Genomic DNA, 55,143 nt, shown 5'->3' with positions numbered 1-55,143 from the left:
CCCGTACCCTCGTCCGACCGATCAGTGAACTGTCCGCGGTCTCCCACCGGCTGGCCAACGCCGAGCTCGACGCCCGGGTCACCCCGGCCGGGCCGGCCGAGCTACGGGAGGTCGCCGGCGCGTTGAACCACCTGGCCGGGCGGATCCAGGTGCTGCTGCGCGAGGAACGCGAGCAGGTGGCGGACCTTTCGCACCGGCTGCGTACCCCGCTGACCGCGCTGCGGTTGGAGGCCGAGTCGCTGCGCGACCCGGCCGACGCGACCCGGCTGACCACCGCGGTGGACGGCCTGGAACGCGCGGTCAGCGGGCTGATCCGGCAGGCCCGCTGGCGCAGCTCGGCGGCGGACGGCCGGGCCGGCTGTGACGCGGCGGCGGTCGTCGGCGAGCGGGTGGCGTTCTGGTCGGTGCTCGCCGAGGACACCGGCCGCACCGTCACCGTCGAGCTGGCGCCCGGCCCGTTGCCAGTCGGGGTGCCCGAGGACGAACTGGCCGCGGCGGTGGACGCCCTGCTGGGCAACGTCTTCGCCCACACGCCGGACGGAACACCATTCGCGGTGCGGCTCGTCTCGGACGCCGGGCAGGTCGCGCTGACCGTCGCCGACTCCGGCCCGGGACTGCCGTCCAGAACGGTCCGCCGGGGCACCAGCCACGCGGGTTCGACCGGGCTGGGACTGGACATCGCCGACCGGGCCGCCCGGGCCAGCGGTGGCCGGCTGGAGCTGCAGACCGCCCCCGGCGGTGGAGCGCTCGTGCTGCTGCGGCTCGGGCCGCCCCGGCCTTAACCCGGGCTTATCTCCCGGGTAGCGCGCCGCTATCCACTCCGGACCGATCCTCGACGGCACAACCGAGGAAAGGTGGAGACGATGCGACGAACTTCTTTGGTCCTGGCGGCGGCCGGCGGGGCCGCGGTGCTGGCGGTGACCGGTGTGGCGCTGGGCGTGACCGCGGCCGACCGGCCGGCTCCCGGCCCCGCGCTCGCCGCAGCGACCGTCGACGACAACCCCAAGCCGGACGACGAGGCGACGTCCAGCGGGGCGACGCCGAGCGGCACCGCCGACGGTGCGGTGAGCGGCAAGCGGGCGGGGGAGATCGCGCTCGCCCGGCTCGGCGGCGGCCGGATCGTGGAGATCGAGGCCGAGCTGGAGCACGGCCGTCGGGTGTGGAGCGTCAAGGTGGCCAGGGGCGGCACCACGTACGAGGTGAAGGTCGACCGGGGTGACGGCACCGTGGTCGAGATCGAGCAGCGGCGGGCCGACGACGGTCGCCGCGGCGACGACCGCACCGCCGCCCGCAGCGGCAGCGACGACCGCAACCACGACGTCGGCGACGACCACGGCGGAGACCGGTCCCGCACCGGCACGGACAACCGCGGTGACGACCACGGCGGCACCCGTACCGGCAGCGACGACCGGAACCACGACGTCGGCGACGACCACGGCGGGGACCGGCCCCGAAACCGCGACGACGACTGAGCAGCCCTCCGCACAGCTCCGGGGCCCCGGGCGGACATCGTCTGCCCGGCCCCGAAGTGCCGGCGCGCGAGCACACAGTCGGCTCAGGAGACGGTCAGGGCTGTTGGTGTCCTGCCCGGGCGACGCCCGCCCGCCCGTGCCAGCACCGCTGGTCAGCGGCCGTCAACGACGTCCCGATTCCACCGAAAGTGTGGGCGAACGCGAATCGCCCGATACATTGAAGTATGGTGCCCGCCCACGGGGGTCGGGCGGCCGCTGCGGTCTACCGTCCTGTACTCAATGGCCGCCGGGGTGAGCTGGAGGCGCTGGCCCATCTCGACGAGGTCACCGCTCCGCTGCTCGCTCCGGTCATCGACATCCACGCGGTGGAGCCGTACACCGTGGACCTTGTCGGCCGACTTCCGGCCGGGCTGCTTCCCTCGGTCGATGTCTCGGCGCTGCCGGACGGGCCGCGCAGCGAGCTGGTCCGCTGGGGCGTACCGCTGGTGCCGGTGATCGGGCTCGCGGAGAGCCACCGGCGGCTGGTGGCGCACGGCGCCGCCGCACGGGCGCACGTCCAGCGGGCGGTGCTGCGGCTGCGGACCGGGCAGGACCGGGCGGGCCCGGACGCGACGACCGGCGCGGTGGAGCGGGTGTGGCGGCTGGCCCGGCTGGTGCCGGAGCAGTGCGACCTGCTGATCGACGCCGGGGACGTCTGCTGCCCGGCGGACGTCCGGCTGGCCGAGCCCCGGATCCGGCGGCTGGCGGAGTGGGCCCGGCGGCACGCGTGGCGCTCGGTGACCCTGGTGGCCGGCGCGATGCCGCCGACGCTGGCCCGGCTGCCCACCGACGAACCGGTCCGCCTGGACCGCTTCGACTGGCTGCTCTGGCAGCGGCTGGCCGACCTCGGCGTCGGCTACGGCGACTACGGAGTCTGCTGCGCGGTGCCAGACGCGGAGGGGCCGGGCGACCGGCTGCCGACGCTGCGCTACACCACGGACGAGGCGTGGTGGCTCTATCGGTGGTCGCGGCGGGGCGGCCGGGGTGACGAGCGCTTCGCCGACCTGTGCCGCACGCTCGTGGCGGCGCCGCACTGGCCGGTTGCCGGGGCCGGCTTCTCCTGGGGCGATCACGAGATCCTGCGCCGGGCCCGGCGGGGTGCGGGGGCCGGCTCGACGGCGAACTGGATCGCCTGGAGCACCTCGCACCACCTGGCCCACGTGCTGGCGGCGCTGCTCCCCGCCGGGCGCGAGCAGCACGACGAGCCGTGGCACGCGGACGGGCCTGAGCGGGGCCGCTCCGGCCGGCCGCACCGCGGCGGTGAGACTCACCGCCGGGCCGGGTGACCGGCGGCCGTCACTCCTTTGTGGTGAAGCCGAACTGGACGATCCCCTCCTCGTCGACGACCGCGTCGACGGAGGTGTCGTTGAGCAGCTGGGCGGCGTCGGCGTCGAGGAAGATCCGGGCACCCTGGGTGTCGACGACCTGGTCGCCCTGCGCCGGCTGCGGCACCAGCTCGATAGAGAGCGAGCCGGCGTCGGTGTCGGCGGCGATGCGCAGCCCGCCGCCATCGGCGACGTCCTGCTGTTCAGCGAGGTCGCGGATCACCAGGACGGCGTTGTCGGTCATGGTCAACATGGCGGACTCCTCGTGGCAGGTTCGGGATCGAGGACGGGTCGACGCGGCCGTACGCGGCCGGGCCCGGAACCGGAACGGCGAATCACTCTTCGCCGGGCAAATCTGGGCAGCTCGCACCGCCCTCATGGCCTACGGTGCCCCCTACGCGGGCATCCGTCAAATAGAGCCAGATCAGTGGACACCGAGGCTGCGGGTGGGGCACCCGAATGGGTGACCAGGGGGTTGGCCAGGGGTTTTGCGGTCCGCGAGGTGGGTATTCGGCGGAGTTTCAACCGCGCTTCCGTTGGCGGCGACCATTACGGCGATAACTTTCGCTCCAGAGCCTTTTCCGGAAGAAAACTCCATGGCAGCATCGGTACATGCATCGTCGTCTCTTTCCGCGGGCGCTCGCCGTGCTGGCAGTGGTCGCCACCGCGGCCACGGCCGGCGCCTCGACCGCCACCGCCGAGTCGCCCACCCCCGCGCAGACCCGGCTCAACGCGGCCATCGACGCGGTCCTCGCCGACTCCCGGCTGGCCGGGGCGCAGGCGGGCGTGGTCGTGGTGGACACCGCCACCGGGCGGACCCTCTATGACCGCAACGGTGACCGCCGGCTGATCCCCGCCTCGAACACCAAGCTGCTCACCTCGACCGCGGCGATGAAACTGCTCGGCCCCGGCCACCGCTTCACCACCGACGTCGCCAACGACGGCGTACGCCGCGCCGGGGTGCTCACCGGCAACCTGTACCTGCGCGGCGGAGGCGACCCGACCATGCTCGCCGAGAACTACGACGAGCTGGCCGCGCGGGTCGCCGCCGCGGGCGTACGGGTCGTGACCGGGACCCTGGTTGCCGACGACACCCGCTACGACCGCACCCGGCTGGGCCCGGACTGGACCTGGGACGACGAGTCCTACTACTACGCGGCGCAGGTCTCGGCGCTGACCGTGGCCCCGGACACCGACTACGACGCCGGTACCGTGATCGTGCACGCCGCCCCGGCCGGCGCGGCGGGCGCGCCGCCGGTGGTCACCATGACCCCGCCCAACGGCTGGCTGCGGATCGACAACCGGGCCGAGACGGTCGCCACCGGCGAGACGAGCATCTCCTTCGAGCGCGAGCACGGCGGCAACACCATCGTGGTGACCGGCCAGATCGCGGTCGGCGAGGACCCGGCGAGCGACTGGATGACGGTCTGGGAGCCGACCGGGTACGCCGCTGACATCTTCCGGTCGGCGCTGCTGCGGCACGGAGTGCGCGTCCTCGGCCGGACGGTGCTGGGCGAGGCCACCCCGCGCGACGCCACCACGATCGCCCGCCACGACTCGATGCCGCTGGCCGAGCTGATGGTGCCGTTCCTCAAACTCTCCAACAACGGCCACGCGGAGGTGCTCACCAAGGAGCTGGGCCGGGTCCTGTCCGGCTCCGGCACCTGGTCCGCCGGGCTCGCCGCGATCGGGACGTACGCCGGCAACTCCGGAGTGGACACCGGCACGCTGCGCCAACGCGACGGCTCCGGCCTCTCCCGACGCAACATGATCCCGCCGTCCCAGTTCGTGGCGCTACTCGCCGCGGTCCGGACCGAACCCTGGTTCGACTCCTGGTACGCGGCCCTGCCGGTGGCCGGCAACGCCGACCGCTTCGTCGGCGGCACGCTGCGCAGCCGGATGCGCGGCACGGCCGCCGCGAACAACGTGCACGCCAAGACCGGCAGCCTCACCGGGGCGTCCAGCCTCTCCGGCTACGTCACCGACGCGGACGGGCGCCTGCTGGCCTTCTCCATCGTGCTGAACAACTACCTGACCTCGTCGGTCAAGGGGCTGGAAGACCAGATCGCGATCGCGCTGGCCGCGTACACCGAGGAGGGGACGACCACGGCGCGGCTGACGGTGCCGACGGCGCCGGAGGCACCCCGGGCGCCCGAGGGCAGGGAGTGCTCCTGGGTGAAGCCGATCGTCTGCTGACTCCGGTGAAGCCCCGGCCCGCGGGACGGGCCGGGGCTTCACCGGTCAGGCGCCGGGCCGGTGCGGGCGCGGCTCGGCGTTCGGGTCGCCGCGCTCGATCAGAGCGTCGATCTCGGCAGGCGGCAGCCCGTGCAGCACCAGCACCCGCCGTCCCCAGCGGTGCAGCCGGCACGGGTGCGGACTGGCCTCACTGCGGCAGATCGTCCCGCCCGACCAGCGCTGCGGTGCATGCACCACCACCGCCCGGGCCGCAAACTGGGCGTCCTCGCCGGTCACGTACGGCGGCAGCGGGATCTCCCGCAGCACCTCGCCAGACGGGTCACCCGCGCCGGACAGGCCGACGGGACGGACGACGGACGCACTGCTGCACATGAGAGCAGCCTCCACAGGGGACGGTCGAAGCGGGACATCCGGAAAGGTACGACGGCCCGTGGCGCCCCTGACGGACACCGGTCGGGCCGGTGTCCGCCTCGGCGGCCGCGAGCAGCGCGACTGTCCCCCCGTCACCGCCCGCAGTGCCGGCACGCCCGGCGGGTCCGCAGGTGATAACCGACTGCGGCGACGCCCAGCCCCCAGCCCCACAGCCAGTAGCCGGACTCGGCGAACCAGAAGAAGCCCAGCGGGTAACGCCCGTCGCCCAGGTCGACGCTGCCGGTCGCGGTCTCGACGGTGAGCTGGGCGAGACCGACACCGAAATAGCTGACCAGCCCCACCGCGAAGACGACCGCCGGTGCCAGCGGCACCAGGCGGGGCACCCTACGGCCGGCGAGCAGCGGCACCCATCCCGGCCACACCGTCCCCCACCGGTACACCAGGGCCAGCGGCAGTAGCACCCCGGCGAGCAGGAACCCCACCTCGAACGCCACCACCGAGGCGCCCTGCGCCAGCGGCAGGTCCCCGAAACCCACCGCCACCTGGGCGGCGAGCCGCACCAGGCAGCCGGCGACCGCCGCCCACGCCGCGACCCGGGCCCAGCGCGGCGCCAGCCCACCGGACCCGCGAGCCCGGCCGCACCGGCCGCAGTCCCCCCGGAATCGGCGAAGGTGCGCGAGCGCCGCCGCGTGCAGCAGCACGGCGCCGGTGAGCGCACCCGCCCGGCTGAGGAATCCGGCCAGGGTGAACGCCGGGCTGAGGTCGAGGATGAGGAAACCGACCAGGTCCAGCAGCACCAGTGCGCAGGAGAGCAGGATGGCGGCGCAGACCGCCCAGGCCGCCGCGGCCAGCGCCGGCCGCCAGGCGTGGGCCCGGGCCAGCCCGACGCCGGCCGCCGCCGCGACGGCCTGGAGCGCCACGGACCACCAGCCGGTGACCACCACCAGGTCGGTCCCGAGCGGCCCGAACGACGGAGGCCCCGCCACCGCCCAGGCCGCGCGCAGCGTGCCGTAGCCGATCGCCCAGGCCACGGCGGCGTACGCCAGCCAGGCGGCACGGCGCCGGGTGGCGGCGACGGTCGGCGGCGGCACGGTGAGCGTCATGCGTCCACCCTGCCGCCGCCGCGCCCACGGTCCCTCCCGAGCGGGAGGGGACCGACTCCCCCGGGCGGGGGATCCGGCTCAGCCGGCGTCCTGGCGCAGCCGGGCGGCGGTGCGCGCGGCGCTGTAGTCCGGCCCGACGCCCTGGATGATGATCGCCGAGCCCTCGATGTGCCGCAGGCGCAGCGGCAGGATCTCCTGGTACGCCGGGGAGGCGTACCAGGCGCGGGCCTGCTCGACGTCCGGGAACTCGATGACCACCACCGTGCCCGGCCACTCCCCCTCGATCACCTCCGGCGAAGCGCCGTGCACCCGGAACCGCCCCTGGTAGGGGTCGAGGGTCGCCTGGATCTTCTCCAGGTATTCCAGGACGTCCTCGTTGATCTGCGGCGTACGCAGGTGGGCGAGCGCGAACGCGGGCATTTGTCCCTCCCCGGTGACGTGCGCCGACTCCGCGGCGCAGGGCCTGGCATCGATTCTGCGGCCGGCCCGCCGCCAGGTCGACCAGCCGCGAGGCACGGAAAAGGGTCACACCCGTTCCAGCACCACCACCGGGATCTCCCGCTCGGTCTGCGCCTGGTACTGGTCGTACGCCGGCCAGATGGCCGTCATGGTGCGCCACATCCGCGGCTTCTCCTCGGGCGTCGCGGGACGCGCCCGGACGGCGAACGCCTCCGGACCGACCTGCACCCGCGCCTGCGGGTCGACGAGCAGGTTCAGATACCAGGCGGGGTGCTGCGGAGCGCCGCCCTGGGAGCCCACCACCAGATAGTCGTCACCGTCTCGGCCGTAGATCAGCGCGGTCCGCCGAAGCTTGCCGGAGCGCCGGCCGCGGGCGGTCAACAGCAGCGTGAAGACACCCGGCCGCCACTCGTGGCCCTCCGCGCCAGCGGTCGCCACGTACCGCTGGATGTGGTCGGCGACCCATCCCTCGGGGCTGTCCTGCACCGGCTCGCTCGCGGTCATCCGTCTCTCCCGGATCGTCGGCGGACGCGTCGCGCCCACGCTACCTCCGGCCGTTCCCGGTGACCGACCCGATCGTGGAAGCCACCGTCGCCTCCGGTGGCGAGTCCGCAGGCTGGGCGGCTCGCCCGCGGGTCCGGCCCCTACCGGCCGTACGCCAACACCAGCGCCAGCGCGGCCAGGGCCACCGCCCCGAACAACAGCCGGCGCCGACGCCGCCGGGCCCGGGCCACGCCGACCCGGGTGACCGGCCCGTCGGGGATGATCCCGACGGCCGTGCGTACCTTGGCGGCCGCCGGACCGAGCAACTCGGCGAGGCGACCCCCGACGCTCCGCGGCGAGTGCCGGGCCGGCGCCACGGCGCCGGGCCGCGGCCCGGTGACCGGCGGTGCGGCCGGCTCGGCCGGGGACCTGAACGGCTCGGGATCACCCTCCCCGGGCCGTTCGACCACGATCGCCGGTTGAGCGTGGTCGCGGGCGAGCGACGAATCGGGGCGGTCGCGGACCGGCGCCGGATCGGACGGGGTCTCGCCGTCGGCGGGCAGCCGCCGCGGCACGGTCAACGCCTGCTCCGGTGCCCGCGCCGGTTCGGCCGATACGGCGGGCAGCCACCCACCCACCCGAATACCGGTCTGCGTGAGTTCTTCCTCAGCCACCGATCCCTCCCTCGGCCACCGGCGCCGGCGGTCGCCCCCGTGGCCCGCCGCAGGGAGGATGACACACGCCTCGATCGTCGAGTAGCCGTCGAGCGGAGGCATGTTCCCGACAGCTGGCCGGTCAGCGCCGCTCGCGCCGCCGCAGGCCACGGTCGGGATGCCAGCTCTCGATCAGCAGATGGTCCGGCGGGTCGCCGACCCGGGTCAGCACCACCTCGGTCAACTCGATCCGGAACCGGTGCGAACCGTCCTCGCCCGGCGGCTCCTCGTGCGCCCGCCCGGCGATCTTCGCGTCCCCGCCCCACGACGCCGGATCGCCCTCCGGGGCGTCCTCGCTCGGGCAGTGCAGCGCCACACGGGGATCGCGCCGCAGGTCGAGCGCCTTGACCGCGCCGGCCATGCTGCCCAGCCGGAGCTGGCCGTCGTCGGAGAAGTCGAACTCGGTGCCGCTGATCCGCGGCGAGCCGTCCCGCCGCAGGGTCGCCATCGTGCCGTGCTTGCGGACGGTGAATCGGGCGCGGACGCGCGCCGCGAAGTCGGGTTCGGCTGCCACCAGGTCGGACCACCATGCCATGCGGGCCAGCCTGACAGGCAAATCTGACACCGTACGGCGCATTTTCCGGACTGCTCAGCGGATCTCGAAGCCCAGCGCCTGAGCCAGCACGATCGCCTGCTCGGCGTCGACGATCGCCCCGGCCCGCTCCACCGCGGTGGGGTCGAGCGCGGTCAGGTCGCTGCCACGCAGGTCGGCCCGGACCAGCCGGGCGGCGTGCAGCTGGGCGCCGGAGAGGTCGACCCCGGTCACGGTCGCGCCGGTCAGGTCGGCGCCGGTCAGGTCCACCTCGCGCATGCGTACGTCGGTGAGGTGCACCCCGCGCAGGTCGGCGCCGGGCAGGGCGACGAAGGACCAGTCCCCGCCGTTGACCCGCAGCGGGCGCAGGTCGCACTGCTCGAAGCTGCTGCCGACCAGCTTGCAGCCGGTGAACTCGGCCTCGAAGAGGTTGCAGCGCTTGAAGGTGCAGCGGGTGAAGGCCGAGTCGGTGTGCCGGGAGGCGTTGAGGGCGACGTTGCCGAAGACGCACTCGGTGAAGACGGCGCCCTGGCTGACCGCCTCAGTGAGGTCGACGTGGAAGAAGGAACAGCGGACGAAGTGCCGGTCGGCCAACTCCTCGGCGTACCAGTCCTCGTGGCGGTAGGTGACGTCCTCTGTCGGCTCCGGCATGACGCCAGATTAGTGGTGGTCGCCGACACTTCCCGGTCGGCGTACCGGCCGGTAGGTTCGGCGGCGTGAGCGTCGCAGTGAGCACTGACCCGGCCCGTATCGGATTCGACCCCGCCCGGCTGGCGCGGATCGACGAGCACTTCGGCAGGTACGTCGACGACGGCCGGCTCGCCGGCTGGCAGATCGTGGTGACCCGCCGCGGCGAGATCGCCCACTCCGCGACCTACGGGCTGCGCGACCGGGAGGCCGGCACGCCGGTCGAGGCGGACACCCTCTGGCGCATCTACTCGATGACCAAGCCGATCACCTCGGTGGCCGCGATGATGCTCTGGGAGGAGGGCCGGTTCGAGCTGAACGACCCGATCAGCCGCTGGCTGCCGGAGTTCGCCGACGTCCGGATCTACGACAAGGGGTCGGTGCTCAAGCCGTACACGGTGCCGGCGATCGAACCGATCCGGGTCTGGCACCTGCTCACCCACACCGCCGGCCTCACGTACGGCTTCGCCCAGAGCACGGTGGTCGACGGCCTGTACCGGGCGGCGGGCTTCGACCTGGGCGTGCCGCCGGGTGCGGACCTGGCGGCGGCCTCGGCCGGGCTGGCCCGGCTGCCGCTGCTCTTCCAGCCCGGCACGAGCTGGAACTACGGCGTCTCCACCGACGTGCTGGGCCGGCTCGTCGAGGTGGTCTCCGGGCACAGCCTGGACGCGTTCTTCGCCGAGCGGATCCTGCGTCCGCTGGGCATGACCGACACCCGGTGGTGGGTCGACGAGGGGGACGCCAAGCGGCTGGCCGCGCTGTACGCCCCGCACCCGGCCACCGGACAGGCGACGCGGCACGACGGCATCGGCCAGGCCGCACTGACCGAGCCGAGCTGGTTCTCCGGCGGCGGCGGGCTGCTCTCCACGGCCGCCGACTACCACCGGTTCACCCAGTTCCTGCTACGCGGGGGCGAACTCGACGGGGTACGCCTGCTGGGGCCGCGGACGGTGCGGTTCATGACCCGCAACCACCTGCCCGACGGCCGGGACCTGGCCTCGTTCGAGCCGGAGGGCTTCGCCGAGACGGTGCTCGACGGCATCGGCTTCGGCCTCGGCTTCGCCGTGGTGCTGGACCCGGTGCCCGTCCGGGTGCCGAGCAGCGTGGGCGAGTACTACTGGGGTGGGCTGGCCAGCACCGCGTTCTGGGTGGATCCGGTGGAGGAGATCACCGCGTTGCTGTTCACCCAGCTCATGCCGTCGAGCACGTACCCGCTGCGCACGCAGCTGCGCCAGCTGGTCTACTCCGCGCTGGTCGACTGACCCGGCTCGCCGCCGGGCCCGGATCGCCGTTTACGGCACCGGCCGGGCGGCAGCTCCCTAGCCTGAGGGGCGAGGCACCTGGGGCGGGAAGGTGGTCAGCCATGAGCGAGCGCAGCGAGCGAATCATCGGGCGCAGTGCCGTGGAGCCTCATGCGGTCGCCGAGCGGAGCGAGGTGGCCGCATGAGCAACGTCGTCGTGTTCGGCGCCGGTGGGACCGCGGGGTCGCGGATCACCGACGAGGCGATGAACCGGGGTCACCGGGTCACCGCGGCGGTGCGCCGCCCGGAGGCGACCAGCTACCTGGCACCCGGCGTACGCACGGTCACCGGCGATGCCACCTCGGCGCGCAGCGTACGCGAGCTGGCCGAGGACGCGGACGTGTTCGTGGTGGCGATCGGCGGCGGCGAGCGGGAGCTGTGGCGGGAGGCGGCCCGGACACTGGTCGACACGCTCCGCGAGCTGCCGAATCCGCCCCGGGTGATCCACGTCGGTGGCGGGGCGACGCTGCTGACGTCGAAGGGCACCCCGTACCTGAACGAGCCGGACTTCCCCGCGGAATACCGGGACGCGGCGCTGGGCCAGGCCGAGGCGCTGGCCATCTACCGCTCCGCGGACGACGGGGTGACCTGGACGTACATCTCCCCGCCGCCGCTGGAGTTCCACCCAGGCGAACGGACCGGGCAATACCGCACGGGCACCGACCACCCGGTGACGGACGCGCAGGGCCGGTCGGTGCTCACCTACGAGGACCTGGCGGTGGTCATCGTCGACGAGATCGAGCACCCGCGGTTCACCAACACGCGGTTCACCGCGGCCTACTGAGCCGGTCAGTCGGCCAGCCGGGCGGGGAAGCCGCCGGTGGCGATCGGGCCCCAGTGCTCGATGGTGATCCGGATCAGCGACTTGCCCTGCCGGACCATGGCCTCCCGGTACTCGTCCCAGTCCGGGTGTTCGCCGGAGATGCTGCGGAAGTACTCCACCAGCGGCTCCAGGGCCTCGGGCAGGTCGAGCACCTCGGCGGTGCCGTCCACCTGCACCCAGGGCCCGTTCCAGTCGTCGGAGAGCACGCAGGCGGAGACCCGGGGGTCGCGGCGGATGTTGGCCACCTTCGCCCGTTCCGGGTAGGTGGAGATCACCAGCCGGCCCGCGGCGTCGACGCCGCAGGACACCGGGGAGGACTGCGGCCGGCCGTCGGCGCGGGTGGTCATCAGCAGGACCTTGTGCCGGGGGCGGAGGAACTCGATCAGGGCGTCCCGGTCGACCCGGGTGTTGGTCGCGATGGTGCGTGCCATGCGTCGGTTCTACCAGCCCGCAGGGTCAGGGATTCGGCGCGGGCTCAGCGGGGGCGATTGGCAACCCGGCGTGGGGTGGCCTGGGCCGGCACCCGGGGCCGGGCGGTCGGCCGCCAGGCCCGGCCGTTGGCGTAGATCACCCGGAAGCCGAGGTACGCGGCGAGGGGTGCCCAGTGTGCCGAGCCCATCCGCAGCTCGGCGGCGTTGTGTCGCTGCCCGTTGGCCAGCACGTCGAGCAGCACGGTCTCGAAAGCGGCCGACTCGACCCAGTCCACCTCGCGGGTGAAGCCGCAGACCAGGGCCGCCCCGGTGACGTCGAGGAATTCCCGCAGCGCGGCGTCGGAGGCGCGCAGCACCGAGCAGCTGCCGAAATAGAGGCGCCGCCCGTCACAGCGGCCGGCCATCCGTTCGGCCACGTCTGCCAGTTCGACCGAGTCCCAGTCGGTGAGGCAGAGCCGGCTCGGTTCGCCGTGCATGGCGAAGAAGCCGACGCGGTAGTCGGCGTACTGCTTGAGCAGCCAGCGGTCGATGAAGTAGAAGAGCTCGTCGCGGGTGGCGGCGTCCTTGTGGATGAATCGGATCCGGCCCAGCCGTTCGAGCAGTTCGAGCGTTGGCAGGACGGAGCCGCGCTCGTTGAGGTCCCGGTGCCACTGCCCCTCGACGCAGAAGACGCCACCCCGCGCCAACGCCCACCTCCCCCGCCAGCGAAGGCCGCCCGGGAAGCCGTGCCCGCCCCCCGGCGCAGACGTTACCGGCCGCGGGCCGCCCGGCAACATCACCCTCGGCACGATTTGACAACCGTTTCCGTCCCCTCTGGGCCCGGCACGCGCGTCGACCGCTGGAATGGATGTTTCCCAGGATTGGTGCAATTTGCATAAACAGGCCTTTACGTGCGGTTATGAGTCGAATTCGGGTAAATGCCTGCTGTTGGGTTGAAAGGGTGCCAAGGTGGATGAGCCAGGGACGTCCCGCTCGATGCCCTGATCGCGCCCCAATCGCACTCCAATCAGGAGGAATCTGTGCGCGTCCATACCTTGAAACGGATCGCTGTCGCCTTCGCGCTGGCTCTGCCCGGTGCCGCGATCGCCACGGTAGTCGCCGCGCCGCCGGCCCACGCCGACGGCTGCTACACCTGGAACCGCACCCTCGCCCAAGGGCGCTCCGGCGAGGACGTCCGCCAGCTGCAGATCCGGGTGGCCGGCTGGGCCGCGTACCGGAACATCGTCCGCGTCGACGGCCGGTACGGTTCCGAGACGGCCGCCGCGGTCCGGCGGTTCCAGTCGGCGTACGGGCTGCGCGCCGATGGCACCGCCGGCCCGCAGACCTTCGCCAAGCTCTACGAGTTGCAGGACAACGACTGCACGCCGAAGCACTTCAGCTACACCGAGCTGGACAACGGCTGCGGCATCGGCGGCTGGACCGGCGGCCCGCTCTCCGCGAGCGCGACCCGGACCAACGCGCTACGGCTCATGTGGAAGCTGGAGGCGCTGCGCCACAGCCTCGGCGATCAGCCCCTCCACGTGAACAGCGGCTTCCGCAGCTTCACCTGCAACCGGCGCGTCGGCGGCGCGTCGGACAGCCAGCACCTCTACGGGAACGCGGCCGACCTGACCTCGCGTACCTCGTCGCTGTGCCGGATCGCCCGGGAGGCCCGCAGCCACGGCTTCAGCGGCATCTTCGGCCCCGGCTACCCGGGCCACAGCAACCAGGTCCACGTGGACGCACGCCGGGAGAACAACGCCGACAAGAGCGCGAACACGACCACCTGGTCCGCCGCACGCTGCGGGGTCTGACCAGGGCGAAGTCGATGTCGACGGCGGCCCGACGCAGGGGTGGAGGGCCCTGCGGCCGGGCCGCCGTCGGCGTCGCCCCGGGCGCCATTCCGGCTCGGAGTGCGTGACGCCACGCCGCGGCCGGAGCTGTCGTCAATCCCGCCATGCGCCGAGCAGTTCCTCCGGCGAGATGATCGATACACCGTTCATAGCTGCCTCGGACCGGGACACCGCCACCAGCGGGACATGCTCGTCCGCACCGGGCAGCCGGGAGCGGTGCATGAGCAACCGGCCCAGGTCATGGGCGTCGAAGGGCCGGTTCTCCAGCCACTTGACGGACCCGACGAAGGTGATCTGGCGGGCGACCGGTGCTCGGTCCGCGCCGACCAGGTCGATCTCCGGATCATTGGTACGGGTCCAGTAGCCGCCGACCACGGCTGTGTCCCCCGGCAGGTCATCGGCGGGAAGCCTGCGCAACGACTCCCGCACCACCGGCTCCACCGCCCGTCCCCGCCGGGCGTCCACGAGGTCGTGATCCGGCGCAGGGTCAGATCACCCCGTCCCCGTTCGATCTCGGTCTGGTGAGGGCCGAGGAACGACAACCAGAAGCGGAGGTAGGAGTCGGCCACCGAGTAACGCGTCTCCCGGGACGGCCGGGTGGAGAGGGGTGGCCACCTCCACGATGCGCTTGGCGACCAGTAGTCGCAGGGCGCGATTGAGGGAGGCCTGCGGCAGGTCCCCGGCGGCTCGCGCGATGAGGGAGAAGGTCCGTTCTCCGGCGCCGATGGCCCGCAATACCAGGTCGGCTTGGGACTGCGGGGGGAACTCTCCCGCGCTACTTTCGCCAGTGATACAACCAAGAACGATAGCAATCCGCCCGGCGTCCGGGCCGGTGCCGCTCAGACCAGGCCGGCGTCGTGGACGAGCAGCGCCACCTGCACCCGGTTGTTCAGCTCGAGCTTGGTCAGCAGGCGCGACACGTACGCCTTCACGGTCGCCACGCTCATGAACAGCTCCGCCGCGATCTCGGCGTTGGTCCGGCCCTGTCCGAGCGCGACCGCGACCTCCCGCTCCCTCTCACTGAGCCCGTCCAGCAGCCGCAGCGCCCGGTCCCGCCGGGGGTCCGCGCCCACCTCGGCCGGCGCGGCGGCGGTCACGTGCCGGATGAGCTGGCGGGTCACCGTCGGCGACAAGGTTGCCTCCCCCGCCGCGACCCGGCGGATCGCCTGGACGATCTCGGCGGGTGGCGTGTCCTTGAGCAGGAAACCGGCGGCACCGGCGCGCAGGGCCCGCAGCACCTGGTCGTCGGCGTCGAAGGTGGTCAGCACCAGCACCTCGGGCGGCCGGGGCAGCGCCCGCAGTGCCTCCGTGGCGGCCAGCCCGTCCACCCGGGGCATCCGGATGTCCATCAGCACCACGTCGGGCACGTACGCCTCGACGGCGGCCGGCACCTCGGCGCCGTCGGCCGCCTCCCCGACGACCCGGACGTCCGACACCCCGCCGAGGATCATCGACAGGCCGGCCCGGACCAGCGCGTCGTCGTCGACGATCAGCACCCGCACCGGTTCCGCGGCGGCGTTCACGCCGGCCACGGCAGCCAGGCGGCGAGCCGGAAGTCGCCCGAGTCGTCGCGCCCGTACTCCAGGCGGCCGCCGGCCAGGCTGACCCGCTCGGCGATGCCGACCAGGCCGGTCCCGGCACCCGGCAGCTCGGGGCTACTGGACCCGCCGACCGGCCAGCGGTTACGGATCTCGACAGTGAGCCCCGCGTCGGGCCCGCCGATCAGCTCCACCGTGACCGCGGCCCCGGCGGCGTGCTTGCGGGCGTTGGTCAGGCCTTCCTGCACGATCCGGTAGACACTCCGCCCGAGGGCCGCCGGCATTCGTTCCGCCGCGGTCACCCGATCGCGCAGATCGACCCGCATCCCGGCCGCCCGCGACTCCTCGACCAGAGCCGCGAGGTCCGCCAGCGTGGGCTGCGGACGTTCCGGAATCTGCTCCGCGCCGGTCTCCGCGCGGAGCACGCCGATCACCTCGCGCAGGTCCTGCAGGGCGGCGTGGGCGCTGCCCCGGATCACCCCGGCCGCCTTCGCCACCTCTTCCGGCGGTGCGTCCGGACGGAATTCCAGAGCGCCCGCGTGCAGGCTGAGCAGGGAGATCCGGTGGGCGAGCACATCGTGCATCTCGCGCGCGATCCGGGTGCGCTCCAGCTGTCGGGCCTGCGCCACCCGCAGCTGCTGCTCGGTCTCGGCCCGCTCGGCCCGCTCCCGCAACGACACGACCAGCTGCCGGCGGGCCCGCACGAACATCCCCCAGGCGAGCACGAGGAAGCTGAGCACCACGCCCCAGACGGTGGCCGCCCAGTACGGCATGGAGGGCTCGGGGCGCAGGTAGTTGAAGGCGAGGTTGGTGACCAGGCCGGCGGCGGTGACCCCCAGCGCGACGGCCGTCCGGCGGTGCACCACCACGGTGAAGTAGATGATCAACAGGGGACCCGCGGCCGCCAACGAGAACAGGGTCAACGGCAGGGTCGCGACGGCCAGGCCCAGCGGCCACCGGCGCCGCACCCAGAGCAGGACGCAGCAGGCCAGCCCGAGCAGCGCGTCGGCCGGGATCATCCACGGTTGCGCCAGTGGCTCGGCCATCTCCGGGTCCGGCGAGGCCGCATCGGCCGTGGCGAGCAGGACCCAGCCGAGGCCGAGCAGGAAGCACAGACTGTCGATGATCCAGTCCCGCGTGGTGCGTCGCGGTCGCGCTCCCGCCGCCGGGTTCAGCGTCAGCGCCCCCGGCAACAGCCAGGGGTGCTCGGGCACGGCACTGCTGGTCACGCCCTCATGCTAGGCAGGCATCGGCGAGCCGGACCAGCGACCAAAGTCGACATCTGAGCGTAGACCTCGGTCGAGGCGATGCCGACCGCCGGCCGCTGCGGGTGGCCGGGTGGCGCGGGCAGGCTTACCGGCATGATCGAGGTTGACCACCTGACCAAGCGCTACGGCCCGCTCCCGGCCGTCGACGATGTCTCGTTCCGCTGCGAGCCGGGCACGGTGACCGGCTTCCTCGGCCCGAACGGCGCGGGCAAGTCCACCACCATGCGGATGATCTGCGGCCTGACCCCGCCGACCTCGGGCAGCGCCACCGTCGCCGGGCTGCCCTATCGGCAGTTGGGCAACCCCGGCCGGGAGGTCGGCGTCCTGCTCGACGCGTCCGCGCAGCACGTCGGGCGGACCGGTCGGGAGGTGCTGACCGTCGCCGCGAGCACGATGGGCGTGGACCGACGGGAGGTCGCCGCGAAGCTCGACCTGGTCGGATTGACCGGGCCCGCGACGAAGCGCCGGGTCCGGGCGTACTCCCTGGGGATGCGGCAGCGGCTCGGCCTGGCGCTGGCCCTGCTGGGTGACCCCCGGGTGCTGATCCTCGACGAGCCGGCCAACGGTCTCGACCCGGAGGGCATCTTCTGGATGCGCGGCCTGCTGCGCGACTTCGCCGACCGGGGCGGCACCGTGCTGCTCTCCTCGCATCTGCTCCGCGAGGTGGAGGCGGTCGCCGACCGGCTGGTCGTGATCGGCAACGGCCGGGTGGTGGCCCAGGGCGGCAAGGACGAGCTGCTTGCCGGCGCCGGCACCCTGGTTCGGGCCCGCGACCAGGGTGCGTTGCGCGTCGCGTTGGACCGGGCCGGGCTCGACGCCGACCAGGTCACCGACGGCCTGCTGGTGCGGGCCGAGGCCGAGGCGGTCGGGCAGGCCGCTGCCGACGCGGGCGTCGCCCTCAGCGAGTTGCGACCGGCCAGCGGCTCCGGCCTCGAACAGCTCTTCCTCTCCCTCACCTCCGACGCGCCGACCCGGGAGGACGCCCGATGACCACCACCACGCCCGCACCCGCCCCGCCCACCGTCACCCGCCGGGCCGAGCGGCACCAGCCGTCGCTGGCCCGGCTGACTGGGGTGGAGCTGCGCAAGCTCGCCGACACGCGGGCCGGATACTGGCTGCTGATCACCATCGGTCTGGTCGCCGCCGGCATCGTCACCGTGCAGCTCTTCGTCCTCGGCGAGGAGCAGCAGAACTTCGCCGACTTCCTCGTCCCGTCGCTGCTACCGGTGGGGCTGCTGCTGCCGGTGCTGGGCATTCTGTCGATCACCGCCGAGTGGTCGCAGCGGACCGCGCTGACCACGTTCACCCTGGTGCCCAGGCGGGAGCGGGTCGTTTTCGCGAAGCTCGCCGCGATGGTGCTGGCCGCGCTGGGGTCGGTGCTGGTCAGCCTGGCCGTGGCCGCCGTCGCCACGCTGCTCGCGCGGGCCACCGGCGGCGCGGGCGACTGGTCGTTCGACGGGTCCATGCTCCTGCACGCGGCCGTGCTGCAGGTCGTCAGCGTGCTGATGGGCGCGGGGTTCGGGTTGCTGCTGCTCAACACGCCGCTGGCGATCGTCACCTACCTGCTGCTGCCCACCCTCTGGTCGATCCTCGGCGGGATGATCTCGGCGCTGCGCGGACCCGCCCGCTGGCTGGACACCGGGGTGACGATGGAGCCGCTGTTCGGGCCCGACGTCACCGCGGGGCAGTGGGCACGCCTGGCCGTGTCGCTGCTGGTGTGGATGGTCCTACCGCTGGCCGCCGGGCTGGTCCGGACGCTACGGCGGGAGGTGTCCTGACCATGACCACGCGGGGGTACGGCGAGGCGGTGGTCAGCGGCGGCGCCGGGGAGCTGGTGCTGATGTGGGCCGGGTTCCCGCTGCTCGGGGCCGGGCTGGGCGCGGCGCTCACGGCCGCGTCCGGCTGGCTTGCCGGCCTGCCCTGGTTCCCGTTCCAGGGCTGGTTCAGGCTGCTGGCCCGGCTGCCCGACGAGCGGGCGTACGCCGGGGGCGCGGCGGCGCTGGCGTTGGTCGGGCTGGTCGTCGCCTACCTCGGCACCCGGGAGCGGTTGACCGTGACGGTGGGCCGGACCGGGGTGCGGCTGCACCGCGACGGCCACGGCCGGGACGTCGCCCGGGCCGGGGTCGCGGGGGTCTTCCTGGACGGGAAGGCGCTGGTGCTGCTCGACGCCGAGGGTGGGGAACTGGCCCGGGAGAAGTCCGACCTGGACCAGGGCCGGCTGCGTGCCGCGTTCACCGGGCAGGGCTGGCCGTGGCTGGAGCAGGACCCGCACCGGGCGGCGTACCGGCGCTGGGTGGAGGGGCTGCCGGGGCTGCCGGCCGGGGCGGACGCGCTGCTGCGGGCCCGGCAGCGGGCGGTCGAGGCCGACCGTGGCGGCGAGGTGCGGGAGCTGCGCGAAGAGCTGGGCCGGCTTGGGGTGGTGGTCCGCGACGACGGGAAGCGGCAGTACTGGCGGCTGGTGCCGGGCCAGCCCGACCGGGACGGCGACCGCCGCTAGCGGGTGGCCGGTGACGGCCGACGGCGACGGGCCCGCGCCGACGTGCGGCGCGGGCCCGAAGGGGTACGGAACTTACTTCGCGTTGCCGGTGTTGGTCACCCGGAACGTGTAGTCCGCGTCCAGGTAGGTGAGGTCACCGGTCGGCAGGTTGGAGATCAGGACGGCGAAGTCGTCCTGCTTGCCGTTGGCGCACTTCGTCTTCAGGCCGCTGGCGGTGAACTGGTCGCCGGTGGTCCGGTAGACCCAGTTGCCCGCGCCGTCGGTGGTCTCCCCCGGCGAGGTGACGCCCGGGGTGAGGTCGCAGTGGCTGACCACCTGGACCGTCCAGTTGTTGTCCTGCACGCCGCTGGTGGCGAACCAGTTGCCCGCCGCCGAGGTGAGGTTCGCATCGGCGCCGTTGACCCGAACGTCGTCGACGAACCAGCCGGTGTCCATGTACGCGGCGTCGGTGGAGTACCGGAACCGGACGTCCGTCGCGCCGGCCGGCAGGTCGGCGGTCAGGTGCAGGTAGGCCGGGTCGTCCACGAAGTACCGGCCGCCGGAGGTGCCGGTCAGGCCGTTGCCCTCCTCGTTGTTGCCGTGCGGGTCGTCGTTGGTGGTGACGACCTGACCGGCGTCGTTGCGCACCGGCACCGTCACCCAGTTGCCGTTGACCAGGGCCTCGACGAAGCCGTAGTCCCAGCCCTCCTCGATGAAGTACCAGCTCCAGAAGTCCAGCGAGGTCACGCCGCCGGAGGTGTCGACGTCGAGGATGTTGTCGTCCTGGCTCTCGTACCCGGCGTACCAGTGGGTCGTGCCGGTGTGCGGCGCGATCACCGTCTCGTCGTCGCCGTCGAAGGCCAGCGCCACGGTCGGGCCGGGGTTGCGGAACCGCTCGACGGACATGCCGAACGGCACGGCGGTGGTGTCGGGGCGGTTCTTCAGCCGCGCCCACTTGGCCTCCGGAGTGGCGCCCTGGTAGTGGCCCCGGCCGCTCCAGAAGACGTCGTCGGCGATGTCGATGGTCCAGGACGTGTCCGCCGGGTCGCCGAAGTCGAACGCCTTGATGTCGTAGATCGGCGACTTCTCGTCGTCCAGGTAGACCGCCACCGACCAGTCGCGGAACAGGTCGGCCGCGCTGCGCAGGTGGGCGCCGGTCGCCGCGTTGAAGCTGTCGATGGCGTTCTGCACGCCGGTCATGCCGTCGGCCTGCTCCTCGAAGATCTTCTTGATGAGCAGGTCACCGGCCTTGCCGTCGTACTGCTTGTCCGGGGTGTAGGTGCCGTCGCCGTTGCCGCCGGCCTGCTCCCAGAGGTACTGGAAGTAGGTGAAGGAGGCGCCGTAGTTGGCCAGGGTGCTGCCCCACCGGGTCAGCGAGGTCTCCTCGTAGAAGACCTGCTGGTTGCTCAGGTGCGAGCCGCCGGCGTCCAGCCCGTTGAGGAAGATGGCGAAGTCGGCCAGGCCCTCGTCGACCCAGGACAGCTCGCCCGGGTCGCTGTAGTTGTGCAGCAGGTGCTGCAGCTCGTGCGCGACGGTGCCCTCGTACAGCTCGGGGCGGTCGTTGGCCGGGTTGTTGTCGCGCCACGGCGAGTCGTTCGGACCGACCCGGTTGGCCCAGTCCAGGGCATCGACCACGATGACGTTCATGCCGTTGGTCTGGATGAAGTCCGGCGCGAAGTAGCCGGCGGTGTACGAGGTGACCGCGCAGTCGTAGTACGCGTCGTCCTGGATGTTGTAGAGCACCATGACCAGCGAGTCGCTGGCCGGCTCGTCCGGGTCGGCCGCGTCCATCGGGCCGAAGTGCTCCTCGTCCACCGCGACGATCTGGTTGGCGAGCTTGTCGCCGACATAGTTGATCTGCGCCTGGGTGAGGGTGAACTGCGCCGCCGTGGCGGTGGCGCAGGGGGTGAACGCGTCCCCCGGGTTGTGATCGAACTTCGGGTCGAGGCTGGCCACGCCGGCCGGCGCGGTGCCGTCGAGCGGGGTGCCCTTCGGGACGTAGATGTAGACCGGGGTGCCGTCGGGCGTGGTGTTGGCGTACACCCGGGTGAAGTCCTGGTTGTAGGTGCCGCCCGCCGCACTGTCGTTGATCGGCAACGTGATGGTCGGCTCGCCGGGAAGGTTCTCGTGATCGTTGGCCTGGGCCGGGGCCGAGACCGTGAAGGCGAGCGCGGTGGCGCCCGCCACCGCCGCCGCGATCCGGCTCGGTCGTTTCAATAGCACGCGGATTCCTCCTGCTGGTGAGGCGGTGATCAGCGCCGGCCACCGCCGTCGGGTAACAGGGTCGCCCCGGTGGATGCTGCACCGAGCAGCTTTTGACCAGGGGATGTTGGCTTCAGGCAACCACTTGGGACAGTGCGCTGCGAAGCGGCAGCAGGTCACAAGTACGACACGATCGGGTGACGCATCCCGTCATACGGACGGTTGGCACGAACCATCCGTACGCCATCGAGGTCGATCGACGGCCAGTTCGGCCAGGAGCCGGCGATGCCGAGCGCCCCCGAAGCGAGCGGGTCGACGGGGCTCGGTGCGTCCGCCGGGTCGCCGGCACCGCCCGGAGTTGGCCGGGCGGTGGCGAAAACAGACCCCGCGATCGCGTGATGTGTGGCTGGCCGACCCGGCCGGACGATCAGCGGCATGACCACGATCCAGAAGCTGCGGCCCACCGGACGGGCCGCAATCCCCGCCCGGCCCCGCGTCGCGCCCCTGCTGGGGCCGGGCTTCGTCGCCGCCATCGCCTACATCGATCCCGGCAACGTGGCCACGAACCTGACCGCCGGGGCCACCTCCGGGTACCTGCTGGTCTGGGTGGTGGTGGCAGCGAGCCTGGTGGCGGTGCTGGTGCAGTTCCAGGCGGCCAAGCTCGGCGCGGCGACCGGAAAGAGCCTGCCGCAGCTCAGCCGGGAGCGGTTCCCCCGCTGGGCGAGCCGAGCCCTGTGGGTGCAGGCCGAGGTGGTCGTCCTCGCCACCGACGTGGCCGAGTTCGTCGGGGCGGCCATCGGCATGCGGCTGCTGTTCGGCATGCCGGTCGGCCTCGCTGCGGTGGTGACCGGCGTCCTCTCCCTGCTGATGCTGGAGCTGCGGCGGCGTGGCCGGGCCCGCCGCCTCGAGCTGATCAGCGCCGCCGCGCTACTGACGGTCGGGGCCGGCTTCCTCTACAACCTGTACGCGGTGGGCCACCAGTCGGCCACCGCCGCCCTGCACGGCTTGGCCCCCCGCCTGGACGGCACGGAGTCGGTGCTGCTGGCGATGGGCATCGTCGGCGCGACCGTGATGCCGCACGCCGTCTACCTGCACTCTGCGATCGTCCGTACCGGCGGCCGACCCGCCGAGGCGGCGCGACGCTCGCCGGCCCTCATCCGGCGCGCCCTACGGATCGACTGCGGCGCGGCGCTCGGGCTGGCCACCGTCGTGAACGTCTCGATGATCGCACTCGGCGCCGGCCTGCACGAGGCGAGCGGCGGCGGGTGGACCGGTGACATCGTCGCCGCCCACAGCGTGTTGCTGACCAGGGTGGGCGGGGGTGCCGCGCTGCTGTTCAGCATCGCCCTGCTCGCCTCGGGTCTGTCGTCCAGCGGGGTCGGCACCCTCGCCGGTGACGTGGTGATGGACGGCTTCCTGGCCCGCCGCATCCCGGTACGGCTGCGCCGCCTGCTCACCATCACGCCCGCCGTGCTCGCCCTGCTGCTCGGGGCGCCGCTGACCGGACTGCTGATCGCCAGCCAGGTGGTGCTCTCGCTCGGCGTACCGGTCGCGCTCTTCCTCCTCGTCTGGTTCTGCCGGGACCGGGCCGTGATGGGGTCGCTGGTCAACGCTCCGCTGACCACCCGCGTGGCCGCCACCGCCGGGGCGGCGGTGGCCGCGGTCGGCTGCGCGCTGCCGCTGCTGCTCCTCGCCTGACCACTGCCGGAGGACCGATGACCACCCGGAACCCACTCATCACCCGACCCGCCGTCAGGCCCGGTCCGGCGGGCAGCGCCGCTGGCCGCCCTGCGGCTCAAGCTCGGGGTGCTGCTCCTGCTCTCAGCCGCCGGGCTGGGTGCCGGGGTCTCGCCGTGGGCGGCCGCCGCCGTCGCGCTCACCTGCCTCGGCATCCCCGTCGCCGTGGCGCTCCGACACGGGCCGGCCGCCGCCCGTGCCCTGCTCTGGCTGCCGGCGCCCCGACACGTCCCACACCACTGAACCGATCGAAGGAGCTGACCACCATGGCCCAGGACACCGCACCACAGCCGGTACGCGCGGATGGCGGCAGGCCGGACACCAGTCCGCGCAACGTGATGCTCGACCGGCAGAACCCCGACCTGCTCGTCCCGCCGCCGACCGACCACGGCACCGTGCCCAACCTGCGCTTCTCCTTCTCCAACGCGCACACCCGCATCGAGCAGGGCGGCTGGGCCCGCGAGGTCACCCAGCGGGAGCTACCGATCGCCACCGAGCTGGCCGGCGTCGACATGGCTCTCGAACCCGGGGCGTACCGGGAGCTGCACTGGCACAAGCAGGCCGAGTGGGCGTACGTGATCAACGGCAGCTGCCGGATCGGCGCGGTCGACCACGAGGGCCGCAACTTCCTGGAGGACGTGCAGCAGGGTGACCTGTGGTTCTTTCCGAAGGGCGTGCCGCACCACATCCAGGCGCTCGCCGACGGGGTGGAGTTCCTCCTGGTCTTCGACGACGGGCTGTTCTCGGAGAACGACACCTTCCTGATGAGCGACTTCTTCGCGCACGTGCCGAAGAGCGTCGTGGCCAAGAACTTCGGCTGGTCGGTCGACCAGTTGGATGCCCTGCCGGAGCGGGAAAAGTACATCTTCCAGGGCGAGCTTCCCCCACCCCTGACCGAGGACCGGGTGGTGAGCCCGGCCGGTGACGTGCCGCGCAGCTTCAAGCACCGGCTGCGCGCCCAGGCGCCGCACCGCTTTCCCGGCGGCTCGGTCCGGATCGCGGACACCACCAACTTCGCGGCGTCGACCGACATCTCCGCGGCCCTCGTGGAGATCGATCCGGGTGGCCTCCGCGAGCTGCACTGGCATCCCACGGACGACGAATGGCAGTACTACATCTCCGGACAGGGCCGGATGGGCGTGTTCGCCAGCACCGGGGTGGCCCGGACGTTCGACTTCCGGGCCGGCGACGTGGGGTATGTGCCGTTCGCCTACGGGCACTACATCGAGAACCTCGGCGACGAGCCACTGGTGTTCCTGGAAATGTTCCGCAACCCCCGTTTCCAGGACATCTCCCTCGCCCAGTGGATGGCCAACACGCCCGCCGAGGTCATCTCGGACACCATCAACCTGCCCCGCGAGATGATCGAGGCGCTGCCGAAGGAGAAGCGCCCGGTGGTCCGCTGAGCCGCGCGGGGGCGGCCGGGACCCGGTCCGCCCCCGCGGCGGGCCGCTCCCGGCCGTCCCACAGCCGGGCCAGTTGCAGCCGGCTGCGGATGCCGAGCTTGGCGTAGATCGCGCGCAGGTGGGTGTCGACGGTGTGGAACGACAGGTACAACCGGCCGGCCACCTGCTGTTTGGTGGCCCCGGCCGCCAGCAGTTCGGCGATCCCAGCCTCCCGGGCGGTCAGCGCGGCCAGGCCGTGCCCGGGTGCCTCGGGGGCGGAGCGGCGACGGGTCAGGTCGAGTCGGTGCAGCCACCGCTCGGCGCGCGCCTGGTCGCCCACCGCGCCTGTGCGGCCGTACCGCGCCGCCGCCTCCTCGCCGGCGGCGCGGGCCTCCGCCAGCCGGACCCGGGGCGAGCGGGCGAGGTCGAGGAGGGCGTCCGCGAGCGCCGGCCCGGCGCCGGTGGTCCGCAACGCCCGCACCGCGGCCCGCAGCATCTCCGGGTCGCGGCGGACCAGGGCGTCCGCGTGACCGGCAAGGCCGCGCCAGAGCGGCACCGGGGTCCGGTCGGCCACCCGCGTGAGGTGGCCGGCGGCCGTCCGCGCCCGCTGCAGGTCGCCGAGCAGCAGCAGCGCCCGGACCAGGCGAGGACCGTGCTGGGCTGCCAGCAGCACCGGACGGGCCGACCGGGCCAGGTCTTCGGCGGCGGTGCGGATCAGCGCGGGGTGGCGCAGCGGGTCGGGGTCGGCGGCGGCCGCGCAGCGCAGCGGCGCGTACGGCACGTTGTCGGGCCAGGGCCGTTCGGGGTGCGCGCGGTCGATCAGTGTCCGGGCGGCCTCCGGGCGCCCGAGGCGGTACGCGACCTCGGCGCGGACCGCGAGCAGCGCGGCGCGCGCCTCGTCGGTGAGCGGGCCGGCCGGTCGGTCCAGCGTGAGCCGGGCCTGCGCGTCGGCCTCCAGGAGTTCCCCGACGCCGAGCAACCGCAGGCAGGACAGCGCCGCCAGGGCCGGCCGGGCCGCCGCGGGGAGGTCGGCGTACGCCGTGTCCAGGGCGACCGCCGCGTCCTCGTACGCGCCGAGCGCGAGCTGGACGGTGATCCGTTCGGTCCGGACGGCCGCGGCTTCCCCGCGTACCGCCGGTCGGCTCGGATCGACGGTGGCGAGGAGGTCTCGGGCGGTGTGGACGGCACCGAGGGAGATCGCTCGGGCGGCCCGGGCTAGGACGAGCCGTACGCCCGCCGGGGGCGACGGATGGGCGGCCTGCGCTCGGCCCGCCCCGCAGAGCAGACCGTCGGCGTCCGGATGGCCGACCAGGCACGCGATCGACGCCTCGGTGGCGAGCAGCCAGCCGCGGTGTTCCGGACCGGACGGGTGCTCGCTGCGGGCCCGACGAAGCTGGTCGAGGGCGATGGAGGGGCGGTGGGCCGCATGTCCGGCCCCGAGCCGGCCGAGCAGCAGGGCCCGCTCCGTACCGCCGGCCCGGTCGGCCGCGAGTTCGGCGGAGAGCAGGTCGAGCGCCTCGGTGGACCGTCCCGCGAGGACGAGCAGGTCGGATGCCGTGAGCAGCCATCTGGTCCGGGTCCGGGCGTCGGCCCGGGTCAGTGCGGCGAGCAGCAGGTCCGCCCCGGTCGACGGGTCGACCGGGGCGGCGGTGGCGAGCTGGTCGACCAGTTCAGGGTCCGCCTCACCGGTCGCCCACACGGCCGACAGCAGGTGGTCGGCGGCGCGGGACGGGTCGCTGTCGGCGAGCAGCCGCGCGGCCCGCCGGTGCAGGTCGCCGAGGAGGGACCGGGGCAGTCCGCCGAGCAGCCGGTCGCGTACCGCCGCTGCGACGGTCAGCCCGTCCCCGTCGTCGGTGAGCACGCCACGGGCGGTGAGGGCCACCACCGCGTCGGCGACCTCGGGGGCGGGCAGCCCGGTCAACCGCTGGACGTATCCCAGCCGGCACGGGCCCAACGCGACCGCGACAGCCCTGGTCACCGACCGTTCGGCGGCGGTCGACGGTGGATCGTCGTGGTGCGGGCCGGCCGCTTCCGGTGGTTCAGCCACGGCACCGAATCAACCACGGCTGCCGCACCGGGGCGGGCGTTCTAGGTGAAAGCCGCTCGGAACGGTGACGCCGGAGAGCCGGGGAGGTAGCACGGGATGCCGGCCCGCCCGTTACCGTTCCGGGTCGGGGAGGTACAGGTGTACGTCGTATCGGTAATCAACTACAAGGGCGGGGTGGGTAAGACCACCATGACCGCCAACCTCGGGGCCGAGCTGGCCAACCGGGGGATGAAGGTACTGCTGATCGACCTCGATCCGCAGGCCAGCCTGACGTTCAGTTTCTACGAGCCGGACGACTGGCGGGACCGGCTGCGCGACGAGCGGACGGTCAAGCGCTGGTACGACGGACTACGCGGGGACACCCCGGCGGCGACCCTCGGGGAGCTCGTGGTTTCGCCCGGCCCGGCGAACGCCCAGCTGAAGGGCGCGGGACGGCTCGACCTGATCGCGTCCCACCTCCAGCTGGTCGACATCGACCTGGCCCTGGCCCGGGGCGTCGCCGACGGCGACGAGTACGACGCCGAGCTGTTCCGGGTCCGCGGTTCACTCGACCAGGGGCTGCACGACCCGGCGCTGGACCCGTACGACCTGGTGCTCATCGACTGCCCGCCGAACTTCAACGTGGTCACCCAGTCGGCCATCATCGCCAGCGACCACCTGCTCATCCCGGCGAAGGCCGACTACCTGTCCACCCTCGGCATCGACTACCTGCACGGCAACGTCCGCGAACTGGTCGAGCGGTACAACGCGGACTCCCGCCGATTCGCCAAGATCCGGCGACACCACAAGGTCGCCCCGGACATCGCGGGCGTGGTGTTCACGATGATCCAGCTGATGGCGCAGCAGCCGATCGCCGCGCACCAGGGCTACATGGACCAGGTACGCGCGCTGGGCGTGCCGGTGTTCCCCACCGCGCTGCGGGAGAACGTGACCCTGTTCGCCACGAACACGCCACGCGGGGTGCCGGTGGTGCTGCGAGACCGGGTCACCGCGCCGGCGGTCCGCGAGGAGCTGCGTCAGATCACCACCGAGTTCCTGGCCCACCTCCAGCCCGCCTCGGCGGCAACGCCCTCCTCCCCCGCCGCCAACGGCGCGGCAACCCCCGCCGCCCCCGTCACCAGCGGCGCGACGGGGGCAGACGCATGAGCGACCCGACCCTCGCCGTGCTGGCCCGGGTGGCCGCGTTCCTCGGCGGTCTGTCCGCGGCGGAGGTGGCCGACCTGGCTGCAGGACGCGCCCGGCTCGCGCTGCTCCCGGCCGCCGCCGACCCCGCGCCGCCCGCCCCCGGCGTCGCCCCGACGCCGGGGAACAGGGGCAGTGCACCCGCAGCCGCCGGACGGGCGGCGCCACCGGGCGGGAAAATCCAGGACGTGGAGCGGGCCCAGGCCGCGCTCGCCGCGATGTCCCGGCGCGAGGACGGTACGGCGTACCTGGGGTCGTGGACGACCCGGGAACTGCGGGCGCTGGCCGCCCGGGTGGGGCTGCGCGGGGTGGCCGGGCTGCGGAAGATGGAGCTGGTCGAGCGGATCGTCGAGCGCACCATCGGCTTCCGGCTCAACTCCACCGCCATCCGCCAGCGGTGAGCCGCGACGTCGCGGCGCCCCTGGCACAAGCCAGCCGGGCAGCGCCGAGGGCCCTAGGCTGGGCGCCAGTGACGCCGACGCGAGGAGGCCCAGGATGGCCGACGGCAGCAACCGCTACGCCGCCCTGCTGCGGGGCGTCAACGTCGGCAGCACCCGGCTCGCCATGGCGGATTTGCGTCGCCTGGTCGCCGACCTCGGCCACGAGGACGTGAAGACGTACCTGCAGAGCGGCAACGTGGTCTTCACCAGCCCACCGACGAAGGACGAGATCCTGGCCGAGGGCATCGAGCGCAAGCTCGCTGACGAGCTCGGGTTGCGGGTGCCGGTGCTGGTCCGCGACGGCGGCGAGTTGGCGGCGGTCGCCGACGCCAGCCCGTACGCGGGGAAGCAGGACGACCCGACCCGGGTGCTGGTGGCCTTCCTGTCGGCCAAGCCCACCGCGGCGAAGGTCAAGGACCTGACCGTGCCGGCCGGCGAGCACCTTGAGTACGCGGTGATCGGTCGGGAGTTGCACCTGCACTTCCCGGACGGCGGCTACGGGCGGACGAAGTTCACCAACGCGTACCTGGAGAAGAAGTTGGGGGTGGTGGCGACGACCCGCAACTGGAAGTCGGTGCTGGCCCTGCGCGACCTGACCGAGGGCTGAGCGGCGGAGCCGCCGGGCCCCGCCGCGGCCGGCGTCAGAAGTGGTACGCGGTGTGGTACTCAGGCAGCACCACGCGGCTGCGCGGCGACACCTTGCGCACCGCGGCGATCAGGTCGTCGAGGCGCTTGCGGTCGCTCTCCGCGACCGTCGGCGGGTTGGTCAGCCTGGTCTCGAAGTTGTCCCAGTGCACCGGCACCACGACCTTCGGGTAGTCCAGTGCGGCCATCAGCCGGGGCACGTAGTCGGCGGTGGAGGTGGTGGCGGCGGAGGCGACCATCGCCACGTCGGGGGCCAGCCCGGCGAGGTTGCGCTCGTTGAGGTCGCTCGCCCCCATGAAGAACACCGCCGGGCCGTCGGCGATCCGGATCTGGTACGCCAGGGTGTCCCCCTCGGGCAGGTCGGCGATGGTCTGCGGCTTCGGCGGCGGGGTGAGGCGTACGCCGGGGAAGGCCATCGACCACGATGCGTTGCGGCTGTGCAGGGAGCTGATCACCTCGACCGTGTAGTCGCCGAAGTCGAGCACCTCGCCGCCCTTGACCGGGGCGAGCTTGCCGGACGGCAGCCCGTACGCCAGCCCCAGGTGGTACGCGGTCAGCGTGCCGAAGACCCGGGCGCCGGTCCGGCCGGCGATGTGGGGCACGTCGTTGAAGTGGTCCCAGTGGGTGTGCGTGACGAAGATGTTCTCCGCCCGGTCCACCAGCGAGTCGATAATCTCGGTGTTCACCTCCAACGGGGTGTCCTGATCGAACTTTCCCGTGAACAGGCCGGTGTCGAAGCGGCTCAGGTACGGGTCGACCAGCACCGTGCGGTCACCGATGTCGATCCGCCAGCCGGACGTACCCCACCAGCGGAAGCTGACCGGGCGGGAGCGGCGGGCGCCGGTGGTGGTGAGCGGCGCGGCGGTCGCCGGAGCGGCCTGGGCCGGCCCGGCGAGCGCGCCGGCGCCGAGGCCGACGGCGGAGACGGCGGCGGTGCCGACCGCGGCGTCGCGCAGGAAGCGGCGACGGTCGTACGAGCGGTTCTCGGGCATGGTGGGTCCTCCCCCGTGCGGTCGGTGATCGGTAGCACCAGCCCACCATCGGCCGGTTCGCCCTGTCCAAGATCGAACAGCGGCACGGTCGATATGCATTCGCATATCACCGCAGCTCAACGGGTCGCCTTCGGCCGGGGTGCGGCCGAAATTCAGCGCAGCGCCTCGACGGCGACCCGGGCCGCCTCGCCCATCGCCAGGTCCACGTCGATGTTCCGGGTGCTCAGCCGCTCGGTGCGGGCGAAGACCGCCACGGCGTACCGGCCGCCGTCGGGATATTCGGCGACCCCGGCCTCCAGGTGCAGGCCGGGCAGGGTGCCGGTCTTCCCGGCCACCCGGACGCCGGGCGGGAAGCCGGCGGCGAGCCGGGTCCAGAAGAGCTGCCGGCCCATCAACTCCCGGACCAGCGCGCAGGCGGCCGGTGGGCCGGCCTCGTCGCGCCAGATCAGGCCGAGCAGCCGGGTCATCTCCCGGGCGGTGCTGGACGTGGTGTGCGTGGGGTCGAAGACGCGCATCGCCCGGATCCGCTCGGGTGGCAGGGTCGGGAAGATCCGGGCGAACTCCGCCTCGGTGCGGGCGCCGACGTCGGCGAGCATGGTCTCGACCAGTTGCCGGGGTCCGCCGACGATGCGGGTACGCGGCAGGTCCAGCTCGGCGGCGAGCATCGGCAGCACGTCCGGGCCGATCCGGCGCAGCAGCAGGTCGGCGGCGGTGTTGTCGCTGACCGACATGGCGAAGTAGGCGAGGTCGCGCAGCGACACCTCGACGTCGTCGGCGCAGCCGGCGACACCCCAGCCGCCGAGCCGGTCCGCGGCCCGCACGAGGACCCGCTCGACCGGGTCGAGCTGCCCGGCGACGGCCTGCCGGGCGAACTCCAGCACCAGCAGGATCTTGAAGACGGAGGCGATGACCACCTGATCATCCGCCCGGACCGCCACCTGCCGGCTGCCGTCGTCCACGTCCGTCACGTGCAGGCTGCCGCTGATGCCCGCCCGCTCGAAGATCGCCCCGACCTGCTCCCCCGCTGTCACCGACACACGTTAACCAGGGGCCGTCGGGGGCGGGCGTAGGGTGCGGGACGTGGATCTGCTGCGACACCTGCGGCACTTCGTGGTGGTGGCCCGGGAGTTGCACTTCGGGCGGGCGGCCGAGGTGCTGGGGATGGCGCAGCCGCCGTTGAGCCAGTCGATCCAGCGCCTCGAACGGGAGCTGGGAGTTGCCCTGTTCGACCGGTCCGGGCGGCAGGTGCGGCTGACCACCGCGGGTCAGCTCCTGCTCGGCGAGGCCGACGACCTGCTCGCCGGGGAGCAGCGGCTGCGCAACCTCATGGACCAGGTACGCCGGGGCGCGCTGGGTGTGCTGCGGGCGGGCGTACCGCCGGAGACCCCGGCGGTGATGCTGCGCGCGTTGCTCGACGGGCTCGCCGCCCGGGCGCCCGGGCTCGACGTCGACCTGCACGAGCTGACCAGCGCCGAGCAGCGGCGGATGCTGGGCGAGGGGCGGCTCGACGTCGGCCTGCTGCACCACCCGGTGGAGGAGGTCGGGTTGCGGTTCGGTCCGGCGGTCGATGTGCCGGTGGGGGTGCTGCTGCCGCGGGCGTCGCCGCTGGCCCGGGCCCGGCAGGTGGACCTGGCCGGGCTGGCCGGGCTGGACCTGATCACCGCACCCCGGGCCACCGCACCCGGCTGGCACGACCATGTCCTGGCGGTGTGCCGGCGGCACGGTTTCGTGCCCGCCCGGGTCCGGCACGCCCGCAACCCGGAGTTCCTGTTCGGGCTCCTGCTGGCGGGCGGGGCGGTGGCCGTCGAGCCGGAGGCAGTGGCGCGCCGCGAACCGCGGATCGCCTGGCGGCCGCTCACCGGCGCGCCGTTGGTGAAGCGCACCTCGGCGGCCTGGCCGGACCGGGCACCGCATCCCGCCGCGCCGATGTTCGCCCAGCTCGCGGCCGAGGTGCTGGCGGTGGTCGAGCCGCCGCCCGGGCCGGCGGCGGTCGCGTCGGCCGCCCGCCCGTGGCCGGTGCTGTTCGAGGCGGGCCAGTCACCGGCCGGCTGACGCCGGCCGGTGACCCGCCGGTCAGCGCGGGGCGGGGACGACTGCCGGGGCCTGCTCCAGCACGGCCGTCGGAAGCTGCGGCCCGGCGGGCAGCGCCACCGGCTCCTTGGCCCGGGTGACCAGGTCGACTACGGTCCGGCTGAGCCGCTGGGCGGACTCCGACATGGACTGGTTCGCGGTGACGATGGCGGTGACCACCTCGGCCCGCTTCTGCTGGCCGTAGCGGACGGCGTCCTCGATGCCCCGGGCCTGCGCGTCGATCGACTCGGCCACCTCCAGGATGGTTTCCGGGCGGACGGTGGGGGTCTGGATCACCCGGGCGATCTGCGGCACGGCCGTCTTCGACGCCGCCGCGTACGCCGACAGCACGTCGTTGGCGCCGTCGGCGACCGCCTGCTGCATGTCGGCGGCCTGGTTGGCCTGCAACAGCAGCGCCCACTGGGCGATGGTGAGCTTCATCGTCGGGATGGTGAGGTTCATCAGCAGGGCGAGACGCTGGCCGAGCCCGTAGTTGAGGGTGCGGATGTTGCGCACCTGCGGCGAGGTGGACCAGGCGACGAAGAGGCGCTGCTGGAACTCGTTGATCCGCACCTCCAGCGCCTGGGCGAACTCGGTGACCAGGGAGAGTCGTTCCTGCTGGTCCCGCTCGTCGGGTGCGCCGGGGGTGACGGTGATCGACCTGGCGTCCGCCAGCGCCGCGTCGCGGATCAGCTCCATCACCGCGATGACGCCGACGAGTTGCCCGATGGCCGCCTCGTTGGCCTTGTAGAGCTCGTCGCAGAGCACCACGTTGCGGCGTAGCTGCAACTGCTTGTCGCTGAGCTGCCCGGCGACCCGGTCGAGCTGCTGCTCGACGGTCCGGGCCTCCTCGAACAGCATCTCCAGCAGGTCCCGCCCCTTGCGGAACAGGCCCCGAATGGCGTCGGAGAACTTGGTGAAGGTCTCCCGCACCTTGGGGTCGCTCGGGTCGTACTTGCGGCGGAAGCTGCGCATCCGGTCGTTGATCTCGTGCATGATGCTGGTCAGTTCCGGGATGTCGACCCGGCCGACCTCCCGGAAGATCCGGCTGACCTGCGCGTTGACCTGGTCCAACGCCTGGTTGCCGAAGTTCGCCAGGGCTTCGGTGTTGGCCAGCATGGTCGGGTAGAGCTGGCGGGCGGCCTGCTCGGCCTGGGTCCGCTGCGCCGGAGTGAGCAGGGTGGTGCAGGAGAAGGTCTTCGGTTCCGCGGTGGCCAGCGCGGTGGTGATGGCCGCGTCGGCGGCGCCGGCGGGCGGGTCGGCCGGGCCGCCGACGATGCTGCCGAAGTCGATCTGGAGTCCCTCGTTCATGGCGTGGGGTCCCTTCATTTGCAGGTGGTGGCGTCCTTCATGCAGCTGAGCAGCGCGAGCGTCACGTCGGCGGCGGGGGCGGGAGCGGCCCGGAGCTGGTCGGCGAGCCCGATGTCGGGGAAGTCGGTGACGTCGTTCGCGCCGACCTGCACCGCCGAGCGGAAGCCGTACCGCTGCCAGGCGATGTCCTGGATCTTCGGGTCCTTGAGCGCGTCGATGAGCCGGCCGGCGGCCGGGTCGAGGGCGAGCACCGGGTGGTCGCTGTAGATGGTCGGGTCGGGGTAGAGCACCCGGACGTTCTTCAGCAGGTTGGCGCTGTTGTCGCCGCTCTGCACCACCTGCTGGATGATCTGGTTCTCGTAGCCGGCGTACAGCGGGGCCTTGAACTCGCCGCCCTGGGTGAGCCATTCCCGGAAGCCCGAGTCGGAACTGCGGGACTGCAGGCCCTGCGCGTCGTGCAGCGCGCGCATGGTGGGCAGAGCCCGGCGCGCCTGGGCGAGGCTCGGGGCGGAGAACCCGTCGGCGGTGGCGATGATGTTGAGCTGGAGCTGGGCCAGGGTGAATCCGCTGTTGGACTTGGCGGGGTCGGTGCTGGCCACGGTGATCGGGCCGCGCAGGTCGGCCGCGCCGATCGCCTCCCAGGTGCCGCGCTTCACGACGTGGTCGAGGAGCAGGGCCTTCATGTCGACCACGAAGTACCGGTCGCCGCGGCGCTGCACGATGCCCTTGCGCAGGAGCGCGTCGGTGCCGCGCGGTCCGGCGTAGATGACCTCGGGCGATTGGAGGAGGTTCTCCGCCCGGTAGTCCGGGAAGGCTCCGGCGTGCTGGGCCTCGAAGACGCTCTGGGCGCTGGCGCTGGAGGGCCAGAGGCAGTCCAGCTTGCGGGCCTTGATCTCGTCGGTGCTCAGCTGCACCTGGTCGTAGGAGCCCAGCGGCTGGAAGGCGACTGCCAGCCGGTAGTCCTCGCGCAGGATCCGCTTGACCTCGCTGTCGGCCATCAGTTCGGACTTCTCGGAGCCGCCCACGCAGGTGACGGTGGTGGGTGGGCCGGCGGTCGCCGGGGTGTCCGCGGAGCGGCGCCAGAGCAGCGCCGCGACGACGCAGACGGCGATCACCGTGACCAGCCCGATCAGGAACCGGGCGCTGGGCAGTCTCAACGTGACTCCTTATCGGCCCAGGTCGGGCAGGCTGGGTGGGGCGACGGTGTCCAGGTTGGCGGTGTACTGCGCGATGTCGCCCTGGTTGACCAGCCGGACGCTGTCCAGGGCGAAGTCGGCGAAGCGCCGGAACGCGGCTTCGCCGTTGCGGCGCAGCGTCTCCGGGTCGTGGTAGAGCACCGGCTGGCGCTGGATGTCGAGGTACTGGCGTACCGCGCCGTCGAGGCTGCGTAGATGGCCGCCGACCTGGGCGGCGGTGGAGTAGAGGCTGTCCGGTGAGCGGTCGCGGACCCGCTCGAACAGCTCGGGGACGTACCGGCAGGCGTCGTCCAGGGCCTGGCGGGCCGCCGGGCTGCGTACGTCCCGGGCGAGTCGCTCGACGTCGCGCAGCACGCGCAGCGCCTCGCCCACCCGGTCGTCGGCCTCGTCGGCGTAGCTGTCGGTGGCCACCCGGGCGGTGGAGCGGTCGTCGAGCATCAGGTAGAGCCCGAGCGCGACGGCGGCGGCGAGCAGCGGCGCCCAGAGCAGGCTGCCGGTGAGGGCGAAGACCAGCGCGAAGGCGCCGACCGCGGCGGCCAGGGCGACGGGCGCGGCCAGCCGGTGCCTCACTTGTACCCCGCCGCCTGCCGCAGGGCCGCCACCAGGTCGTCCTGCCGGACGAAGGTGCCGTTGGTGGCGTCGGCGACCTCTTGGAGCTGGGTGGGGTCGGCGCCGCGGCCGAAGGCGATGGCGACGACCGGCACGCCGGCCGACCGTAGCGCGGCCAGGGCCTTCGCGCGCCGCTTGCTGTCGGACTGGCCGTCGGTCATCAGCACGACCAGCCGCTTGCGGTCGTCGGGCTGCGGCCGGGCCAGTTCGTCGGCGGCGCGGAGCAGGCAGGCGTACATGTCGGTGCCGCCGTCGGGCCGGTAGCCGGTGACCTTGCGGACCAGGTCGCGCAGTGCGGCGGGGTCGTTGCCCGGTACGGTCCACGGGCTGCCGCCGGTGATGTCGCCGTTGAAGATGCTGACGGTTGTGGTGTCCTTCGGGTGGGTCTGCAGGAAGTTCAGGGCGGCCTGCTCGGGGTCGAAGATCTGCCCGGCGGCGGCCTGGATGCCGGTCCACCCGTCGTTGTCGCCCATCGAACCGCTGCCGTCGAGGCAGTAGTAGACGGCGACCGGCCGGCGGTAGCGGGTCTGGTATCGGTCGAGCGCGGCCTGGATGACCGGGGCGGACGGGAACTGGATGGCCTGCTCGTTGATGGTGCCCTGGATGCCCCAGGCCGGGTTGAACACGGCCGGGTCGGGGTTGTCGAGGGTGAGTCCGACGCCGGCGGCGGGGCGGCGGCCCAGCTTGAGCAGCGCCGCCTGCGCACCGGGGTCCTTGAGCAGGTGGTTCTGCAGCTCGGTGAAGATCCGGTGGGCGTTGTCGTTGCCGTCGTGCGGCAGGAAGCCCAGCGGCGCGTCGCTGACCGCGAGGGAGCCCCGTGGGTACGCCACCATCAGCGGTTCCCGGCCGGCCTTGACCAGCTCGGTGTTCTTCTCGATGACCAGGTCCTCGTAGGTGAACATGGCCCGGCACTGGTCCGGGCGGGCGAGGCACTCGGTCATCAGGGTGCCGGTGGAGGGCGGGGTCTGGTCCATCGCCTTGACGAACCGGGTGACGCCCTGCTCGACGGCGGGCGAGTCGAGCTGCTGCTGGGTGAGCGGGGTGCCTGGGCCGTTGCCGGCGAAGTGGTTAAGGAAGCCGAAGAGCACGGTGGCTCCGGAGTTGGACTGGGTGGGGTTGGTGATCCATACCCTGGTCCGCCCCGATTCGACGGCGTGCAGGATGTCGGCGATCGGCACGTCGGAGCGGCCGGCGAAGCCGAGTTTGTCCATCTCGGAGCGCCAGGCGGCGAAGACGACCGGGGTGAGGAACATCGGCTGCACGTCGCGCAGCGCGCTGGCCCGGTCGCCCAGTTGCAGGAAGACGCTGGAGGCGAACCAGTACGCGTCGAAGTCGGCGCTGCCGGAGGCGAGCATCCGGGCCTGGTCCACGGAACCCTTGAAGGTGACCTCGCACCGGTAGTGCCGCTCGGCGCACCACGGCTTCACGACGGTGTCGACGACGGCCTGCTGTTCACTGCCGGCGACCATGCGCAGGGTGCCGGTGGCCGGCCCGTCGGTCCGCCGCGTCGTCGGCCCGTCCGTCGTGCAGCCGGTGATCAGCACCAGCACCGCCACAGCCAGCGCCGTGAGTCTCTTGGCCCGCACCTGCACCCCGCTCCTGTTCGGTGGAAATCCGCATCCGGGCGGATCGAGGTCGTTGGTAGCACCGGTAAACCAACGGGACGGCCAACCTTGGGTGAACTCCAGGTGTCATGATCGTTTGTCGCGGATCACCGTCGGCTCGTCGTGAGGAACGGCCCCGATCGGGTAGGAGAACCTGGTGGCATGGCCCCGGGCGAGGGCGTGGAAGCGCTTCCGGGTACCCCCGACGATGGGAGATGAGGCTTTCATGGCCGCGAACGGCGTTCCGACCATCGCACTCAACGACGGCAACACCATCCCGCAGCTCGGCTTCGGGGTCTTCCAGGTCCCGCCGCCGGAGACCGCGCAGGCCGTCGGCACGGCGCTGGCGGTCGGCTACCGGCACATCGACACCGCCCAGATGTACGGCAACGAGGCCGAGGTCGGACAGGCGGTCCGCACCTCCGGACTGGACCGCGGCGAGGTCTTCGTCACCAGCAAGCTCAGCAACGGCTTCCACCGCCCCGACGACGCCCGCAAGGCGTTCGAGTCGACGTTGCAGGCGCTCAAGTTCGACTACCTCGACCTGTTCCTCATCCACTGGCCGCTCCCCACGCGGTACGACGGGGACTTCGTCTCGACGTGGCAGGTGCTGGAGGAGCTTCAGCGCGACGGCCGGGCGAAGTCGATCGGCGTGTCGAACTTCCAGGTGGCGCACCTGGAGCGGCTGGCCGCCGAGGCGCAGGTGATGCCGGCGGTGAACCAGATCGAGGCGCACCCGTACTTCGGCAACGAGGAGGTCCGCGCGTACGACCAAGCGCACAACATCATCACCGAGGCGTGGTCCCCGATCGCCCAGGGCAAGGTGCTGAACGACCCGACGATGATCGACATCGCCGAGGAGTCGGGCCGCTCCCCGGCCCAGGTGGTGCTGCGCTGGCACATCCAGCGCGGCGACGTGGTCTTCCCGAAGTCGACCACGGCGAAGCGGATCGAGGAGAACTTCCGGATCTTCGACTTCGAGCTGGACGACGCCACGATGGACCGGATCGGCGGCCTGGGCCAGGGCGAGGCCGGCCGACAGGGACCGAACCCGGACACCTTCGACTACGTACCGAGCTGACCGAGCGGTAGGGCCCCTAAAGCGGCCGCTCTTTCGCCACTTCTTACGAGACTGCTACGGAGGGCCCGCCGGGCTGGAACGCGGCCGGCGAGGCGGGTTGGGTCAAGGGACCACTGTCTTCACGAACGGGGTCCCGGATGCGACTGTCCTCTCTGCTCCGACCAGTCGGCGCCGCCGCGGTGGCGGCGGCGCTGCTCACCATCGCCCCCATCGGCGCCAGCGCCGCGCCCGGCGGCCGGCCCGGCAAGCCGAGCCCACACCCCACCGCAAGCCCGAGCCCCACTGCCAGCCCGAGCCCGACCGCAAGCCCAAGCCCGACGGGAAGCCCGACCGCCAGCCCCAGCCCGACGCCCACGCAAAGCAGCACCATCACGCCCGGGGTGTCGGGCGGCACGGTGAGCCCGTCGACCATCACCGCCGGGCAGCTTGCCACCCAGACCGTCACGCTCTCCGGCCCGGCGCCAGCGGGCGGGATCTGGGTCTGGCTCTACGCGGACGTGGTCTACACGCGGTTCGTGGGAAGCAGGGTCTACGTGCCGCCAGGGCACAGCAGCGTCAGCTTCCCGATCCGGCTCGCCGCGAGCGTGGCACAGACACAAGTCAGGACCCTCCACGCTCAGGCCCCAGGGCAGAACCTCGTCCCCGCGGGGAAGGTCACCGTCGTACCGGCTGATCCGGCGGTGCAGGGGGTCAAGGACCTGCGGTTCGACCAGCGAGTCGTCATCGAGGGGCAGACCGTGACCGGGACCGTGGAGCTGACGGCCCCGGCGATGGCCGGTGGCCTCAACGTGGATCTCTGGTCGAACAGCGCGTACGGCGGTGTGCGAGTGAGTGTGCCGCCGCTGGTCGTAGTGCCCGAGGGAGCCACCACGGTCAGCTTCACCGCGCCCGTCTACGGCGATGGCGCACCGAACGAGGGGAACCCCGGCGCGTACCTGGGCGGCACTCGGGACAGCGCACGCGTCGCTGCGGTGCCACCGACCTTCGCCGCCGGACCGAGCTTCGTCCGCGTCGGCAGCACGGTCACCGGCGTGGTGGGCATCGGAACCACCCCGAACCCGGACGGCACCCAGGTGGGGCTCACCGTCGACCTGGCCGGGGTGAGCGTCCCCACGACCGTCGACATCCCGGCGGGCAGCCCGGGTGCCGTCTTCCCGATCACCGGAGCGGCCGACCTGTCACCGTCCGCGACCGGCACCCTCACCGCCACCTGGAACGGGCAGACCGCCACCCGCTCCTTCGTCACCGGCTACTGACGGGCTGCCGTGCGCCGCTCGCCGATCCGGCGGAAGGCCGCCTGGGTCGGCGAGCCCGGCTCGGGGACGTAGACGATGAGCCGCTGGTCGGTCTCCGGGACCTGCAACACCCGGCACTCGAACTCCAACGGGCCCAACTCCGGATGGGCCACCCGCTTGACGGTGGGGCGGCGCTCCCCCACCTCGTGCTCGGCCCAGAGCGCCGCGAACCGCGGCGACACCCCGAGCAGCTCGGTGACCAGCCCGGCGATCGCCGGGTCAGTCGGGTAACGGCCGTACGCGGCCCGCAGGTCGGCCATCGTGGTACGGGCGAAGCGCAGCGTCTCCGGGTCGGTCCAGTGCGACTCAGGAACCTCCCGTCCGAACATCCAGCGGATCATGTTGCGTTCGTCGGCCGGCACCGCCGACAGCTCGCCAACGAACCAGGTGGCCAGCCGGTTCCACGCCAGCACCTCGTACGCGGCATCGACCAGGTACGCGGGCGTCTCCGTCATCGCGTCCAGCAGGTGCCGCAGCCCCGGCGGCACCTGCCGGCTCGGCCCGACCGGTTCCGGCGGGCTCTCCCCGGCGATCCGGAACAGGTACGCCCGCTCGTCGCGGCCGAGCAGCAGCGCCCGGGCCAGCGCAGCGAGTACCTGACGGGACGGGTGCGGGCCGCGGCCCTGCTCCAGCCGGATGTAGTAGTCGATGGACATGCCGGCGAGCTGGGCGACCTCCTGCCGGCGCAAGCCCGGCGTGCGGCGGCGTACCCCCTCGGGCAGGCCGACCTCGGCGGGGCGCAACCGGGCGCGGCGGGTGCGCAGGAAGTCGGCCAGCTCATCGCGGCGCAGGCTCGTCATGCCCTCCAGCGTGCCGCAACCCCGGCCGCCGAGGGTGGTACCGCCAGTCCCAGCCTCGGCGGGCCTCTCCCGGCCAGCCCGTGGCGGCGGCAGCCTCGGTGCCATGACGACGACGATCGCCCTGATCACCGGGGCCAACAAGGGAATCGGGCTGGCCACCGCCTGGCAGTTCGGCGCGCGCGGGTGGACCGTGCTGGTCGGCGCGCGGGACGCCGCGCGGGGCCGGGAAGCGGAACGGACGCTGCGCGCCGAGGGAGCGGACGGCCGGTTCGTGCCACTGGACGTCACCGACGAGGCGTCGGTCGCCGCCGCGGCCGAGCTGGTCGAGCAGGAGTACGGCCACCTGGACGTGCTGGTCAACAACGCCGGCATCATCCGCGCCGACGGGTCGGCGCTGCCCAGCGAGACCACCCTCGCCACGCTGCGCGAGGTGTACGAGACGAATGTGTTCGGGGTGGTAGCGGTGACCAACGCGTTCCTGCCGCTGCTGCACAAGGCCCCCGCCGCGCGGATCGTGAACGTCTCCAGCGAGGTCGGCTCCGTCGCGGTGATGACCGACCCGCAGGGCGCGCTGTTCGAGCTGACGTCGGTGCCGTACCCGTCGTCGAAGGCGGCGCTGAACATGGTCACCGCGATGTACGCCAAGGAGCTGCGGGACACCGCGATCAAGGTGAACGCGGCCAACCCCGGCTACTGCGCCACCGACCTCAACCACCACTCCGGCTTCCGTACCCCCGAGCAGGGCGCGGAGGTGAGCGTGCACCTGGCGACGTTGCCGGCGGACGGGCCGAGCGGGCTGCTGTGGGGTTTTCAGATGGACGCCGGCGGCGGCTACGGGGTGCTGCCGTGGTGAGGGCCTTCCCGGCTGCCGCCGTGGCGCGGGCTTGACTTCGAGCGCGCTCGAAGGTCGAGGGTGGTCGGCGACGGCGCTCATCCCACGGGGAGGATCCATGAGATACCGCACGATCGGCACCGACCCGGCCACCCGCCGCGAGGTCAGCGTGCTCAGCCTCGGCGCGATGCTGTTCGGCACCGCCACTGACGAAGCCACCTCGTACGCCATCCTCGACCGGTACGTCGAGGCCGGCGGCACGTTCATTGACACCTCGGACAATTACGCGTTCTGGCAGAACGGGGGCCAGGGCGGGGAGAGCGAGGAACTGCTCGGCCGCTGGCGGCGCAGCCGGGGCGTGGGTGCCGAGATGTTCATCGCCACCAAGCTCGGCGCGCGGCCCCTGGCCCCGGGCACCAGCTATGTGGACAACCCGGAGGGGCTGTCGGCGAAGGTGATCCGCGAGTCGGCGGAGCGGAGCCGGGAGCGGCTCGGCGTGGACCGGCTCGACCTGCTCTACGCGCACATCGAGGACCGGACGGTGCCCTTGCGGGAGACCGTGGAGGGTTTCGCGGAGCTGGTCGGCGAGGGCACCGTCGGGCTGCTTGGCGCGAGCAACCACCGCGCCTGGCGGGTGGAGCGGGCCCGGAGCATCGCCGCCGCGGCCGGCCTGCCCGGGTACGTGGTGCTCCAGTATCACCGCAGCTACCTGCCCCGCCGGATCGACCTGCCCAGCGAGCTGGACCCGGACGGCGACGTCGGCTGGGTCGGTCCCGACCTGGCCAGCTATCTGCGGGCCGAGCCGCAGCTCGCCCTGGTCGCGTACTCGCCGCTGCTCAAGGGCGCGTACGCCCGGCCCGGACGGCTGGGCGTCGAGTACGACCTGCCGAGCACCCCGGCCCGGCTGGCCGCGCTGCGCGCCGTGGCGGCGGAGACCGGCGCCACGGTCAACCAGGTGGTCCTGGCCTGGCTGATGGGCGGGGACATCCCGGCGATCGCCCTGGTCGGCGCGTCCTCGGTGGCGCAGTTGGACGAGAGCCTCGCCGCGGTCGACCTGGAGCTGACCGCGGAGCAGCGGGCGAGGCTGGACGCGGCCCGGTGACGGATGCCCCACCCGATCCACCGTTCGGCCGGGCCAGCCCGGCCGTCCGCGTGGGCCGGCCACCCTCACCGGCACGCCAGGGTCCGCCACCTGTGGGCGGCCGGGGCCGTACCGCCGGGCAAGCCGGCGACATGGGTCTGGCTGACGGGACAGTCAGGCAGCGAGATTGGTTCGTATCGCTGTGGGGTACGGATCGGGATCGTCGAATACTGTAAGCGACTGGAGGACCGTCGCCCGCCCGGCTGTAGGCGGTGGCGCCGATGGCGCGAGCACCAACAGGAACGGATATCTCGTATCCCATGAGCACCTACCGGCGCACCCCGGCCGTGGTGGCGTTGCCCGCGTACAACGAGGTGGCCAGGGGGCGGGTACGGGTTGCCCATACCCGGCCGGGGGACCGGCCCGTCGTGGCGCCGGACCGGCCCGTCGTGGCGCCGAACAACCGCTCCAACGACACCTCCGGCCGCGCCGCAGCAGAGGTGTGGCACCGGCCTCACCCGACCCCGCACCGCCAGGGCCGGCACCGCCGGCCTGCCCGGGAGCCCTATCGAGGCGCCGGACGGCGCGACGCGGGGCGCTCGGTGAGGAGGAACGCGGCTGCGGCCCGTGGTAGCGCCAAGGTGCCTGGGCAGCTCATCGTGCTGGTTCCTGCGCACAACGAAGCCCAGGGGATCAGCCAAGCGGTCACCGCGCTGGTGCGGCAGACGTACCAGCCCACACAGGTTGTGGTCATCGCCGACAACTGTCGGGATGAAACGGCGAGACTGGCCGCACAGGCCGGTGCACGCGTCTTCACGACGTACGAGAACCGACACAAAAAAGCGGGCGCGCTGAATCAGGTTCTTGCCCAACTGCTGCCGAAACTGGCGAGTGACGACTTCGTGATGGTGGTGGACGCTGATTCGGTCCTGGACCCGCACTTCCTGACGCACGCGGTGGCGAAGCTCAGCGCCGATCCACGGCTGGGTGCCGTAGGGGGCGTGTTCCGGGGCAGCAGCGGCAGCGGGTTCGTCGGCCACCTGCAACGCAACGAGTACATGCGCTATGCCCGGGACCTGGCCCGATTGAACGGGAAGTGCCTGGTGGTCACCGGGACCGCTGCGGTGTTCCGGGCAGGCACCCTGAAGGAAATCTCCGCGGCGAGACTCAGTGGCAAGCTCCCCACGGGCGACGGAGCGGGTGGCGTCTACGACACCACCGTCCTGACCGAGGACAATGAGATGACCTTCGCCTTGCGCCATCTCGGCTACACGGTCCTCTCCCCCAAGGAATGTTCACTGGTCACCGAGGTCATGGGCACCTGGGGCGACCTCTGGAGGCAGCGCCTGCGCTGGAAGCGGGGGGCCGTCGAGAACTGCTTTCAGTACGGGCTCACGCGTGTGACGTGGCGGTACTGGGGCAGGCAGTTGATGACACTCCTCGGGGTGCTCGTCACGTTCGGGTATCTGGGATCCCTCGTGTACACCGTGGTCGTCTACGGGGGAATCCACATCCAGCCGTTCTGGCTGGCAATTTCCAGCATCTTTGTCGTCGAGCGGGTGGTGACCGTCCGCTATCGCGGCTGGAAGTACATGCTCGCTTCGGCGACGATGTACGAGTTGGTCCTTGACCTCTTTCTGCAATTCGTCCACGCCAAGGCATACGCAGATGCCATTCTGCGCCGAGAAAGGAACTGGTAACCAGAGATGTACAACAACGTGACTGCCCCTGCGGCTGCTGGTGCAGCTACTTCTGGTGGACTCGCGGTCACCGGAGCCAGCACCGTCTGGGTCGTGCTGGCGGGGTTCGCCATGGTGGCTGTCGGATCCGCGCTGATGCGGATCGCTCCGAAGCTTCGCCGCTCTCGGTGAAGCTTCCGCGACACTGACCCGACCGGTCCGACCGACCCCGGCGGCGCAACGACGCGTCGCCGGGTCGGCTGTCTCTCGGCCGCCGGCGCCGTCACTTCTCGGTCTTGCCGGTCAGGTCGATGCGCCAGTCGTTGGACCGGATCAGGTGCCCCGGCGGGTATTCGAACTCGGTCTCGCCGAGCAGCGTGAAACCGGCCTTGCGGCAGACCGCGTTCGACGCCGGGTTCTCGACCGACGGGTAGGCGTGCGCCCAGCGCCGGCTCCCCGCGGCGCGGGCCGCGTCCAGCGTCGCGAGCACCGCCGCGGTGGCCAGCCCTCTCCCCTGGTGCGCCGGCAGCACCGCCCAGCCCAACTCCCAGACCTGCTCGCCGCGCCAGGCGCGCTCCCAGTAACCGACGCTGCCCACCTTGGTCCCGTCCAGCAGCGCGATGGTGAACATGCAACCGAGACCGGTGCCGCTCGGCCGCGCGTAGCGGGCGTTGCGGCTCACGACCTGCTCGTCGGTCTCCGGCCCGCCCGTGTGCCGCCGCACCTCCGGCGAGTTGAGCTGCCGCAACAGGTCCAGGTCGCCCTCGATCCACGGCTGGATGCGCACGTCGGCCATGCCGCCCCCTCGTCTCCGGCGCAATTCAAGCAGCCGCCACCGACAATCCGGGCCGCGTTTGGCGGCTCCGCCAGATCCGATCTGGCGGCTGCCGGCCGGCGTCTCGCGCCTGACGGGTGAGGCCCGACGGAGCCGGGGAGGAAGCATGGCGCCGCTACAGCTCGCCGTGATCATCGGCAGTACCCGCGAGGGGCGGATGGGCGACCGGATCGGTCGCTGGTTCGTCGACCAGGCGCGGCAGCGCGACGACATGGCGGTGTCCGTCGTCGACCTCGCCGCGTACGACTTCCCCGCCAGCTACCCCGCTGAGCCGACGGCCACCATGCGGTCGTTCGCCGAGGAGGTGAGCCGGGCGGAGGCGTTCGTCGTGGTCACCCCCGAGTACAACCACAGCTTCCCGGCCTCGTTGAAACAGGCGATCGACTACGCGTACGACGAGTGGCAGGCCAAGCCGGTCGGCTTCGTGTCGTACGGCTGCCGTTCGGTCGGCCTGCACGCGGTCGACCAGCTCCGGACGGTTTTCACCGCCCTGCACGCCGTGACGGTGCGCGACTTCGTCGGTGTCGACCTGCTCGGTGGTGAGTCGACGCCGCAGGTCGAGGACCAGCTGCGCCAGGACGCCCGGGTGCTGCTCGACGAGCTCTGCTGGTGGGGGCTGGCGCTGCGCGACGGCCGGGCGGCGCGCCCGTACGTCTCCTGATTGTCGAAGGAAGGTAGTGATCATGAGTAAACGGAACACCGGTCTGGCTGTCGAGGCCGACGGGCTGGTCCGCTCGTTCGGCGCGACCCGCGCGCTCGACGGCCTGGACCTTCAGGTCCCGGCCGGCACCGTCTACGGGCTGCTCGGCCCGAACGGTGCCGGCAAGACCACGGCGGTGCGGGTGCTGGCGACGCTGTTGCGCCCCGACGGCGGGCGCGCGCGGGTGTTCGGCCACGACGTGGTGACCGAGGCCGACGCGGTGCGCGCCCGGGTCAGCCTGACCGGCCAGTACGCCTCGCTGGACGAGGACCTGACCGGATCGGAGAACCTGGTCCTGCTGGGCCGCCTGCTCGGGCTGCCCAAGCTGGCCGCCCGGGCGCGAGCGGAGAGCCTGCTCGCCGCGTTCGGTCTGACGGAGGCGGCGGGCCGGCAGGTGAAGAAGTACTCGGGCGGGATGCGGCGGCGGATCGACATCGCGGCGAGCATCCTGAACACCCCGGACCTGCTCTTCCTGGACGAGCCGACGACGGGGCTGGACCCGCGCAGCCGCAACCAGGTGTGGGAGATCGTCCGGGCGGTGGTGGCGCACGGCACGACGGTGCTGCTGACCACGCAGTACCTGGACGAGGCCGACCAGCTCGCCGGTCGGATCGCGGTGATCGACCACGGCAAGGTGATCGCCGAGGGCACCCCGGGCGAGCTGAAGTCGTCGGTCGGCTCCGGCACCATCCATGTGCGGCTGCGCGATGCGGGCCAGCGGCCGGAGGCCGAGAAGCTGCTCCAGGCGGCGCTCGGCGTGCCGGTGCAGCTCGAAGCGGATCCGGTGGCCATGACGGCCCGGGTCGGCGAGGAGGGCAGCGACCTCGAGGCCAGCGAGCAGGCCGCTCGGGCGCTCGGGGAGCTGGCCCGCGCCGGCATCGTCGTCGACGACTTCTCCCTCGGCCAGCCGAGCCTGGACGAGGTGTTCCTGGCCCTCACCGACCACCCCGCCGTCGCGGCCGACGAGCGGGACGACCAGCTGGAGGCAGCCCGATGAGCGACACCGCGACCACCACCGGGCGGGCGCCGTCCGTCTACGTGCCGTCCGCCGAGGCGTTGGCGACGGTCCTCGCGCCGGGTGCCCGGCCACCGCGGCCGAATGCTTTGTCGGCGTCGCTCACGTTCGGCTGGCGGGCGCTGTTGAAGATCAAGCACGTGCCGGAGCAGCTGTTCGACGTGACCGCGTTCCCGATCATCATGGTGCTGATGTTCACGTACCTGTTCGGCGGCGCCCTCGCCGGCAGCCCGCGGGACTACCTGCAGTTCTTCCTGCCCGGCATCATGGTGACCAGCGTCGTGATGATCACCATGTACACCGGAGTCGGCCTCAACAACGACATCGAGAAGGGCGTCTTCGACCGGATCCGGACGCTGCCGGTCTGGCGGCCGGCCGCACTGGTCGGCATGATCTTCGGGGACGTGCTGCGCTACATCCTCGCCGCGGTGGTCATCCTCGGCGTCGGGCTGGCGCTCGGCTTCCGGCCCGACGGCGGGCTGCTCGGCGTGCTGGCGGGCATCGGCCTGCTGGTGGTCTTCTCGTTCGCGTTCTCCTGGGTCTGGACGTTCTTCGGCCTGGTGCTGCGCAGCGAGAAGTCGGTGATGGGGGTCAGCATGATGGTGCTGTTCCCGCTGACCTTCCTGAGCAACGTCTTCGTCAACCCGAGCACCATGCCGGGCTGGCTGCAGGCGTTCGTCAAGGTCAACCCGATCACCCACCTGGTGGCGTCGGTACGCGCGGCGATGGCCGGCTCGTCCGACGCGGCGAACACGATGTGGCTGCTGCTGTGGAGCATCGGGTTCGTCGTGGTCTTCGGCTCGCTGACCATGTACCGCTTCAACCGCCGCTGATCCTCCGCTCGACGACGGGCGCCCCGGCTGGGGCGCCCGTCGTCCGTCCTTTGCGGAGTCTTCCCGGGTAGCCACCTTTTTGTGGGTACTTGGCGGCGGCTGACGGCGGGGCCAAGCTGGTCATGGGCGGTCGAGGGACCGCCAGTGTGCGAAACGAGCCGGAGGTGGCGATGGTTCAGGACGCCGGTTGGGCGTTGGTGAGCTTCGCCAGGCGACGGTGGCCCCAGTCCGACAGGGGTGCCAGCGCCTCGGAGAGTTCGCGACCGAACGCGGTAAGGGAATATTCGGTCTTCAACGGCATCTCGTCGTGCACCTCTCGGTGCACCAGCCCATCGGCCTCCATCTCCCGAAGGGCCTGAGTCAGCACCTTCTCGGTGAGGCCGGGCAGGCTCCGGCGGAGCTCTCCGGGACGACGCGGACCGGATTCCAGCAGCCAGAGCAGAATCGTCTTCCACTTGCCGTCGATCACGGCGATCGCGGCGGTCACTCCGCACACATTCGGGTCCTGGGCACGACTGCGCGTCATCTCCGCCCTATTCATCACTATTTGATGGGTTCTGCCAATGAGGAGTCGAGGTATGTCCGTGGACGAAAAGTCTGTCACCGTGCTCGGCCTGGGTCCGATGGGACGCTCGCTGGCCGGTGCGTTCCTGGACGCCGGCGTACGGACCACGATCTGGAACCGGACCCCGGGCCGGGGCCAGGCGTTGGTCGAGCGGGGTGCGGTTGCCGCCGAATCGGCGGAGGAGGCGGTCGCCACGAGCGACTTGACCGTGGTCTGCGTGGTGAACTACGACGCCAGCGACGCCATCCTCCGGCAGGAGGCGGTCACCGCTGCGCTCAAGGGGCACACGGCGGTGAACCTGACCGCCGACACGCCGGACCGGGCCCGGGACGCCGCCGACTGGGCGGCCGCCCACGGCATCGGCTACCTGGACGGCGCGATCATGACACCGGCCACGACCATCGGAACGCCGGCCGGGGTCTTCATCCACAGCGGCCCGAAGGAGCTCTACCAGCAGCACCGGCCGGTGCTGGACGCGCTGGGCGGCACCCACACCCACCTCGGCGAGGAGATCGGCCGGGCGGCGGCGTACGACATCGCGCTGCTCGACATCTTCTGGACCGCGATGGCCGGCTACGCCCACGCGCTGGCGGTGGCGCGGGCGGAGGGTGTCACCGCCCGCGAGCTGGTGCCGTTCGCCAAGGGCATCGGCGCGATCATCCCGCCGCTCTTCGAGCAGTTCGCCGAGGACCTGGAGCACGGGACCTACTCCGGTGAGATCAACCCGGTCACCTCGGCCGCGTCGTCGATGGCCCACATCGTCCACGCCTCCGAGGCCCACGGCATCGACGCGGGCGTGATGCGGGCGGCGGAAGGCCTGGCCCGCCGCACGATCGGGCTGGGCCACGGCACGGACGGATTCATCCGGATCGCCGAGGTCCTGGGGCGCCGCTGACGCGGACCGGGCCGACGCCGACGCCGCCCGGACGGCGGCCGAGGCGGCCCGCGCCAGAGCGCGACATCCCAACCACCTCAGGTCCCGGTTGTGCCGGGCCGGCCCGGCGACCCGGCCTAAAGGCGCCACGGCAGCGGCTGCGGGGGCAGGTAGCGGCAGGAACTGCCGGTGGAGACCGTGTCACGCAGGTGGGCCGCCAGCGCGGGGTGCCGGTCGTCGAGCCGGCGTAGGGTGTCGCGGATCCGAGCGGTCACCGCCTTGCGGGCCCGTTCGGCCTCGTCGCCGAGCCGGCGGCTGCGGCCAGCCAGCCCGGCCGCGGCGCGCAGCTCGTCCAGCAGCGCCGCGCGCTCGGCGTCGAGGGCGGCAACCTTCGCCTCGTCGCCGCGTGCGGCGGCCCGGTCGATCTCGTCGTCGAGCCGCTGCAGGTGGCGCCGGTAGCGCGCCTTGGCCTCGTCGTCGAGGACGGGGTCACCGCCGAGGCGTCGGGCGGCCACCAGCTCCGGCCCGGCGGCGGGGTCGAGCAGCTCGACGGCGGGCACGTCGACGCCCGGGCGGCTCAGCAGCAGGCGCAGGTCGTGCAGGCCCTTGGCGTCGGGCAGGTGCACCACCGTGCCGGAGTACGCGAGCCGCCACACGGCCCCGTCACGCCGGAACTCGTAGTCCGGAACCGGAGCCGGGCCGGGAGCTGCCCGTGTGGCGGCAACCGTGGCGGATGGCTGGTCGGGTCCGGGTGCCGCCAGCGCGGCGGGCTGGTGCTCGGGTCCAGGTGCCGCCGGCACCAGGGCCTGCTCACTGAGGGGCCGGACCTCGGCCGCCGTCACCGGGGCGACGAGGCCGCCCGCGGGGGCGGGCACCTGGCCCGGTCCGGCCGACGCCGGGCCGTCCACCTCGACGGGTGCCGCCGCCGGGATGCCCAGCCGGTGCAGGACCTGCGCCATGCCGAGCGTTCGCGCCTCGGCCCCGGTGGCGGCGCGCAGCTCGGCGGCGGCCTCCGCGTCGCCCGTGCGACCCCGCGCGGTCAGGGCGTCTACCAGAGCGGCGCGGCTGATCAGCGACCACGGTCGGGCGCCCATCCGGTCGGCGGCGTCGCGGGCCGCCTCGAACCCGGCGATCGCGTCGTCCCAGCGCTCCTGCGCGGCGTCGACGACGGCCAGCCAGTGGTCGACCGGGCCGCTGATGTCGCAGCCGAACAGGGCGGCCATCCATTGGCCGCGGTGCGGCGCGAGCGCCTGCCGGGCCTGCGCGCAGCGGTGCGGGTCGCGTGTCGCGGCGGCGGCCTGCGCGCGCAGGCGCAGCCATAGCGGGGACATCGGCCGGGCGTACGTGGTGCCGGCGGATTCGATGCCGGCGGTCAGCTTCGCGGCTGTCTCGGCGTCGCCGCGCTCGGCGGCGGTGATCGCCCTGACCAGCTCCAGGTGGGAGCGGTCGGTCGGATCCACCCCGTCGAGCAGGGTGTCGATCTCGCCGAACCGGCCCTGCAGCAGCAGCCGCGACCAGTGCAGGTGGTGGTTCATGAAGCCGTGGTCGGCGTGCTCGCGTTCACCGAGGTCGGCCAGCTCGGCGAGGAACGCGTCGGCCTGGGCGAAGTTGCCCCGGAAGCCGGCGATGATGCCGCCGTCGATGGCGGCCGCGATCTTGTGGCGGGCGACGTCGCCGTCCTGGCCGGCCGTGACGAAGGCGGTGAGCTCCTGTTGGTAGCGCGGGTCGTTGAGTTCGAGCAGCGCGACCCAGCGCAGCGAGGTCGCCCACAGCTCGGTCTCCCGGTCGCCGGTCCGGCGGGCCACGTCGCGGATCTCGGCGGTGAGCGCGGCCCGGTCGGCGGCGGTGCCGAGCCCCCAGGTGGTGTCGTGGCGGGCCCAGAGGCTGAAGGTGAGCGCCTCGTCGTCCTGGCCGCGCCGGGCGAGCGTCTCGGTGGCGGTGATGAGGTCGGCGACGACGGTGCTGAGCGGCATGCTGCCGTCGGGTTCGCCGATGAACCGGCGGTACGCCTCGCGCAGCAGTTCCTCGGCGTCGGTCAGGCGGCCGGTGAAGGTCTGGTGCCGGTGGACGCTGAGCGCGACCCGGGCCAGCACCGCCGGTTCGTCGAGGGTGAGCGCGAGCGCTGCGGCGTCGGTGAGCAGCCGCTGGGCCTCGTCACCGACGATGTGGAGCAGCAGTTGGGCGAGCTCCACCATGATCTTGACCCGCTGCGCTGGCTGCTCTGTCACCTCTAGGGCGCGGCGGAAGTGCAGCGCCGACTCCTCCACCGCCAGCCGGCCACCCGCGTCGCGGGCGGCGGCGACGAGCAGGTCGGCGGCCCGGGACGGGTCGAGGTCGGTGCCGGCGAGCCAGGCGTGGCGGGCCAGGTCGGCGGGGATGAGCCGCTCGGTGAGCGCCGCCGAGTGGTCGACGGCCTGGACGACGGTGGCGTGCCGGGCGCGCCGGTCGTCGTCGGGCAGCCCGTCGTAGAGGGTTTCCCGGACCAGGTCGTGGGCGAAGGCGAACCGGCCGCCGCCGCGGGAGATCACGAGCCGGGCGGTCACCGCGCGGTCGAGCAGCCGGTCGACCTGCGCCGCCGGGGTGGGTACGCAGGCGGCGAGGACCTGGCGGTGGAAGTGGCGGCCGAGCACGGCGGCGACGGTGAGCGCCTCGACCACCGGGGCGGGCAGTTGGGCCAGCCGCCGCCGCACGGCTTCCCGGACGCCGGGAGCGATGGTGCTGACCTGGCCGTCGGCGCGCCACAGCCGGGCGGTCTGCTCGACGAAGAACGGGTTGCCGCCGGTGCGCCGGTGCACCTCGTCGACGAGGTCGGCGTCGGGCTCGGAACCCGCCGTGCGGGTCATCAGCGCGGCCACCTCGTCGCGGGACAGGCCGGTGAGGGTGATGGTGGTGGCCTTCGCGGTGAGCGGCATCAGCAGTGGGCGCAGCCGGTGGTCGCCGGACTCGACCTCCGCGTCGCGGTAGGTGCCGATCAGCAGCAGCCGTTCGAACCAGGTGTGCTGGGTGGCGAACTGCAGTAGCCGCATCGACGCGGCATCGGCCCAGTGCAGGTCGTCGAGGACGACCATGACCGGCCGGCGCTGGGAGGCCGCGACCAGGGCGGTGGTCACCGCGTCGTGCAGGGCGAACTCCTCCTGGTCACCGTCGTCCCCGGCGTCGCCGTCACGACCGCCGGGTGTCTCGCCGAGCAGCACCGCGAGCCCGGGCTCGGCGGCCTCCCGGGCCAGGGTCCACTCGTCGGGCGAGCGGCGCAGGCCGCGCAGCACCTGCACCCACGGCCAGTAGCCGGGTGCGCTGTCGGAATCCCAGCAGGCGGCGCCGAGCACGAGGGCGCCGCGCCGCCGGGCCTCCTCTGCCGTCGCGGTCACCAGCGTGGTCTTGCCGATGCCGGGCTCGCCGGTGACCAGGACGAGGCCGCCGTGGCTCGCGGTGACCCGGTCGACTTCGGCGCGCAGCAGCCCGGCGGGGTGCTCCCGCCCGATGATCTCCTCGCCGAACCGCGGCTCCATGACGTTCCGACCGTAGCGGAACCCTCCGACACCGGGAGGACACCCGGAGGATGACCGGGCGGCTTCGGCGCCGCGAAATTTCGTCGTACGGGTGACCCCGCCGACCCGGATGGGGCCGGCGGGGTCACTGCACGTGGCGACTACCGGTGGCAGGACGCCGAGCCGGAGTCGGTGAAACCGCTGGTGGTGCCGGCGATCGGCACGAATCGCCAGTCGTAGCCGGTGGGCTTGAGGGTCAGCTCCAGCGCCCCGAAGGTGTCGCCCTGCGCGACCTCTAGGTTGGGGACCTGGTCGGGGGTGCCGTGGAAGCCGACGCCGCCGGTGCCGACGATGAACTCCCGTGGCGCGTCGGGCCGGGGGTTGCCGTCGACGTCCTGCGGCGCGAACCGCTGGTAGCTGTGGTCGTGCCCGTTGAGGATCAGGTCCACCCCGTACCGGTCGGCAAGCGCGTAGAGCGAATTGCTGTCGGGGTTGCCGTAGATCCCGCCGCGGAAGGTGCCGGTGTGCACCGGCTTGTGCCAGAGGGCCATCACGCACATGTTGTGGTGCCGTTGGAGGTCCTGCTCGAGCCAGGCGTACTGGGCCGAGCCGGGAGCGCAGGACACCACGCCGCACTCGCTGTTGAGCGCCACCACGTGCCAGCGGCCGATGTCGTACGAGTAGTAGCCCTTCTCCCGGTCGCCGGCCCTACCGTCCGGCGCGCCCACGCCGTTGAAGTAGTCGAAGTAGCCGTCGGCGCGGGCCCCCGGGTAGTAGGCCTGCCCGTACTCGTGGTTGCCGACGACGGGGTAGGTGATGTCCTTGACCGCGCCCCACGACTTGTCGTAGGAGGCGAGGAACGCGGGGAGCGTGCCGACGTCGTACTGGTTGTCGGCGAGGGTGAGCACGGCGTCGGGGTTCAGCGACCGCACCGTGTCGGCGACGGCGGCCTGCTGGCAGGTCGTGGGGGTGGTGCGGCTGGTCGCCGCGCAGGCGATGTCACCCGCGGCCACGACGCGGGCCACGTCGGGACCGGCCATGGGGCGGTCGGGCCGGATCTGGCCGCGGTCGTAGGCACCGGCTGCGATGACCGGCGGTGGGGTCCGGAACGTGACGTTCTTCGTACTCGCGTTGCCGGCAGAGTCCGTGGCGGTGACGGCAAGGGTGTGCTCGCCGGCCGGGATGTTGCCGGTCGGGAAGGAGTTGGGAACGGGGACGGTGCGACCGTCCAGCTTGGCGGTCACCGAGGCGACGGCGGAGACGCTGTCGGTCGCCGACACGGTGACCTCGATACGGTCCCCGGTGACGGTGGTGCCGTCCGCGGGAGTGGTGGCGGTGACGACCGGCCCGCTGTTGTCGGTCAGGAACCGGACGACGGTGGCGGTGCCGGCCGAGGTCACGGTGAGGGCGTGCGGTCCGTCGGGCAACGGGCGGGTGTCCACGCTCGCGGCGACCCCCTGCGCCTGAGCGTCGTCAAGGGTGATGGCGAAGTTGGCGGTCACCTGCTCCTCGGTCGCATTGCCGCCCGGATAGCCGTCGCCGAGGGAGACCTTGCGGGTTGGCGGGACGGCGGGATCAGCGATGTCCGTACCGTCGAGCGTGGTGATTCGCACGTTGCGGACGGTGAAGTCGTCGTGGTTCGCGGTGAGGTCGGTGGGCGAGATCGAGCTGCCGGCGCGGATGGTGAGGGTGTTGGTTCCGGCGGTCAGGTAGCCGGCGGGAATCGGGATCTCGGCCGTGGCGTAGCCCAGGTAGTCCTTGTTGATCAGGGTCACGATCTTGCCGTTCACCCAGACCGAGTTCAGCAGTTTCTGGGATCCGCTCTGGATGCCCTCCCCCTCGAAGCGCAGGGTGGCGGGCAGGCTCGACACCCCGGTGGTGGTGAGCGGGCTGCCGTCCAGGTCCAGCGAGGGCAGGGGTGAGCCGGTGGCGTAGACGGTGGTGACGCCGCGGATGACGTCGCCGTCGTGGACGGAGGTGGCGGGCGTCGTGCCCGCTGCGTACGCCGGTCCTCCCGGCGCGCCGAGGAGCAGTCCGGTGATGACGAAGGCCGTCAACGCCCGGCCGTGGGGGCGTCGCAGGATCATGTGTCCCTCCAAGCTTCGATCCGGCAGGCCGCGCGCACGGGCACAGCCCCGGGGCCTGGTCAGGCTAGGAATCGTGGCGATCTTGAAGGTGAACTCGGCGACAACACCGGTGGACGACCTGGATGCACGTCATCGGCAGCGCGCAGCTCGCCGCCGCCCTGCTCGCCGCAGACCTGGTGGACGAGCTACGGCTGATGGTCGACCCGGGCCTCAGCGGCGGCAAGCCGCGGGCGGGCAGGACTAGCGACGGGCGGAGCGGGTACGCCGCTGGCATGGGTAGCCACAAGCGGAACAAGCATGATCCGGGCGGCGAGTCGGCGCGCGCCGGGCGGAATCCGGGCAGCGGGGCACGGGGCCGGCAGGGCTCTGAGGTGGAGCACTCGCCGGACCGGCGACACCTGCGGGCCGCGACCGGAACATCGGGCACGGAACGCGACCACGGCCGGGCGAGGGTCGAGGGCGGCGAGCGGGTCCAACGCCAGGGGACGCGCTGAGGCGGTGGCCGCCAGCCGCTGCCCGCACATCGGGGAGTTGATGTCGAGGTGCCCAAGTTCCTGTTGCAGTCGACCTTCACCGCCGACGGGATCAAGGGGTTGGTTCACGACGGTGGCACGGGGCGCGCCGAGGTCGCCCGGAACACGATTGAGGCCATGGGCGGGAAGGTGGACTCGATCCACTTCTCGTTCGGCAAGTACGACACCTACGCGGTGTGTGAACTGCCGGACCACAAGACGGCCGCCGCGCTGGCCGTCGCCATCCGGGCGGCCGGCGGTCTGGACACGCGGGTGACGTCGCTGCTGACGCCGGACGAGGTCGACGAAGCGGTGCGGGTGCAGCCCACCTACCAGGCACCGGGCCAGGTAACCTGATCCAGCCGTCTATTCAGGACACTGTCCACCGTGGCTTGACCGCTATGCGGGACACCTCCAGCCGACGCACTCAGCGTCATCGGGCGGTCCACTACCGTAGTGGGTTCGCCGGCCGACTGGGGAGCGTGTTTCTGGGTGTTGCGCATCAGCGTGCTCGGCCCGGTGCAGGTGACGCGCGGACACCAGCCCGTCCGGCTCGGCCCGAAGCTGGTCGAGCTGTTGGTGATCCTGGCGGTCGACGCGGGCTCGGCGGTGCCGGCCGCCCGGGTGGTCGAGCTGCTCTGGGCCGGCTCTCCGCCATCCGGGGCGCAGGCCACGCTGCGCAGTCACGTGTCGCACCTGCGCCGCGCGGTCGCCTCGCCGGACGCGCCGGACGATCCGGTGGTGGTGACCGTCGGGTCGGGCGCCGGTGGGGCGTACCGGCTCGATGTGCCGCACGACGCCGTCGACGCGCACCGGTTCGAGCGGTGGTGCGCGGAGGGTCGTCGACTGCTCTCCACAGGCGACAACGACCTGACCGAGCGGGCCGCCGCGGTGCTGGAGCGGGCGCTCGGGCTGTGGCGGGGCCCGGCCTTCGCCGACGTGGCGGACCGCTCCTTCGTCCTGCCGAGGATCGCCCAGCTCGACGCCGTGCGGCGC

General features: G+C 72.6%; 55 protein-coding genes (2 of these 55 running past the window's edge). 29 read left to right on the top strand and 26 right to left on the bottom strand.

Going from position 1 to position 55,143, the window contains the following annotated elements; genetic code table 11:
* The 3 genes from A6A27_RS00540 to A6A27_RS00530 form a co-directional block, all read left to right on the top strand.
* Positions 1-782 carry the 3' portion of a sensor histidine kinase gene (locus A6A27_RS00540; protein ID WP_073832338.1) on the top strand. It extends 496 nt beyond the left edge of the window, so only the last 782 of its 1,278 coding nucleotides appear in the window; its start codon lies beyond the left edge, outside the window; it ends in the stop codon at positions 780-782.
* 81 nt (positions 783-863) lie between these two features.
* The gene (locus tag A6A27_RS00535) at positions 864-1,472 is read left to right on the top strand and encodes a PepSY domain-containing protein (protein WP_143193810.1); all 609 of its coding nucleotides are present in this window, start codon (positions 864-866) and stop codon (positions 1,470-1,472) included.
* 224 nt (positions 1,473-1,696) lie between these two features.
* The gene (locus tag A6A27_RS00530; protein ID WP_073832336.1) at positions 1,697-2,797 is read left to right on the top strand and encodes a beta family protein; all 1,101 of its coding nucleotides are present in this window, start codon (positions 1,697-1,699) and stop codon (positions 2,795-2,797) included.
* Between the two features lie 10 nt (positions 2,798-2,807).
* Here A6A27_RS00530 and A6A27_RS00525 read toward each other — a convergent pair whose 3' ends face one another.
* Positions 2,808-3,089, bottom strand: coding sequence for a HesB/IscA family protein (locus tag A6A27_RS00525; protein WP_073832335.1), 282 nt, complete (start codon positions 3,087-3,089; stop codon positions 2,808-2,810).
* A 359-nt stretch (positions 3,090-3,448) separates the two neighbouring features.
* Here A6A27_RS00525 and dacB point away from each other — a divergent pair, with 359 nt between their 5' ends.
* The gene (gene dacB / locus A6A27_RS00520; RefSeq protein ID WP_073832334.1) at positions 3,449-5,032 is read left to right on the top strand and encodes a D-alanyl-D-alanine carboxypeptidase/D-alanyl-D-alanine endopeptidase; all 1,584 of its coding nucleotides are present in this window, start codon (positions 3,449-3,451) and stop codon (positions 5,030-5,032) included.
* A 45-nt stretch (positions 5,033-5,077) separates the two neighbouring features.
* On the opposite strand, the gene A6A27_RS00515 is transcribed toward dacB, so the two are convergent.
* The 7 genes from A6A27_RS00515 to A6A27_RS00485 form a co-directional block, all read right to left on the bottom strand.
* Positions 5,078-5,404 (bottom strand): hypothetical protein, encoded by a 327-nt coding sequence (locus tag A6A27_RS00515; protein ID WP_073832333.1) that lies wholly within the window; start codon positions 5,402-5,404, stop codon positions 5,078-5,080.
* A 131-nt stretch (positions 5,405-5,535) separates the two neighbouring features.
* Positions 5,536-6,507: a hypothetical protein gene (locus A6A27_RS00510; RefSeq protein ID WP_073832332.1), complete on the bottom strand. Its 972-nt coding sequence runs from the start codon at positions 6,505-6,507 to the stop codon at positions 5,536-5,538.
* A gap of 78 nt (positions 6,508-6,585) precedes the next feature.
* On the bottom strand, positions 6,586-6,927 hold the full coding sequence (locus A6A27_RS00505; protein WP_073832331.1) for a DUF1330 domain-containing protein: 342 nt from the start codon (positions 6,925-6,927) through the stop codon (positions 6,586-6,588).
* Positions 6,928-7,032: 105 nt separating this feature from the next.
* A complete protein-coding gene (locus A6A27_RS00500; protein ID WP_073832330.1) occupies positions 7,033-7,470 on the bottom strand; it encodes a nitroreductase family deazaflavin-dependent oxidoreductase in 438 nt (145 codons plus the stop codon).
* Between the two features lie 140 nt (positions 7,471-7,610).
* A complete protein-coding gene (locus A6A27_RS00495) occupies positions 7,611-8,123 on the bottom strand; it encodes a hypothetical protein (RefSeq protein WP_143193808.1) in 513 nt (170 codons plus the stop codon).
* A gap of 121 nt (positions 8,124-8,244) precedes the next feature.
* Complete coding sequence (locus tag A6A27_RS00490; protein WP_073832328.1) at positions 8,245-8,697, bottom strand: pyridoxamine 5'-phosphate oxidase family protein; 453 nt, start codon at positions 8,695-8,697, stop codon at positions 8,245-8,247.
* 54 nt (positions 8,698-8,751) lie between these two features.
* On the bottom strand, positions 8,752-9,345 hold the full coding sequence (locus A6A27_RS00485) for a pentapeptide repeat-containing protein (protein WP_073832327.1): 594 nt from the start codon (positions 9,343-9,345) through the stop codon (positions 8,752-8,754).
* A gap of 65 nt (positions 9,346-9,410) precedes the next feature.
* Here A6A27_RS00485 and A6A27_RS00480 point away from each other — a divergent pair, with 65 nt between their 5' ends.
* Positions 9,411-10,643 (top strand): serine hydrolase domain-containing protein, encoded by a 1,233-nt coding sequence (locus A6A27_RS00480; protein WP_073832326.1) that lies wholly within the window; start codon positions 9,411-9,413, stop codon positions 10,641-10,643.
* A gap of 181 nt (positions 10,644-10,824) precedes the next feature.
* A complete protein-coding gene (locus A6A27_RS00475) occupies positions 10,825-11,466 on the top strand; it encodes an NAD(P)-dependent oxidoreductase (RefSeq protein ID WP_073832325.1) in 642 nt (213 codons plus the stop codon).
* Between the two features lie 5 nt (positions 11,467-11,471).
* Here A6A27_RS00475 and A6A27_RS00470 read toward each other — a convergent pair whose 3' ends face one another.
* Positions 11,472-11,936, bottom strand: coding sequence for a PPOX class F420-dependent oxidoreductase (locus tag A6A27_RS00470; RefSeq protein WP_073832324.1), 465 nt, complete (start codon positions 11,934-11,936; stop codon positions 11,472-11,474).
* 44 nt (positions 11,937-11,980) lie between these two features.
* Entirely contained in the window at positions 11,981-12,622 is a 642-nt protein-coding gene (locus A6A27_RS00465) for a DUF6642 family protein (RefSeq protein ID WP_073832323.1), read from the bottom strand.
* A 333-nt stretch (positions 12,623-12,955) separates the two neighbouring features.
* On the opposite strand from A6A27_RS00465, the gene A6A27_RS00460 reads away from it, so the two are divergent.
* Positions 12,956-13,729, top strand: coding sequence for a D-Ala-D-Ala carboxypeptidase family metallohydrolase (locus A6A27_RS00460; protein ID WP_073832322.1), 774 nt, complete (start codon positions 12,956-12,958; stop codon positions 13,727-13,729).
* Positions 13,730-13,861: 132 nt separating this feature from the next.
* On the opposite strand, the gene A6A27_RS45585 is transcribed toward A6A27_RS00460, so the two are convergent.
* The 3 genes from A6A27_RS45585 to A6A27_RS00445 form a co-directional block, all read right to left on the bottom strand.
* The gene (locus tag A6A27_RS45585) at positions 13,862-14,233 is read right to left on the bottom strand and encodes a DUF234 domain-containing protein (RefSeq protein WP_241825015.1); all 372 of its coding nucleotides are present in this window, start codon (positions 14,231-14,233) and stop codon (positions 13,862-13,864) included.
* A 374-nt stretch (positions 14,234-14,607) separates the two neighbouring features.
* Positions 14,608-15,309 (bottom strand): response regulator, encoded by a 702-nt coding sequence (locus tag A6A27_RS00450; RefSeq protein WP_073832321.1) that lies wholly within the window; start codon positions 15,307-15,309, stop codon positions 14,608-14,610.
* The gene (locus tag A6A27_RS00445) at positions 15,288-16,535 is read right to left on the bottom strand and encodes a sensor histidine kinase (RefSeq protein ID WP_073832320.1); all 1,248 of its coding nucleotides are present in this window, start codon (positions 16,533-16,535) and stop codon (positions 15,288-15,290) included. Before A6A27_RS00445 ends, A6A27_RS00450 begins: the two co-directional genes overlap by 22 nt.
* A 132-nt stretch (positions 16,536-16,667) precedes the next feature.
* On the opposite strand from A6A27_RS00445, the gene A6A27_RS00440 reads away from it, so the two are divergent.
* The 3 genes from A6A27_RS00440 to A6A27_RS00430 are packed head-to-tail and all read left to right on the top strand — an operon-like array spanning position 16,668 to position 19,071.
* Entirely contained in the window at positions 16,668-17,564 is an 897-nt protein-coding gene (locus A6A27_RS00440; RefSeq protein WP_073832683.1) for an ABC transporter ATP-binding protein, read from the top strand.
* On the top strand, positions 17,561-18,352 hold the full coding sequence (locus tag A6A27_RS00435) for an ABC transporter permease (RefSeq protein WP_073832319.1): 792 nt from the start codon (positions 17,561-17,563) through the stop codon (positions 18,350-18,352). Before A6A27_RS00440 ends, A6A27_RS00435 begins: the two co-directional genes overlap by 4 nt.
* A 2-nt stretch (positions 18,353-18,354) precedes the next feature.
* Positions 18,355-19,071, top strand: a complete 717-nt coding sequence (locus A6A27_RS00430) for a YqeB family protein (RefSeq protein WP_073832318.1) — start codon at positions 18,355-18,357, stop codon at positions 19,069-19,071.
* A 72-nt stretch (positions 19,072-19,143) separates the two neighbouring features.
* Here A6A27_RS00430 and A6A27_RS00425 read toward each other — a convergent pair whose 3' ends face one another.
* A complete protein-coding gene (locus tag A6A27_RS00425) occupies positions 19,144-21,273 on the bottom strand; it encodes a hypothetical protein (RefSeq protein WP_143193807.1) in 2,130 nt (709 codons plus the stop codon).
* 414 nt (positions 21,274-21,687) lie between these two features.
* On the opposite strand from A6A27_RS00425, the gene A6A27_RS00415 reads away from it, so the two are divergent.
* From A6A27_RS00415 to A6A27_RS00410, 3 genes are all read left to right on the top strand, one after another.
* Entirely contained in the window at positions 21,688-22,950 is a 1,263-nt protein-coding gene (locus tag A6A27_RS00415) for an Nramp family divalent metal transporter (RefSeq protein ID WP_073832315.1), read from the top strand.
* A 108-nt stretch (positions 22,951-23,058) separates the two neighbouring features.
* Positions 23,059-23,232, top strand: coding sequence for a hypothetical protein (locus A6A27_RS44050; RefSeq protein ID WP_158073925.1), 174 nt, complete (start codon positions 23,059-23,061; stop codon positions 23,230-23,232).
* 23 nt (positions 23,233-23,255) lie between these two features.
* On the top strand, positions 23,256-24,395 hold the full coding sequence (locus A6A27_RS00410; RefSeq protein ID WP_073832314.1) for an oxalate decarboxylase family bicupin: 1,140 nt from the start codon (positions 23,256-23,258) through the stop codon (positions 24,393-24,395).
* On the opposite strand, the gene A6A27_RS00405 is transcribed toward A6A27_RS00410, so the two are convergent.
* The gene (locus A6A27_RS00405; RefSeq protein ID WP_073832313.1) at positions 24,334-26,421 is read right to left on the bottom strand and encodes a helix-turn-helix domain-containing protein; all 2,088 of its coding nucleotides are present in this window, start codon (positions 26,419-26,421) and stop codon (positions 24,334-24,336) included. The two genes, A6A27_RS00410 and A6A27_RS00405, sit on opposite strands and share 62 nt — an antisense overlap.
* A 138-nt stretch (positions 26,422-26,559) precedes the next feature.
* Here A6A27_RS00405 and A6A27_RS00400 point away from each other — a divergent pair, with 138 nt between their 5' ends.
* From A6A27_RS00400 to A6A27_RS00390, 3 genes are all read left to right on the top strand, one after another.
* Complete coding sequence (locus A6A27_RS00400) at positions 26,560-27,567, top strand: ParA family protein (RefSeq protein WP_158073924.1); 1,008 nt, start codon at positions 26,560-26,562, stop codon at positions 27,565-27,567.
* Entirely contained in the window at positions 27,564-28,004 is a 441-nt protein-coding gene (locus A6A27_RS00395; protein ID WP_073832311.1) for a Rho termination factor N-terminal domain-containing protein, read from the top strand. The genes A6A27_RS00400 and A6A27_RS00395 overlap by 4 nt, the downstream gene beginning before the upstream one ends.
* A gap of 94 nt (positions 28,005-28,098) precedes the next feature.
* Positions 28,099-28,650 carry a DUF1697 domain-containing protein gene (locus tag A6A27_RS00390; protein WP_073832310.1) on the top strand — a complete coding sequence of 184 codons (552 nt, stop codon included), beginning with the start codon at positions 28,099-28,101 and terminating at the stop codon, positions 28,648-28,650.
* A gap of 34 nt (positions 28,651-28,684) precedes the next feature.
* On the opposite strand, the gene A6A27_RS00385 is transcribed toward A6A27_RS00390, so the two are convergent.
* On the bottom strand, positions 28,685-29,680 hold the full coding sequence (locus A6A27_RS00385) for an MBL fold metallo-hydrolase (protein ID WP_073832309.1): 996 nt from the start codon (positions 29,678-29,680) through the stop codon (positions 28,685-28,687).
* A 152-nt stretch (positions 29,681-29,832) separates the two neighbouring features.
* Positions 29,833-30,711 (bottom strand): serine hydrolase, encoded by an 879-nt coding sequence (locus tag A6A27_RS00380; RefSeq protein WP_073832682.1) that lies wholly within the window; start codon positions 30,709-30,711, stop codon positions 29,833-29,835.
* A gap of 49 nt (positions 30,712-30,760) precedes the next feature.
* Between A6A27_RS00380 and A6A27_RS00375 the strand changes: the two genes are divergently transcribed.
* Positions 30,761-31,732 (top strand): LysR family transcriptional regulator, encoded by a 972-nt coding sequence (locus A6A27_RS00375; RefSeq protein WP_073832681.1) that lies wholly within the window; start codon positions 30,761-30,763, stop codon positions 31,730-31,732.
* Positions 31,733-31,753: 21 nt separating this feature from the next.
* Here A6A27_RS00375 and A6A27_RS00370 read toward each other — a convergent pair whose 3' ends face one another.
* The 4 genes from A6A27_RS00370 to A6A27_RS00355 are packed head-to-tail and all read right to left on the bottom strand — an operon-like array spanning position 31,754 to position 36,452.
* Entirely contained in the window at positions 31,754-33,061 is a 1,308-nt protein-coding gene (locus A6A27_RS00370) for a toxic anion resistance protein (RefSeq protein WP_073832308.1), read from the bottom strand.
* Positions 33,062-33,075: 14 nt separating this feature from the next.
* Complete coding sequence (locus A6A27_RS00365; RefSeq protein ID WP_198940138.1) at positions 33,076-34,218, bottom strand: hypothetical protein; 1,143 nt, start codon at positions 34,216-34,218, stop codon at positions 33,076-33,078.
* A 9-nt stretch (positions 34,219-34,227) separates the two neighbouring features.
* Complete coding sequence (locus A6A27_RS00360) at positions 34,228-34,827, bottom strand: hypothetical protein (RefSeq protein WP_073832307.1); 600 nt, start codon at positions 34,825-34,827, stop codon at positions 34,228-34,230.
* A complete protein-coding gene (locus A6A27_RS00355) occupies positions 34,824-36,452 on the bottom strand; it encodes a VWA domain-containing protein (RefSeq protein WP_241825014.1) in 1,629 nt (542 codons plus the stop codon). The genes A6A27_RS00360 and A6A27_RS00355 overlap by 4 nt, the downstream gene beginning before the upstream one ends.
* 244 nt (positions 36,453-36,696) lie before the next feature.
* On the opposite strand from A6A27_RS00355, the gene A6A27_RS00350 reads away from it, so the two are divergent.
* Together A6A27_RS00350 and A6A27_RS00340 are read left to right on the top strand one after the other, a co-directional pair.
* Positions 36,697-37,551: an aldo/keto reductase gene (locus A6A27_RS00350; protein WP_073832306.1), complete on the top strand. Its 855-nt coding sequence runs from the start codon at positions 36,697-36,699 to the stop codon at positions 37,549-37,551.
* Between the two features lie 137 nt (positions 37,552-37,688).
* Positions 37,689-38,807, top strand: a complete 1,119-nt coding sequence (locus A6A27_RS00340) for a hypothetical protein (protein ID WP_143193806.1) — start codon at positions 37,689-37,691, stop codon at positions 38,805-38,807.
* Here A6A27_RS00340 and A6A27_RS00335 read toward each other — a convergent pair.
* Complete coding sequence (locus tag A6A27_RS00335; RefSeq protein ID WP_073832303.1) at positions 38,801-39,646, bottom strand: helix-turn-helix transcriptional regulator; 846 nt, start codon at positions 39,644-39,646, stop codon at positions 38,801-38,803. The genes A6A27_RS00340 and A6A27_RS00335 overlap by 7 nt on opposite strands.
* A 103-nt stretch (positions 39,647-39,749) precedes the next feature.
* Between A6A27_RS00335 and A6A27_RS00330 the strand changes: the two genes are divergently transcribed.
* The 3 genes from A6A27_RS00330 to A6A27_RS00320 all read left to right on the top strand — a co-directional run bounded on the left by A6A27_RS00330 (position 39,750) and on the right by A6A27_RS00320 (position 43,259).
* Complete coding sequence (locus tag A6A27_RS00330) at positions 39,750-40,499, top strand: SDR family oxidoreductase (protein WP_073832302.1); 750 nt, start codon at positions 39,750-39,752, stop codon at positions 40,497-40,499.
* 97 nt (positions 40,500-40,596) lie between these two features.
* Positions 40,597-41,580: an aldo/keto reductase gene (locus A6A27_RS00325; protein ID WP_073832301.1), complete on the top strand. Its 984-nt coding sequence runs from the start codon at positions 40,597-40,599 to the stop codon at positions 41,578-41,580.
* A gap of 299 nt (positions 41,581-41,879) precedes the next feature.
* On the top strand, positions 41,880-43,259 hold the full coding sequence (locus A6A27_RS00320) for a glycosyltransferase family 2 protein (protein WP_083672354.1): 1,380 nt from the start codon (positions 41,880-41,882) through the stop codon (positions 43,257-43,259).
* A gap of 262 nt (positions 43,260-43,521) precedes the next feature.
* Here the strand turns inward: A6A27_RS00320 and A6A27_RS00315 are convergent, their stop codons facing one another.
* A complete protein-coding gene (locus A6A27_RS00315) occupies positions 43,522-44,034 on the bottom strand; it encodes a GNAT family N-acetyltransferase (protein ID WP_073832299.1) in 513 nt (170 codons plus the stop codon).
* 145 nt (positions 44,035-44,179) lie between these two features.
* Here A6A27_RS00315 and A6A27_RS00310 point away from each other — a divergent pair, with 145 nt between their 5' ends.
* Genes A6A27_RS00310 through A6A27_RS00300 form a run of 3 tightly spaced genes read left to right on the top strand, consistent with a single transcriptional unit; the run spans position 44,180 to position 46,621 of the window.
* On the top strand, positions 44,180-44,734 hold the full coding sequence (locus A6A27_RS00310; protein WP_143193805.1) for an NADPH-dependent FMN reductase: 555 nt from the start codon (positions 44,180-44,182) through the stop codon (positions 44,732-44,734).
* Between the two features lie 22 nt (positions 44,735-44,756).
* On the top strand, positions 44,757-45,770 hold the full coding sequence (locus tag A6A27_RS00305; RefSeq protein ID WP_073832677.1) for an ATP-binding cassette domain-containing protein: 1,014 nt from the start codon (positions 44,757-44,759) through the stop codon (positions 45,768-45,770).
* Positions 45,767-46,621, top strand: coding sequence for an ABC transporter permease (locus A6A27_RS00300; RefSeq protein ID WP_073832298.1), 855 nt, complete (start codon positions 45,767-45,769; stop codon positions 46,619-46,621). The genes A6A27_RS00305 and A6A27_RS00300 overlap by 4 nt, the downstream gene beginning before the upstream one ends.
* Before the next feature lie 175 nt (positions 46,622-46,796).
* Here A6A27_RS00300 and A6A27_RS00295 read toward each other — a convergent pair whose 3' ends face one another.
* On the bottom strand, positions 46,797-47,108 hold the full coding sequence (locus A6A27_RS00295; protein ID WP_241825013.1) for a winged helix-turn-helix transcriptional regulator: 312 nt from the start codon (positions 47,106-47,108) through the stop codon (positions 46,797-46,799).
* A 76-nt stretch (positions 47,109-47,184) separates the two neighbouring features.
* On the opposite strand from A6A27_RS00295, the gene A6A27_RS00290 reads away from it, so the two are divergent.
* On the top strand, positions 47,185-48,081 hold the full coding sequence (locus tag A6A27_RS00290) for an NAD(P)-dependent oxidoreductase (RefSeq protein ID WP_338013273.1): 897 nt from the start codon (positions 47,185-47,187) through the stop codon (positions 48,079-48,081).
* Positions 48,082-48,197: 116 nt separating this feature from the next.
* On the opposite strand, the gene A6A27_RS00285 is transcribed toward A6A27_RS00290, so the two are convergent.
* Both A6A27_RS00285 and A6A27_RS41975 read right to left on the bottom strand, forming a co-directional pair.
* Entirely contained in the window at positions 48,198-51,569 is a 3,372-nt protein-coding gene (locus A6A27_RS00285; protein ID WP_073832295.1) for an AAA family ATPase, read from the bottom strand.
* 140 nt (positions 51,570-51,709) lie between these two features.
* Positions 51,710-53,635, bottom strand: coding sequence for a metallophosphoesterase (locus A6A27_RS41975; RefSeq protein ID WP_083672353.1), 1,926 nt, complete (start codon positions 53,633-53,635; stop codon positions 51,710-51,712).
* 122 nt (positions 53,636-53,757) lie between these two features.
* Between A6A27_RS41975 and A6A27_RS42725 the strand changes: the two genes are divergently transcribed.
* The 3 genes from A6A27_RS42725 to A6A27_RS00265 all read left to right on the top strand — a co-directional run.
* Positions 53,758-54,129 (top strand): dihydrofolate reductase family protein, encoded by a 372-nt coding sequence (locus A6A27_RS42725; protein ID WP_073832294.1) that lies wholly within the window; start codon positions 53,758-53,760, stop codon positions 54,127-54,129.
* 48 nt (positions 54,130-54,177) lie between these two features.
* Positions 54,178-54,504 (top strand): GYD domain-containing protein, encoded by a 327-nt coding sequence (locus A6A27_RS00270; RefSeq protein WP_073832293.1) that lies wholly within the window; start codon positions 54,178-54,180, stop codon positions 54,502-54,504.
* A 135-nt stretch (positions 54,505-54,639) separates the two neighbouring features.
* Positions 54,640-55,143: the beginning of an AfsR/SARP family transcriptional regulator gene (locus A6A27_RS00265; protein ID WP_143193804.1), read on the top strand. The gene runs 2,274 nt beyond the window's last position; the window shows 504 of its 2,778 coding nt (coding positions 1-504); its start codon is at positions 54,640-54,642; its stop codon lies off the right edge, out of view.

It is taken from the genome of Micromonospora sp. CB01531 (genome assembly GCF_001905095.1).
In the GTDB taxonomy this organism is placed as follows: Bacteria; Actinomycetota; Actinomycetes; order Mycobacteriales; family Micromonosporaceae; genus Micromonospora.
Note: the sequence above shows the minus strand (reverse complement) of the source record. Positions and strands in the feature narration are given on the sequence as shown.

What these genes read in the sequence shown, in the direction of transcription:
- A6A27_RS00535 (WP_143193810.1), top strand. Translation starts at nt 864, where the DNA reads ATGCGACGAACTTCTTTGGTCCTGGCGGCGGCCGGCGGGGCCGCGGTG.
- A6A27_RS00510 (WP_073832332.1), bottom strand. Translation starts at nt 6,507, where the DNA reads ATGACGCTCACCGTGCCGCCGCCGACCGTCGCCGCCACCCGGCGCCGT.
- A6A27_RS00370 (WP_073832308.1), bottom strand. Translation starts at nt 33,061, where the DNA reads ATGAACGAGGGACTCCAGATCGACTTCGGCAGCATCGTCGGCGGCCCG.
- A6A27_RS00285 (WP_073832295.1), bottom strand. Translation starts at nt 51,569, where the DNA reads ATGGAGCCGCGGTTCGGCGAGGAGATCATCGGGCGGGAGCACCCCGCC.
- A6A27_RS00300 (WP_073832298.1), top strand. Translation starts at nt 45,767, where the DNA reads ATGAGCGACACCGCGACCACCACCGGGCGGGCGCCGTCCGTCTACGTG.
- A6A27_RS00490 (WP_073832328.1), bottom strand. Translation starts at nt 8,697, where the DNA reads ATGGCATGGTGGTCCGACCTGGTGGCAGCCGAACCCGACTTCGCGGCG.
- A6A27_RS00385 (WP_073832309.1), bottom strand. Translation starts at nt 29,680, where the DNA reads ATGCCCGAGAACCGCTCGTACGACCGTCGCCGCTTCCTGCGCGACGCC.
- A6A27_RS00430 (WP_073832318.1), top strand. Translation starts at nt 18,355, where the DNA reads ATGACCACGCGGGGGTACGGCGAGGCGGTGGTCAGCGGCGGCGCCGGG.
- A6A27_RS00475 (WP_073832325.1), top strand. Translation starts at nt 10,825, where the DNA reads ATGAGCAACGTCGTCGTGTTCGGCGCCGGTGGGACCGCGGGGTCGCGG.
- A6A27_RS00310 (WP_143193805.1), top strand. Translation starts at nt 44,180, where the DNA reads ATGGCGCCGCTACAGCTCGCCGTGATCATCGGCAGTACCCGCGAGGGG.
- A6A27_RS00315 (WP_073832299.1), bottom strand. Translation starts at nt 44,034, where the DNA reads ATGGCCGACGTGCGCATCCAGCCGTGGATCGAGGGCGACCTGGACCTG.
- A6A27_RS00440 (WP_073832683.1), top strand. Translation starts at nt 16,668, where the DNA reads ATGATCGAGGTTGACCACCTGACCAAGCGCTACGGCCCGCTCCCGGCC.
- A6A27_RS00415 (WP_073832315.1), top strand. Translation starts at nt 21,688, where the DNA reads ATGACCACGATCCAGAAGCTGCGGCCCACCGGACGGGCCGCAATCCCC.
- A6A27_RS42725 (WP_073832294.1), top strand. Translation starts at nt 53,758, where the DNA reads ATGCACGTCATCGGCAGCGCGCAGCTCGCCGCCGCCCTGCTCGCCGCA.
- A6A27_RS00335 (WP_073832303.1), bottom strand. Translation starts at nt 39,646, where the DNA reads ATGACGAGCCTGCGCCGCGATGAGCTGGCCGACTTCCTGCGCACCCGC.
- A6A27_RS00530 (WP_073832336.1), top strand. Translation starts at nt 1,697, where the DNA reads ATGGTGCCCGCCCACGGGGGTCGGGCGGCCGCTGCGGTCTACCGTCCT.
- A6A27_RS00410 (WP_073832314.1), top strand. Translation starts at nt 23,256, where the DNA reads ATGGCCCAGGACACCGCACCACAGCCGGTACGCGCGGATGGCGGCAGG.
- A6A27_RS00525 (WP_073832335.1), bottom strand. Translation starts at nt 3,089, where the DNA reads ATGTTGACCATGACCGACAACGCCGTCCTGGTGATCCGCGACCTCGCT.
- A6A27_RS00325 (WP_073832301.1), top strand. Translation starts at nt 40,597, where the DNA reads ATGAGATACCGCACGATCGGCACCGACCCGGCCACCCGCCGCGAGGTC.
- A6A27_RS00505 (WP_073832331.1), bottom strand. Translation starts at nt 6,927, where the DNA reads ATGCCCGCGTTCGCGCTCGCCCACCTGCGTACGCCGCAGATCAACGAG.
- A6A27_RS00330 (WP_073832302.1), top strand. Translation starts at nt 39,750, where the DNA reads ATGACGACGACGATCGCCCTGATCACCGGGGCCAACAAGGGAATCGGG.
- A6A27_RS00390 (WP_073832310.1), top strand. Translation starts at nt 28,099, where the DNA reads ATGGCCGACGGCAGCAACCGCTACGCCGCCCTGCTGCGGGGCGTCAAC.
- A6A27_RS00320 (WP_083672354.1), top strand. Translation starts at nt 41,880, where the DNA reads ATGAGCACCTACCGGCGCACCCCGGCCGTGGTGGCGTTGCCCGCGTAC.
- A6A27_RS00290 (WP_338013273.1), top strand. Translation starts at nt 47,185, where the DNA reads ATGAGGAGTCGAGGTATGTCCGTGGACGAAAAGTCTGTCACCGTGCTC.
- A6A27_RS00395 (WP_073832311.1), top strand. Translation starts at nt 27,564, where the DNA reads ATGAGCGACCCGACCCTCGCCGTGCTGGCCCGGGTGGCCGCGTTCCTC.
- A6A27_RS00340 (WP_143193806.1), top strand. Translation starts at nt 37,689, where the DNA reads ATGCGACTGTCCTCTCTGCTCCGACCAGTCGGCGCCGCCGCGGTGGCG.
- A6A27_RS00485 (WP_073832327.1), bottom strand. Translation starts at nt 9,345, where the DNA reads ATGCCGGAGCCGACAGAGGACGTCACCTACCGCCACGAGGACTGGTAC.
- A6A27_RS00470 (WP_073832324.1), bottom strand. Translation starts at nt 11,936, where the DNA reads ATGGCACGCACCATCGCGACCAACACCCGGGTCGACCGGGACGCCCTG.
- A6A27_RS00305 (WP_073832677.1), top strand. Translation starts at nt 44,757, where the DNA reads ATGAGTAAACGGAACACCGGTCTGGCTGTCGAGGCCGACGGGCTGGTC.
- A6A27_RS00435 (WP_073832319.1), top strand. Translation starts at nt 17,561, where the DNA reads ATGACCACCACCACGCCCGCACCCGCCCCGCCCACCGTCACCCGCCGG.
- A6A27_RS00500 (WP_073832330.1), bottom strand. Translation starts at nt 7,470, where the DNA reads ATGACCGCGAGCGAGCCGGTGCAGGACAGCCCCGAGGGATGGGTCGCC.
- A6A27_RS41975 (WP_083672353.1), bottom strand. Translation starts at nt 53,635, where the DNA reads ATGATCCTGCGACGCCCCCACGGCCGGGCGTTGACGGCCTTCGTCATC.
- A6A27_RS00350 (WP_073832306.1), top strand. Translation starts at nt 36,697, where the DNA reads ATGGCCGCGAACGGCGTTCCGACCATCGCACTCAACGACGGCAACACC.
- A6A27_RS00515 (WP_073832333.1), bottom strand. Translation starts at nt 5,404, where the DNA reads ATGTGCAGCAGTGCGTCCGTCGTCCGTCCCGTCGGCCTGTCCGGCGCG.
- dacB (WP_073832334.1), top strand. Translation starts at nt 3,449, where the DNA reads ATGCATCGTCGTCTCTTTCCGCGGGCGCTCGCCGTGCTGGCAGTGGTC.